The sequence below is a fragment of the Pseudomonas sp. UTLPPB19802 genome, assembly GCF_059730225.1.
In genome coordinates this window covers 1,730,001-1,786,647 of sequence record NZ_AP048545.1, presented here as the reverse complement: position 1 = coordinate 1,786,647, position 56,647 = coordinate 1,730,001, and the positions used below count along the sequence as shown (strand labels likewise).

General features: G+C 63.4%; 50 protein-coding genes and 2 rRNA genes (2 of these 52 only partly in view). 14 read left to right on the top strand and 38 right to left on the bottom strand.

Annotated features, from left to right (window positions below; all coding sequences use genetic code 11):
* From leuS to AC6I6U_RS08085, 5 genes are all read left to right on the top strand, one after another.
* On the top strand, positions 1-2,272 hold the 3' portion of the coding sequence (leuS, locus tag AC6I6U_RS08105) for a leucine--tRNA ligase (RefSeq protein WP_497881451.1). The gene continues 335 nt to the left of window position 1, outside the view; 2,272 of the gene's 2,607 nt are visible here — the last part of the coding sequence; its start codon lies beyond the left edge, outside the window; it ends in the stop codon at positions 2,270-2,272.
* A gap of 85 nt (positions 2,273-2,357) precedes the next feature.
* The gene (locus tag AC6I6U_RS08100; protein WP_497881450.1) at positions 2,358-2,963 is read left to right on the top strand and encodes an LPS-assembly lipoprotein LptE; all 606 of its coding nucleotides are present in this window, start codon (positions 2,358-2,360) and stop codon (positions 2,961-2,963) included.
* Between the two features lie 40 nt (positions 2,964-3,003).
* Positions 3,004-4,041 carry a DNA polymerase III subunit delta gene (gene holA, locus AC6I6U_RS08095; protein ID WP_497881449.1) on the top strand — a complete coding sequence of 346 codons (1,038 nt, stop codon included), beginning with the start codon at positions 3,004-3,006 and terminating at the stop codon, positions 4,039-4,041.
* 68 nt (positions 4,042-4,109) lie between these two features.
* Positions 4,110-4,268, top strand: a complete 159-nt coding sequence (gene arfA, locus AC6I6U_RS08090; protein ID WP_010446709.1) for an alternative ribosome rescue factor ArfA — start codon at positions 4,110-4,112, stop codon at positions 4,266-4,268.
* Between the two features lie 72 nt (positions 4,269-4,340).
* Complete coding sequence (locus AC6I6U_RS08085) at positions 4,341-5,657, top strand: lytic murein transglycosylase (RefSeq protein WP_497881448.1); 1,317 nt, start codon at positions 4,341-4,343, stop codon at positions 5,655-5,657.
* Between the two features lie 224 nt (positions 5,658-5,881).
* On the opposite strand, the gene AC6I6U_RS08080 is transcribed toward AC6I6U_RS08085, so the two are convergent.
* The 13 genes from AC6I6U_RS08080 to AC6I6U_RS08020 form a co-directional block, all read right to left on the bottom strand.
* The gene (locus AC6I6U_RS08080) at positions 5,882-6,835 is read right to left on the bottom strand and encodes a S66 peptidase family protein (protein ID WP_497881447.1); all 954 of its coding nucleotides are present in this window, start codon (positions 6,833-6,835) and stop codon (positions 5,882-5,884) included.
* A 5-nt stretch (positions 6,836-6,840) separates the two neighbouring features.
* A complete protein-coding gene (gene lipA / locus AC6I6U_RS08075; protein ID WP_026145041.1) occupies positions 6,841-7,869 on the bottom strand; it encodes a lipoyl synthase in 1,029 nt (342 codons plus the stop codon).
* A 1-nt stretch (position 7,870) separates the two neighbouring features.
* Positions 7,871-8,521, bottom strand: coding sequence for a lipoyl(octanoyl) transferase LipB (gene lipB / locus AC6I6U_RS08070; RefSeq protein WP_497881446.1), 651 nt, complete (start codon positions 8,519-8,521; stop codon positions 7,871-7,873).
* Complete coding sequence (locus AC6I6U_RS08065) at positions 8,521-8,796, bottom strand: DUF493 domain-containing protein (RefSeq protein ID WP_017903133.1); 276 nt, start codon at positions 8,794-8,796, stop codon at positions 8,521-8,523. Before AC6I6U_RS08065 ends, lipB begins: the two co-directional genes overlap by 1 nt.
* 109 nt (positions 8,797-8,905) lie before the next feature.
* Entirely contained in the window at positions 8,906-10,069 is a 1,164-nt protein-coding gene (locus tag AC6I6U_RS08060) for a D-alanyl-D-alanine carboxypeptidase family protein (protein ID WP_497881445.1), read from the bottom strand.
* A 318-nt stretch (positions 10,070-10,387) separates the two neighbouring features.
* Positions 10,388-11,407: a septal ring lytic transglycosylase RlpA family protein gene (locus AC6I6U_RS08055; protein WP_497881444.1), complete on the bottom strand. Its 1,020-nt coding sequence runs from the start codon at positions 11,405-11,407 to the stop codon at positions 10,388-10,390.
* Positions 11,407-12,417, bottom strand: a complete 1,011-nt coding sequence (mltB, locus tag AC6I6U_RS08050; protein ID WP_497881443.1) for a lytic murein transglycosylase B — start codon at positions 12,415-12,417, stop codon at positions 11,407-11,409. Before mltB ends, AC6I6U_RS08055 begins: the two co-directional genes overlap by 1 nt.
* Before the next feature lie 17 nt (positions 12,418-12,434).
* Positions 12,435-13,538, bottom strand: coding sequence for a rod shape-determining protein RodA (gene rodA / locus AC6I6U_RS08045; protein ID WP_010446724.1), 1,104 nt, complete (start codon positions 13,536-13,538; stop codon positions 12,435-12,437).
* Between the two features lie 38 nt (positions 13,539-13,576).
* Positions 13,577-15,463 carry a penicillin-binding protein 2 gene (gene mrdA / locus AC6I6U_RS08040; protein WP_497881442.1) on the bottom strand — a complete coding sequence of 629 codons (1,887 nt, stop codon included), beginning with the start codon at positions 15,461-15,463 and terminating at the stop codon, positions 13,577-13,579.
* A 9-nt stretch (positions 15,464-15,472) separates the two neighbouring features.
* A complete protein-coding gene (gene rlmH / locus AC6I6U_RS08035; protein WP_497881441.1) occupies positions 15,473-15,940 on the bottom strand; it encodes a 23S rRNA (pseudouridine(1915)-N(3))-methyltransferase RlmH in 468 nt (155 codons plus the stop codon).
* Positions 15,941-15,949: 9 nt separating this feature from the next.
* Positions 15,950-16,444, bottom strand: a complete 495-nt coding sequence (rsfS, locus tag AC6I6U_RS08030; protein WP_497881440.1) for a ribosome silencing factor — start codon at positions 16,442-16,444, stop codon at positions 15,950-15,952.
* 69 nt (positions 16,445-16,513) lie between these two features.
* A complete protein-coding gene (nadD, locus tag AC6I6U_RS08025; RefSeq protein ID WP_497883003.1) occupies positions 16,514-17,176 on the bottom strand; it encodes a nicotinate-nucleotide adenylyltransferase in 663 nt (220 codons plus the stop codon).
* Positions 17,177-17,204: 28 nt separating this feature from the next.
* A complete protein-coding gene (locus tag AC6I6U_RS08020; RefSeq protein ID WP_497881439.1) occupies positions 17,205-18,476 on the bottom strand; it encodes a glutamate-5-semialdehyde dehydrogenase in 1,272 nt (423 codons plus the stop codon).
* A gap of 178 nt (positions 18,477-18,654) precedes the next feature.
* Between AC6I6U_RS08020 and AC6I6U_RS08015 the strand changes: the two genes are divergently transcribed.
* Both AC6I6U_RS08015 and AC6I6U_RS08010 read left to right on the top strand, forming a co-directional pair.
* Positions 18,655-19,341, top strand: coding sequence for a DNA-3-methyladenine glycosylase (locus AC6I6U_RS08015; RefSeq protein ID WP_497883002.1), 687 nt, complete (start codon positions 18,655-18,657; stop codon positions 19,339-19,341).
* 15 nt (positions 19,342-19,356) lie between these two features.
* The gene (locus tag AC6I6U_RS08010) at positions 19,357-20,673 is read left to right on the top strand and encodes a bifunctional DedA family/phosphatase PAP2 family protein (RefSeq protein WP_497881438.1); all 1,317 of its coding nucleotides are present in this window, start codon (positions 19,357-19,359) and stop codon (positions 20,671-20,673) included.
* Here AC6I6U_RS08010 and AC6I6U_RS08005 read toward each other — a convergent pair.
* Genes AC6I6U_RS08005 through AC6I6U_RS07995 form a run of 3 tightly spaced genes read right to left on the bottom strand, consistent with a single transcriptional unit; the run spans position 20,670 to position 22,347 of the window.
* The gene (locus AC6I6U_RS08005; protein ID WP_497881437.1) at positions 20,670-21,260 is read right to left on the bottom strand and encodes an LON peptidase substrate-binding domain-containing protein; all 591 of its coding nucleotides are present in this window, start codon (positions 21,258-21,260) and stop codon (positions 20,670-20,672) included. The two genes, AC6I6U_RS08010 and AC6I6U_RS08005, sit on opposite strands and share 4 nt — an antisense overlap.
* Positions 21,261-21,271: 11 nt before the next feature.
* Positions 21,272-21,982, bottom strand: coding sequence for an LrgB family protein (locus AC6I6U_RS08000; protein ID WP_497883001.1), 711 nt, complete (start codon positions 21,980-21,982; stop codon positions 21,272-21,274).
* A 2-nt stretch (positions 21,983-21,984) separates the two neighbouring features.
* Positions 21,985-22,347: a CidA/LrgA family protein gene (locus AC6I6U_RS07995; RefSeq protein WP_497881436.1), complete on the bottom strand. Its 363-nt coding sequence runs from the start codon at positions 22,345-22,347 to the stop codon at positions 21,985-21,987.
* A gap of 175 nt (positions 22,348-22,522) precedes the next feature.
* Here AC6I6U_RS07995 and AC6I6U_RS07990 point away from each other — a divergent pair, with 175 nt between their 5' ends.
* The 3 genes from AC6I6U_RS07990 (at position 22,523) to AC6I6U_RS07980 (ending at position 25,477) form a co-directional block, all read left to right on the top strand.
* Complete coding sequence (locus AC6I6U_RS07990; protein WP_497881435.1) at positions 22,523-22,978, top strand: MaoC family dehydratase; 456 nt, start codon at positions 22,523-22,525, stop codon at positions 22,976-22,978.
* A 111-nt stretch (positions 22,979-23,089) separates the two neighbouring features.
* A complete protein-coding gene (locus AC6I6U_RS07985; RefSeq protein WP_497881434.1) occupies positions 23,090-24,808 on the top strand; it encodes a C13 family peptidase in 1,719 nt (572 codons plus the stop codon).
* A gap of 27 nt (positions 24,809-24,835) precedes the next feature.
* Positions 24,836-25,477, top strand: a complete 642-nt coding sequence (locus AC6I6U_RS07980; protein WP_497881433.1) for a Rossmann-fold NAD(P)-binding domain-containing protein — start codon at positions 24,836-24,838, stop codon at positions 25,475-25,477.
* Between the two features lie 214 nt (positions 25,478-25,691).
* Here AC6I6U_RS07980 and AC6I6U_RS07975 read toward each other — a convergent pair whose 3' ends face one another.
* The 7 genes from AC6I6U_RS07975 to mdaB form a co-directional block, all read right to left on the bottom strand.
* Entirely contained in the window at positions 25,692-25,979 is a 288-nt protein-coding gene (locus AC6I6U_RS07975) for a YceK/YidQ family lipoprotein (RefSeq protein ID WP_497881432.1), read from the bottom strand.
* Entirely contained in the window at positions 25,972-26,601 is a 630-nt protein-coding gene (ubiX, locus tag AC6I6U_RS07970; RefSeq protein ID WP_497881431.1) for a flavin prenyltransferase UbiX, read from the bottom strand. Before ubiX ends, AC6I6U_RS07975 begins: the two co-directional genes overlap by 8 nt.
* On the bottom strand, positions 26,598-27,947 hold the full coding sequence (gene mpl, locus AC6I6U_RS07965) for a UDP-N-acetylmuramate:L-alanyl-gamma-D-glutamyl-meso-diaminopimelate ligase (protein ID WP_497881430.1): 1,350 nt from the start codon (positions 27,945-27,947) through the stop codon (positions 26,598-26,600). Before mpl ends, ubiX begins: the two co-directional genes overlap by 4 nt.
* 114 nt (positions 27,948-28,061) lie before the next feature.
* Positions 28,062-28,430 (bottom strand): glyoxalase superfamily protein, encoded by a 369-nt coding sequence (locus AC6I6U_RS07960; RefSeq protein ID WP_497881429.1) that lies wholly within the window; start codon positions 28,428-28,430, stop codon positions 28,062-28,064.
* Positions 28,431-28,570: 140 nt separating this feature from the next.
* Positions 28,571-29,464 (bottom strand): NAD-dependent epimerase/dehydratase family protein, encoded by an 894-nt coding sequence (locus AC6I6U_RS07955; RefSeq protein WP_497881428.1) that lies wholly within the window; start codon positions 29,462-29,464, stop codon positions 28,571-28,573.
* A gap of 150 nt (positions 29,465-29,614) precedes the next feature.
* Positions 29,615-30,523 carry a LysR substrate-binding domain-containing protein gene (locus AC6I6U_RS07950; protein WP_497881427.1) on the bottom strand — a complete coding sequence of 303 codons (909 nt, stop codon included), beginning with the start codon at positions 30,521-30,523 and terminating at the stop codon, positions 29,615-29,617.
* Positions 30,524-30,578: 55 nt separating this feature from the next.
* Positions 30,579-31,169, bottom strand: coding sequence for an NADPH:quinone oxidoreductase MdaB (gene mdaB / locus AC6I6U_RS07945; RefSeq protein ID WP_497881426.1), 591 nt, complete (start codon positions 31,167-31,169; stop codon positions 30,579-30,581).
* 205 nt (positions 31,170-31,374) lie between these two features.
* Here mdaB and AC6I6U_RS07940 point away from each other — a divergent pair, with 205 nt between their 5' ends.
* Positions 31,375-31,689, top strand: a complete 315-nt coding sequence (locus AC6I6U_RS07940) for a putative quinol monooxygenase (protein WP_497881425.1) — start codon at positions 31,375-31,377, stop codon at positions 31,687-31,689.
* On the opposite strand, the gene AC6I6U_RS07935 is transcribed toward AC6I6U_RS07940, so the two are convergent.
* Positions 31,679-32,446: a sulfite exporter TauE/SafE family protein gene (locus AC6I6U_RS07935; protein ID WP_497881424.1), complete on the bottom strand. Its 768-nt coding sequence runs from the start codon at positions 32,444-32,446 to the stop codon at positions 31,679-31,681. The two genes, AC6I6U_RS07940 and AC6I6U_RS07935, sit on opposite strands and share 11 nt — an antisense overlap.
* Positions 32,447-32,527: 81 nt before the next feature.
* Between AC6I6U_RS07935 and AC6I6U_RS07930 the strand changes: the two genes are divergently transcribed.
* Complete coding sequence (locus AC6I6U_RS07930) at positions 32,528-33,442, top strand: LysR family transcriptional regulator (protein WP_497881423.1); 915 nt, start codon at positions 32,528-32,530, stop codon at positions 33,440-33,442.
* Between the two features lie 81 nt (positions 33,443-33,523).
* The gene (locus AC6I6U_RS07925; protein WP_017903103.1) at positions 33,524-33,871 is read left to right on the top strand and encodes a cupin domain-containing protein; all 348 of its coding nucleotides are present in this window, start codon (positions 33,524-33,526) and stop codon (positions 33,869-33,871) included.
* Positions 33,872-34,121: 250 nt separating this feature from the next.
* On the opposite strand, the gene AC6I6U_RS07920 is transcribed toward AC6I6U_RS07925, so the two are convergent.
* The 6 genes from AC6I6U_RS07920 to AC6I6U_RS07895 all read right to left on the bottom strand — a co-directional run bounded on the left by AC6I6U_RS07920 (position 34,122) and on the right by AC6I6U_RS07895 (position 41,336).
* Complete coding sequence (locus tag AC6I6U_RS07920) at positions 34,122-34,448, bottom strand: hypothetical protein (protein ID WP_497881422.1); 327 nt, start codon at positions 34,446-34,448, stop codon at positions 34,122-34,124.
* Between the two features lie 261 nt (positions 34,449-34,709).
* Entirely contained in the window at positions 34,710-35,927 is a 1,218-nt protein-coding gene (locus AC6I6U_RS07915) for a cytochrome c biogenesis protein DipZ (RefSeq protein WP_497881421.1), read from the bottom strand.
* A 94-nt stretch (positions 35,928-36,021) separates the two neighbouring features.
* Complete coding sequence (locus AC6I6U_RS07910; protein ID WP_497881420.1) at positions 36,022-36,258, bottom strand: DUF2790 domain-containing protein; 237 nt, start codon at positions 36,256-36,258, stop codon at positions 36,022-36,024.
* Positions 36,259-36,420: 162 nt separating this feature from the next.
* A complete protein-coding gene (locus AC6I6U_RS07905) occupies positions 36,421-38,784 on the bottom strand; it encodes a DNA polymerase II (protein WP_497881419.1) in 2,364 nt (787 codons plus the stop codon).
* A 126-nt stretch (positions 38,785-38,910) separates the two neighbouring features.
* Positions 38,911-39,798: a 3-hydroxyisobutyrate dehydrogenase gene (mmsB, locus tag AC6I6U_RS07900; protein WP_497881418.1), complete on the bottom strand. Its 888-nt coding sequence runs from the start codon at positions 39,796-39,798 to the stop codon at positions 38,911-38,913.
* 14 nt (positions 39,799-39,812) lie between these two features.
* Positions 39,813-41,336, bottom strand: coding sequence for a CoA-acylating methylmalonate-semialdehyde dehydrogenase (locus AC6I6U_RS07895; RefSeq protein WP_497881417.1), 1,524 nt, complete (start codon positions 41,334-41,336; stop codon positions 39,813-39,815).
* 132 nt (positions 41,337-41,468) lie between these two features.
* On the opposite strand from AC6I6U_RS07895, the gene AC6I6U_RS07890 reads away from it, so the two are divergent.
* Positions 41,469-42,416, top strand: coding sequence for a LysR family transcriptional regulator (locus AC6I6U_RS07890; protein WP_497881416.1), 948 nt, complete (start codon positions 41,469-41,471; stop codon positions 42,414-42,416).
* A gap of 18 nt (positions 42,417-42,434) precedes the next feature.
* Here AC6I6U_RS07890 and yfiB read toward each other — a convergent pair whose 3' ends face one another.
* The 8 genes from yfiB to AC6I6U_RS07850 form a co-directional block, all read right to left on the bottom strand.
* Positions 42,435-42,938 (bottom strand): outer membrane lipoprotein YfiB, encoded by a 504-nt coding sequence (gene yfiB / locus AC6I6U_RS07885; RefSeq protein WP_497881415.1) that lies wholly within the window; start codon positions 42,936-42,938, stop codon positions 42,435-42,437.
* A 4-nt stretch (positions 42,939-42,942) separates the two neighbouring features.
* Positions 42,943-44,214, bottom strand: a complete 1,272-nt coding sequence (gene dgcN, locus AC6I6U_RS07880) for a diguanylate cyclase DgcN/YfiN (protein WP_497881414.1) — start codon at positions 44,212-44,214, stop codon at positions 42,943-42,945.
* Positions 44,211-44,768: a regulatory sequestration protein YfiR gene (gene yfiR, locus AC6I6U_RS07875; protein ID WP_497881413.1), complete on the bottom strand. Its 558-nt coding sequence runs from the start codon at positions 44,766-44,768 to the stop codon at positions 44,211-44,213. Before yfiR ends, dgcN begins: the two co-directional genes overlap by 4 nt.
* Before the next feature lie 97 nt (positions 44,769-44,865).
* Positions 44,866-46,953, bottom strand: coding sequence for an exodeoxyribonuclease V subunit alpha (gene recD / locus AC6I6U_RS07870; RefSeq protein ID WP_497881412.1), 2,088 nt, complete (start codon positions 46,951-46,953; stop codon positions 44,866-44,868).
* Entirely contained in the window at positions 46,950-50,639 is a 3,690-nt protein-coding gene (gene recB / locus AC6I6U_RS07865) for an exodeoxyribonuclease V subunit beta (RefSeq protein WP_497881411.1), read from the bottom strand. Before recB ends, recD begins: the two co-directional genes overlap by 4 nt.
* Entirely contained in the window at positions 50,636-54,094 is a 3,459-nt protein-coding gene (recC, locus tag AC6I6U_RS07860) for an exodeoxyribonuclease V subunit gamma (RefSeq protein WP_497881410.1), read from the bottom strand. The genes recB and recC overlap by 4 nt, the downstream gene beginning before the upstream one ends.
* Positions 54,095-54,372: 278 nt before the next feature.
* A 5S ribosomal RNA gene (gene rrf, locus AC6I6U_RS07855) occupies positions 54,373-54,488 on the bottom strand.
* Between the two features lie 149 nt (positions 54,489-54,637).
* Positions 54,638-56,647: ribosomal RNA gene (locus tag AC6I6U_RS07850) — 23S ribosomal RNA — on the bottom strand (it continues 881 nt past the right edge of the window).

Genomic DNA, 56,647 nt, shown 5'->3' with positions numbered 1-56,647 from the left:
GCGCAGCCTGGGCCTCGCGGTGGACTGGTCCCGCGAAGTGACCACCTGCAAGCCGGACTACTACCGCTGGGAGCAGTGGCTGTTCACCCGCCTGTTCGAAAAAGGCGTGATCTACCGCAAGAACGGCACCGTGAACTGGGACCCGGTGGACCAGACCGTACTGGCCAACGAGCAGGTGATCGATGGCCGCGGCTGGCGTTCGGGCGCGCTGATCGAGAAGCGCGAAATCCCGATGTACTACTTCAAGATCACCGCCTACGCCGATGAGCTGCTCGAAGGCCTCGACGAACTGCCGGGCTGGCCTGAACAGGTCAAGACCATGCAGCGCAACTGGATCGGCAAGTCCCGTGGAATGGAAGTCCAGTTCCCCTACGACGTCGACTCCATCGGCGAAGCCGGCAAGCTGAAAGTCTTCACCACCCGTCCGGACACCCTGATGGGCGCGACCTATGTCGCCGTGGCCGCCGAACACCCGCTGGCGACCCAGGCCGCCATCAACAACCCTCAATTGCAAGCCTTCATCGCCGAATGCAAGGCCGGCAGCGTCGCCGAAGCCGACGTCGCCACCCAGGAAAAGAAAGGCCTGCCAACCGGCCTGTTCGTCGCGCACCCGCTGACCGGCGAGAAACTGCCGGTGTGGGTCGCCAACTACGTGCTGATGCACTACGGCGACGGCGCCGTAATGGCAGTGCCGGCCCACGACGAGCGTGATTTCGAATTCGCCAGCAAGTACGACCTGCCGATCAAGTCGGTGGTACGCACCAGCTCCGGCGACAGCAACCCTGCCCCATGGCAGGATGCCTACGGCGAACACGGCACCCTGATCAACTCCGGCGAGTTCGACGGCCTGGACTTCGCCGGCGCCTTCGACGCCATCGAAGTCGCGCTGATCAAGAAGGAACTCGGCGCCTCGCGCACCCAGTTCCGCCTGCGCGACTGGGGTATCAGCCGCCAGCGCTACTGGGGTTGCCCGATCCCGATCATCCACTGCGACAGCTGTGGCGACGTGCCAGTACCGGAAGACCAACTGCCCGTCGTGCTGCCGGAAGACGTGGTACCGGACGGCGCCGGTTCGCCGCTGGCACGCATGCCCGAGTTCTACGAGTGCAACTGCCCGAAATGCGGCAAGCCGGCCAAGCGTGAAACCGACACCATGGACACCTTCGTCGAGTCGTCCTGGTACTACGCCCGCTACGCCTCGCCACACTACGAGGGTGGCCTGGTCGACCCGAAAGCCGCCAACCACTGGCTGCCGGTGGACCAGTACATCGGCGGTATCGAACACGCGATCCTGCACCTGCTCTACGCGCGCTTCTTCCACAAGCTGATGCGCGACGAAGGCCTGGTCAACTCGAACGAGCCGTTCAAGAACCTGCTGACCCAGGGCATGGTGATCGCCGAAACCTACTACCGTCGCGAAGCCAACGGTGCCTACACCTGGTTCAACCCGGCAGACGTCGAGCTCGAGCGCGACAGCAAGGCCAAGGTCATCAGCGCCAAGCTGATCTCCGATGGCTTGCCGGTCGAGATCGGCGGCACCGAGAAGATGGCCAAGTCGAAGAACAACGGCGTCGACCCGCAGTCGATGATCGATCAGTTCGGCGCGGACACCTGCCGCCTGTTCATGATGTTCGCCTCGCCACCCGACATGAGCGCGGAATGGTCCGATTCCGGCGTCGAAGGCTCGCACCGCTTCCTCAAGCGCGTCTGGCGCCTGGCGCAAAGCCATGTTGCCCAAGGCCTGCCGGGTAAATTGGACGTTGCCGGCCTGAACGATGAGCAGAAGGCCATTCGCCGCTCGATCCACCTGGCGATCAAGCAGGCCAGCCACGACGTCGGCCAGAATCACAAGTTCAACACCGCCATCGCCCAGGTGATGACACTGATGAACGTGCTGGAAAAGGCTCCGCAAGGTACCGTCCAGGATCGCGCGCTGGTTCAGGAAGGCCTGGAAACCGTGGCCCTGCTGCTCGCGCCGATCACTCCGCACATCTGCCACGAGTTGTGGAGCCAACTGGGTCACGCCGATCCGGTGATCGATGCGCGCTGGCCCGTGCAGGATGACAGCGCCCTGGTCCAGGACAGCCTGGTGCTGGTGATCCAGGTCAACGGCAAGCTGCGCGGCCAGATCGAAATGCCGGCCAGCGCCACCCGCGAGGAAATCGAAGCGGCGGCGCGGGTCAACGAAAACGTACTGCGCTTCATCGATGGCCTGACGATCCGCAAGGTCATCGTCGTGCCCGGCAAGCTGGTCAACATCGTCGCCAGCTAATTGGACCAGGCGCCCGCCATGGCAGGCGCCTTAAAAGATTTCCGGGGCCGCCGTGTCGGCCCACGGTTTCAAGGGGAGCAACAAGATGATCAAACGCAATCTGCTGGTAATGGGCCTTGCAGTGCTGCTCAGCGCATGCGGCTTCCAGCTGCGTGGTACCGGCACCTCTGAACTGACGATCAAGGAATTGTCGCTCAGTGCCCGCAACGCCTATGGGGATACGATCAAGCAACTGACCCAGGTCCTGGAGCACAGCGGTGTCGATGTGCACAAGGGCGCGCCCTACAAGCTGATCCTGACCGACGAACAGGAAACCCAGCGTGCGGCAAGCTACACCGGCTCGGGCCGTAACGCCGAGTACGAACTCAATACCGTGCTGAACTACGAGATTCGTGGTGAAAAGGACCTGCTCCTGACCAGCGGCAAGCTGGAAGCGCAGAAGTACTATGTGCATGACGGCAACAACATCACCGGTGGCGACGCCGAGGCTGGCGAACTGCGCAAGGAAATGCGCCGCGACCTGGTGCAGCAGATGGTCATCCGCCTGCAGATCCTGACGCCCGAGCAACTGGACAGTCTGCAGCAGACCGCCAATGCCAAGGCCAAGGCCGACGCCGATGCCCTGGAGGCCGCACGCAAGTACGAAGCCTCGCAGCCACAGCAATCGCCTCTGGAAGTGCCGAACCAGTAAGCCTTGCGGGGCGCCTCTGGCGCCCCTTGGCCACCCGCCCATGAAACTCGCTCCCGCCCAACTCGCCAAACACCTGCAAGGTGGCCTCGCGCCGGTCTATGTGATCAGCGGCGACGACCCGCTGCTATGCCAGGAAGCCGCCGACGCGATTCGTGCAACCGCGCGCCAGCAAGGCTTCGACGAACGCCAGGTGTTCAGCGCCGACGCCAACTTCGATTGGGGCACCCTGCTGCAAGCTGGTGCGAGCATGTCGCTGTTCGCCGAGAAACGCCTGCTGGAACTGCGCCTGCCCTCCGGCAAGCCGGGCGACAAGGGCGCTGCCGCACTGATGGAATATTGTGCACGGCCGGCCGATGACACCTTGTTGCTGATCAGCCTGCCCAAGCTCGACGGCAGCGCGCAGAAGACCAAGTGGGGCAAGGCGCTGATCGAGGGCCAGCAGACCCAGTTCATTCAGATCTGGCCGGTGGACGCCAACCAGCTGCCACAGTGGATTCGTCAGCGTCTGGCCCAGGCCGGGCTGTCTGCCCAGCAGGATGCAGTGGAACTGATTGCCGCACGGGTTGAGGGCAACCTGCTGGCGGCTGCCCAGGAAATCGAAAAGCTCAAGCTGATGGCCGAGGGTGGGCAGATCACCATCGAAACGGTTCAGGCGGCCGTGGCCGACAGTGCCCGCTTCGATGTATTCGGCCTGGTCGACGCTATACTCAATGGCGAGGCCGCCCACTCCCTGCGCATGCTCGAAGGCTTGCGTGGCGAAGGGGTCGAGCCACCGGTGATTCTCTGGGCCCTGGCCCGTGAGCTGCGGTTGCTGGCCAACCTGTCCCAGCAGTACAGCCAGGGGGTACCACTGGACAAGGCCTTCAGCCAAGCCAAGCCGCCGGTTTGGGACAAGCGCCGACCGCTGATGAGCAAGGCCCTGCAACGGCACTCGGCGCAACGCTGGAGCCAGTTGCTGATGGATGCCCAACGTATCGACGCGCAAATCAAGGGCCAGGCAGCCGGTTCGCCGTGGAGCAGCCTGAGCCGACTCAGCCTACTGATGAGCGGCCAACGTCTGGCATTACCAGCTGAATAACCCCACTGGACAGACGAGCCAGTCTGCCTGATGATTCGCGCTCTACCACCACCCAAGAGTGCACTGCCATGAGCAAGCCGTCCCGGCGCCCCAACAAAGCCAAGTCAATCATCGCCCAGCCACTGTTCCGAAGCCGCCAGGAACAGCCGGCCAAAGGCAAGGGCAGCTACCGTCGCGAAGCCTTCCAGTCTAAAAGCTGGGAGGCTTCTGACTTTCTGGCCGCGTAAAAGTGTCATCACGACCTGTACCCCTCTGGCATGATAAGGTCAGCACCTGATTCGCATTCTTCGGACCCGCGCATGCCCTCTAGTCTCACCCTCGGTTGGCCGTTGCGCCGACTGTTCGCCGCCACCAGCTTCATCCTGCTCGTCGCCTGTGCGGAAAAGCCCACGGCCGCCGACGCCCAGCCGCTGCCGACAGTGCCCGCCGCCCCAGCGCCGACTCCTGCGCCACTGCCTGCTGCAGATACACCATTCATCCAGCCAGCCCAGAGTTTCGAGGAATGGCGATCGGCCTTCCGTATCGAGGCGCTGCGCGCCGGGATCACCGCGAATACCTTCGATAACGCCTTCGCCAATGTCAGCCCCGACATGAGCGTGATCAAGGCCGATCGTAGCCAGCCCGAATTCTCCCGACCCGTATGGGAATACCTCGACGGCGCGCTGTCGGCGACCCGCGTGCGCAAGGGCCAGGCCCTGCTGTTGCAGAACAGCGCCGTGCTGCAAAGCATCGAACAACGTTATGGCGTCGATCGCGAGGCACTGGTGGCCGTCTGGGGCATGGAAAGCAACTTCGGCCAGTTCCAGGGCGACAAGTCGGTGATCCGCTCGCTGGCGACCCTGGCCTACGAAGGCCGCCGTCCGGGCTTCGCCCAAAGCCAATTGCTGGCGGCGCTGCAGATCATCCAGCACGGCGATATCCGCCCGGAGCAGATGCTCGGTTCCTGGGCCGGCGCCATGGGCCAGACCCAGTTCATTCCGACCACCTACAACGCCTACGCGGTGGACTTCGACGGTGATGGTCGCCGGGACATCTGGAACGACTCGGCCGACGCGCTCGCCTCGACCGCCAACTACCTGCAGAGCTCGGGCTGGCAGAAGGGCCAGCCGTGGGGTTTCGAGGTCACGGTGCCGGTCGGCTTCGACTATGCACTGGCCGATGGCGCCATTCGCAAGCCGGTCAGCGAGTGGCTACAGATGGGGGTACAGCTGCCCGCTGGCGTGGCCCTGCCCTATGGCGCCGCGCCACTCTCGGCATCGTTGTTGCTGCCAGCAGGTTACCGCGGACCAGGGTTCCTGATACTCGACAACTTCCGCGCCATCCTCAAGTACAACAACTCGTCGTCCTATGGCCTGGCGGTCGGACTGTTGTCCCAGCGCTTCAACAGCGCGGGCGTGATTCGCGGCAGCTGGCCCAAGGATGACCTGCCGCTCAGCCGCAGCGAACGGATCGAGTTGCAGACACTGCTGAGCAACACGGGCTACGACGCCGGCAATCCTGATGGAATCATTGGCGCCAATACTCGCAAGGCGATTCGTGGCGCACAGCAGTCGTTGGGCTGGCCGGCAGATGGGTACCCGAATCACAAGCTGCTTGAGAGCCTGCGCGAGCGCTAGAGGCGCTTGAGCGCTGGGAGTGGGCCTGTGTGGCGAGCGGGCTTGCCCGCGCTGGGGAGCAACGCTCCCCCAAAACCTGGCATCGTGTGTATCAGGGATAAGGCGGGTGCTTGTTTTACGACTGCTACGCAGCCGAGCGCGGGCAAGCCCGCTCGCCACAAAAGCGAGTTCTCCGCCAATCAGCAATCAGCAATCAGCAATCAGCAATCAGCAATCAGCAAAACCTACAAAAACACCACATCCTGTTCCAGTACCAATTGCCGAGCATCGGCATCCAGGCGTACCCGCGCGCCCAGTGGCAGCGTCAGGTTCGGGTCGCAATGGCCACTGCGCCAGCCAGCCAGTACCGGAATGCCCAATGGACCCAACTCTTGCTTGAGCAGACGGGCCAGCGCCTCGCTATCAACGCCGGCAAAATCCCCCACCAGCACGCCTTTCAGGCCTTCCAGCTTGCCCGCCAGACGCAAATGGGTGAGCAACCGATCCACTCGGTAAAGCGGCTCGTTGACGTCCTCGATCAGCAGGACCACGCCATCGGTGTCGATTTCATAGGGCGTGCCCAGACTGGCGCAAATCAATGTCAGATTGCCACCCTGCAAGCGCCCAGAGGCGCTTCCGGGGGCGAGAGTGGTCAGTGGATAGGCTTTCGGATGCTCGAGCGCGTCACCGGCCGTCAGACGACCACTGAGCAGGCCGAACAGCGAAGACTCGGTCGGAGGCAACTTGCCCTTGAGCAGATCGATATTGAACATCGGGCCGTGGAAGGTCATGAATCCCGCGTAACGAGCGATCGCCAGGTGCAGCGCGGTGATATCGCTGTAGCCAACCAGCAGCTTGGGATTGCGGGCCAGCAGCGGATAATCGATCCGATCCAGTAGCCGTGGGCAGCCGTAACCGCCACGCAGGCAAAGGATGGCGTCGATTTCCGGATCGGAGAAGGCATCATGCAGGTCCTGCAGGCGAACCTCGTCGCTGCCGGCCAGGTAGCCATCCCGTTGCGAGACACCTGGAAAGATCCGCAACCCATAGCCGCGGGAGTTGGCCCATTGCCGGGCCTCGTGAAAGTCGATGGCGACCGGACCGGCCGGGGCGATCAGGCCGATCACCCCGCCACTGGGCAGCGCCGACACCGCGCTTTGTTCCGGGTAGGAGTCCCGCACGGGTCGAAGGCTGCCCATATGCCTTACGAAGCTCCCAGCAGCTCGGCCTTGACCAGCTTGGCCTGTTCGTCGGCGTGGTACGAGGAACGTACCAACGGGCCCGAGGCGATGTTCTTGAAGCCCATTTTGTAGCCTTCCTCGGCGAACCAGGCGAAGGTGTCCGGATGGACGAAACGCTGAACAGGCAAGTGGCTGCGCGACGGCTGCAGGTACTGGCCCAGGGTCAGCATGTCGATGTCGTGCTCGCGCATGCGCTTCATCACTTCGATGACTTCGTCGTCGGTTTCGCCCAGACCGAGCATCAGCCCGGACTTGGTCGGCACGTGCGGCACCATCTGCTTGAAGCGCTGCAGCAGGGTCAGCGACCACTGGTAGTCCGAACCCGGACGCGCGGCCTTGTACAGGCGCGGTACGGTTTCCAGGTTGTGGTTGAACACATCCGGTGGCTCGGCCGCGGTGATTTCCAGGGCGACGTCCATACGGCCACGGTAGTCCGGGACCAGGGTTTCGAGCTGCACGTTCGGCGACAGCTTGCGGATTTCGCGGATACAGTCGGCGAAGTGCTGGGCACCGCCGTCACGCAGGTCGTCGCGGTCCACCGAGGTGATCACCACGTACTTCAGGCGCAGGTCGGCAATCGCCACCGCCAGGTTCATCGGCTCGTCGACGTCCAGGGGCTTCGGCCGGCCGTGGCCGACGTCGCAGAACGGGCAGCGACGGGTGCAGATGTCACCCATGATCATGAAGGTGGCGGTGCCGCCGCTGAAGCATTCGCCCAGGTTCGGGCAGGAGGCTTCTTCGCAGACGCTGTGCAGCTTGTGCTTGCGCAGCAATTGCTTGATGCGGTCGACTTCCGGCGACACCGGGATGCGCACGCGAATCCAGTCCGGTTTCTTCGGCAGTTCGGTAGTCGGGATGATCTTCACCGGAATCCGCGCGACCTTCTCGGCACCGCGCAGCTTGACGCCGGTTTCGACTTTCGCACGGGCCGGGCGCTCGGAAACATCCAGCGTCGGGATCAGGGTTTGCACAGCGTCTTGCGCAGTAGTCATATCAATCGATTCCGCCCGTGAGGGTCGTCTGCTCAGCATAGTCGAGGTGTTTGACGAGCTGCGCACGCAGCCGGGCACTTACCTCGGCAAATTCAATCGGTCCTGCGTGGTCGCGCAGCTGGGTCATCGCCAGCCCCGCATAACCGCAGGGGTTGATCCGTCGGAACGGTGCCAGGTCCATGTCGACGTTCAACGCCAGCCCATGGAAGGAACAACCGTTGCGGATCCGCAGGCCCAGGGAGGCGATTTTCGCGCCATTCACGTAGACCCCGGGTGCGTCGGCCTTGGCCTCGGCCTGCACGCCATACTCGGCAAGCAAGTCGATCAGGCAGCGCTCCATCCGGCTGACCAGTTCGCGCACGCCAAAACCGAGGCGGCGAACGTCCAGCAACAGATAGGCCACCAGTTGGCCAGGTCCATGATAAGTCACTTGGCCGCCGCGATCGACCTTCACTACCGGAATATCACCCGGCAGCAGCAGGTGCTCGGCCTTGCCGGCCTGGCCCTGGGTGAAGACCGGCGGGTGCTGCACCAACCAGATTTCATCGGGAAATTCTTCGGACTTGCGTCCGTCGGTGAATCGCTGCATGGCATGCCAGACCGGCTCGTAAGGCGTCTGGCCGAGCTCGCGAAAGCCCAACATGCCAGCCATCACAGCACCATGTGTACGAAGCCGGTGGCCCGCAACTCGCTGTTGATGTTGTACAACTGGTCCTGGTCGGTGGCCACGATGTGCAGCTGGATGGTGGTGTACTTGCCGTTGCTGCTCTGGCGTTCGTCCACTCGCTGGTCGTTGATCGTTGCGTGCTTGCGGACGATCTCGACAATCTTGTCCTTGTTGCCCACACCCGTGTCACTGATCACCTTGACCGGATAGTCGGTAACCGGGAACTCGATTTTAGGAGCTTTTACTTCAGTGTCTGTCATGACAATAACGGCCTCGTAAGCCCAGGCAACGGACATGCCCCTCGCCCGGGTCAGGCGAGAGGCACGCAAATCGACACTACGTGGTGATAATACTGGCGTCGGCGACGCGTCAGTTGAACATGCCGTAGAAGAACATGCGGATGCTATCCCACAGGCGACGGAAGATACCACCTTCCTCGACCGCGTCCAGCGCGATCAGATCGGTGCTGCGAACCACCTTGTCATCCAGTTTGACTTCCACTTTACCGATCACGTCACCCTTGGCGATCGGGGCGACCAGTTTCGGGTTGATGGTCATGCTGGCGGCGAGCTTTTTCAGCTGGCCTTTAGGCATGGTCATGGTCAGGTCTTCGGCCAGGCCGGCCTTGACTTCGTGGGTGGTGCCCTTCCAGACCGGAGCCTTGGCCAGCTCGGTACCCTTCTGGTAGAAGGTCTGGGTTTCGAAGAAGCGGAAACCGTAGGTCAACAGCTTCTGGGTCTCGGCCGCACGGGCCGATTCGCTGTTGGTGCCGAATACCACTGCGATCAGGCGCTGGCCATCACGCACCGCCGAGGACACCATGCAGTAGCCGGCCTCTTCGGTGTGGCCGGTCTTCAGGCCATCGACGGTCTTGTCACGCCACAGCAACAGGTTGCGGTTAGGCTGCTTGATGCCGTTCCAGAAGAATTCCTTCTGCGAGTAGATGGCGTAGTGCACCGGGTCGACGCGGATGATCGCGCGAGCCAGCAGCGCCATGTCATGGGCCGACGAGTAGTGCTCGGGGTTCGGCAGGCCGGTCGGGTTCATGAAGTGGCTGTTGCTCATGCCAAGATCGCCAGCGGTCTTGTTCATGATGTCGGCGAAGGCATCTTCGCTGCCGGCGATGTGCTCGGACAGCGCCACGCTGGCGTCGTTGCCGGACTGGATGATGATCCCGTGCAGCAGGTCGCTGACGGTGACCTGCGAGCCGACCTTGACGAACATCCGCGAACCGCCGGTACGCCAGGCGTTTTCGCTGATGGTTACAGGGTCGTTCTCGCCGATCTGGCCGCGACGGATCTCCAGGGTGGCGATGTAGGCGGTCATCAGCTTGGTCAGGCTCGCCGGTGGCAGGCGCTGGTCGCCATTGTTCTCGACCAGCACGTTGCCGCTGGCGGCATCCATGAGCACGTAGGACTTGGCGGCAAGTTGCGGCGAAGCCGGCAACGCCATGTCATCGGCAGCCCAGGCGGCGGGCGCAATGATCAACGGCACAAGCAGGCACAAACGTTTGGCAAAGGTGGTGATGTTCATCCGTCTCTCGAAATCGCTAATGGAAACTTGCCCTTGCGGGCAAAACTAATCAGACAGCCAGGGGCTGCCCCGTGTTCGGTTGCTCGCTCCACCACCCTTTCCAGGCTTTTATTATTAAAAGAACCAACAACCAGGACCCGGCTTCAGGCTCTGTACAAAACGTATCTGCGCTTGCCCAGGTTGCATTGAAAACCAGCTGGTTGCTCATTTACTCCAGTAAACGCCGCTTCCTCGCCGGTTTTCGCCTTGCCTGACCTTCACTCGAAAACATTTCTTGCAGAGCCTTGGAAGGCTGCCGAATCCGCCATTTTGCCTGTGTTACTCCGACGTCACCAGACTTGGCGAGCCGAGATTGGCCAGACGGACACTGTTCTGTACCTGCTGGACCTCACCCGGCGTGCCGATCGGCCCCATTCGCACCCGATGCAGTGTCTGCTGGTTGCGCACGATCGAACTGACGAACACCGGTGCCTTGACCATCGTGCTCAGCTTCGACCTGAGCAGTTCGGCAGCGTCCGGGTTCGCGAAGGCGCCCACCTGGAGATACTGGCCAGAGGCTGGTACCGCACCGTTTTTTTTTGCATCGACCTGCGCCTGTACAGGAACAACGTCGGTGGCGTGCTGTTGCGGCGGTGGCGTCCACTGCTCGATGCTGCCAGTGGAGGCCGACAGCGCTGGCGTCGAGGCCTGTGCCACCTGTGGTTCGTTAAGCATCAACGGCGCCGGCCGACCGCGCTGGGCCCACCATTGCTGAGGATCGATGCCTTCGACCTTGACCCGTGCCGTGCCGATCTCGGCATAGCCGAGCTTCTTGGCGGCGGCATAGGACAGGTCGATGATTCGGTCGGAGTAGAACGGCCCGCGGTCGTTGACCCGCAGGATCACGCTGCGGTTGTTGTCCAGGTTGGTCACGCGAACGTAACTGGGCAGCGGCAGGGTCTTATGCGCGGCACTCATGCCGTACAGGTCATACACCTCGCCATTGGCGGTGTTCTGCCCATGGAACTTGGTGCCGTACCAGGACGCGGTACCCTGGGCAACGTAGGTTTTCGAGTCCTGCAGCGGGAAGTAGGTCTTGCCCAGCACCGTGTAGGGGTTGGCCTTGTAGGGCCCCGAGTGCAGGGTCGGGGTGGCGTCGGGAATCCGCGACACATCGACATCCCACCACGGCGCGCCGTCCTTGTGGGCCCGGTTGATGTCCAGGCCGGGCTTGGAACGCACCGCACTGGAAGACGACGACTGGTAGGGCGAGCGGCTGGTCGAGCAGCTGGCAACCAACACTGCCAATGCGGTGTAGGCCAACAGCTTCAGTGGTTTTGAAATCGGCAAAGCCTGCATTACTTGACGCCCCGTGCTTGGACCAACAGGTCAGACAGCTGATGCACGGCCATGGCGTACATTACGCTGCGGTTATAGCGCGTGATCGCATAAAAATTCTTCAGGCCCATCCAGTATTCAGGGCCATTGTCGCCTTCCAGGCGGAACGCCGTCACTGGCATGTCATCGCGCAGCGCATCATGACTCGACCAGCCCAGCGCCCGCAACTCCCCGACGGTCTTCACCGGATCCAGGCCGGGGCTCAAACCCTGGTCGACCTGGTCGCCGCGCACATCGGCACGGCTGACCACCGGCTGCCCAGCCACCCAGCCGTGGCGCTTGAAATAGCTGGCAACGCTACCGATGGCATCATCGGCGTTGGTCCAGATGTTGATGTGGCCGGTGCCGTCGAAATCCACCGCGTAGGCGCGGAAACTGCTCGGCATGAACTGCGGCAGGCCCATCGCCCCCGCATAGGAGCCCTTGAGGCTGAGCGGGTCGAGCTGCTCCTCACGGGCCAGCAGCAGGAACTCGCGCAGTTCCTTGCGGAAGAATTCGGCACGCGGCGGATAGTCGAAGCCCAGGGTCGACAGGGCGTCGATCACCCGGTAGTTGCCGGTATTGCGGCCAAAGAAGGTTTCCACGCCGATGATCGCGACGATCACCTGGGCCGGCACGCCGTATTCCTGCTCGGCGCGAGCCAGGGCCGCCTCATGCTGGCGCCAGAAGTCGACACCACGGGCCACCCGGGCATCGGTGAGGAACATCGGACGGTACTCCTTCCACGGCTTGACCCGCTCGGCCGGCCGGGAAATCGCATCGAGAATGCTCTGCTTGCGTTCGACCTGACGGAATACCTCCATCAGTTGCTCACCGGCGAAGCCATAGTCGCGGGTCATTTCACCGACGAACTCGGCGACCTGCGGCGAGCCTTCGTAATCACCGGCCAGCGCACTCGGCGCAGCCCCCAGGCAGCCGACAAGGCCCATCCAGGGAGCGCATCGAGCCGCCCAGTCGCGCATTACTTGCATTGAACTCTTCACCTTAATCAAACCTGAGCGATCCACTTACGGTGGGTATGGATCGACATCAAAATCCCAAACGCTGACAGCAGTGTCACCAACGAAGTTCCGCCGTAGCTAATGAATGGCAACGGCACCCCCACCACTGGCAACAGGCCACTAACCATGCCGATGTTGACGAAAACATAGACGAAGAACGTCATGGTCAGGCTGCCCGCGAGCAGCTTGCCAAAAAGGGTCTGGGCCTGGGCGGTGATCACCAGCCCACGACCGATAAGCAGGAGATAGAGCAGCAGCAGGACGCAGATCCCCACCAGGCCGAACTCTTCGCCCATCACCGCGATGATGAAGTCGGTGTGGCTTTCCGGCAGGAAATCCAGGTGCGACTGGGTTCCCAGCAGCCAGCCCTTGCCGAACACGCCGCCGGAACCGATCGCCGCCTTGGACTGGATGATGTTCCAGCCGGTGCCGAGCGGGTCGCTTTCCGGGTCGAGGAAAGTCAGGATCCGCTGCTTCTGGTAGTCGTGCATGATGAAGAACCACATGCCCACCGCCACCGGCACGGCTGCGGCCAGCACGCTGAGAATCCAGCGCCAGCGCAGGCCGCCCATGAACAGCACGAACGCGCCGCCGGCCAGCACCAGCAGCGAGGTGCCGAGGTCGGGCTGGCGCACGATCAGGATGAACGGCACGCCAATCAGCATCAGGCTGATGCCCACATGCTTGAGCTGCGGCGGCAGGGTGCGCTTGGACAGGTACCAGGCGATGGTCGCCGGCATGAGGATCTTCATGAATTCCGACGGCTGGAAGCGGATCACCCCGGGAATGTTGATCCAGCGCGTGGCGCCCATGGCGTTGTGGCCCATGACGTCCACCACCACCAGCAGCATCACCCCCAGCACATACGCCAGCGGCACCCAGCGGGCCATGAACCGAGGCTCGAACTGGGCAATGACAATCATCGACACCAGACCGATACCAAAGGAGGTCGCCTGCTTGATCAGCAGGTCCCAGCTTTTGCCGCTGGCCGAATAAAGAACGAACAGGCTGCCGGCCGCCAGAGTCAGCAGCAGGACCAGCAACGGGCCGTCGATGTGCATGCGCTGCAGCAACGTGGCCCGGCGGCGCATCACATCCTCGCTGGAGAGGATGCGATCGAAATTGGCGATCAAGGCGTAGCCTCCGCTGTAGTAGTGCCCGCATATTCAGGCTTGATCCGGCCATCCGGGCCCAGCAGCCAGGCATCCATCACCTGGCGGACCACCGGCGCCGCGACGCCGGAGCCGGACTCGCCGTTCTCGACCATCACCGCCACGACAATCTTCGGGTTGTTGGCCGGGGCAAAACCGACGAACAGGGCGTGGTCGCGATGACGCTCCAGGACCTTCGAGCGGTCGTATTTTTCGCCCTGCTTGATCGCCACGACCTGGGCCGTGCCACTCTTGCCGGCGATCAGGTACTGCGCGCCGATGGAAGCCTTGCGCGCGGTACCGCGGGCACCATGCATCACCTGTTGCATGCCGTGGTTGACCTTGTCCCAGTCCGACGGATTGCGCAGGACGATATCCGGCATCGGGTCTTCATCCTTGGGTCGCTGGCCTTCGATGGTCTTCGCCAGGTGCGGCCGATTCCATACGCCCTTGTTCGCCACCAGCGCCGTGGCCTGGGCCAGTTGCAGCGGTGTCGCCTGCATGTAGCCCTGGCCGATGCCGAGGATCAAGGTTTCGCCCGGGAACCATGCCTGGCGCCGGGTGGCGCGCTTCCACTCGCGCGACGGCATCAGCCCCGGCGATTCCTCGAACATGTCCAGGGAGACCTTCTGGCCCAGGCCGAACTTGTTCATGTAGCTGGCCAGGCGGTCGATGCCCAGCTTGTGGGCCAGGTCGTAGAAGTAGGTGTCGTTGGACCGCATGATCGCCGTGTCGAGGTCGACCCAGCCGTCACCGGTACGATTCCAGTTGCGATACTTGTGATCGTAGTTCGGCAACTCGTAGTAGCCGGGGTCGAAAACCCGCGTCGAGGCATTGACCACGCCGCTGTCCAGCCCGGCGATCGCCACCGCCGGCTTGATGGTCGAGCCTGGCGGATAGAGGCCACGCAAGACCCGGTTGAACAACGGCCGGTCGATCGAGTCACGCAGTTCGGCGTAGGCCTTGAAGCTGATGCCGGTGACGAACAGGTTGGGGTCGAAGCTCGGCTGGCTGACCATCGCCAGCACCTCGCCAGTGCTCGGATCAAGCGCCACCACCGCGCCACGACGACCACCCAGGGCTTCCTCGGCGGCCTCCTGCAGCTTGATGTCCAGGCTCAGGACGATGTCCTTGCCCGGTACCGGATCGGTGCGCTTGAGCACCCGCAGGATACGCCCGCGGGCGTTGGTCTCGACTTCTTCGTAGCCGACCTGGCCATGCAGCTCGGCTTCATAGAAGCGCTCGATGCCGGTCTTGCCGATGTGGTGGGTGCCGCTGTAGTTCACCGAGTCGAGGACCTTGGCCTCCTTCTCGTTGATCCGTCCCATGTAGCCCACCGAATGGGCGAAGTGCGCCCCCTGTGGATAATGGCGCACCAACTGGGCGACCACCTCGACGCCCGGCAGGCGGAACTGATTCACGGCAACCCGGGCGATCTGCTCTTCGGTGAGTTCGAACAGGATAGGTACCGGCTCGAACGGCCGGCGCCCCTGGCGCATGCGTTTTTCGAAGAGCACGCGATCCTCGGGCGTCAGTTGCAACACCTCGACGATCACATCCAGCACTTCCTGCCAGTTGCCGGCCCGCTCGCGGGTCATGCTCAGGCTGAAACTCGGCCGGTTGTCGGCGACCACCACGCCATTGCGGTCGTAGATCAGGCCGCGGGGCGGCGGGATCGACTGCACGTGGACGCGGTTGTTCTCCGACAGGGTCGAGTGATAGTCGTACTGGATCACCTGCAGGAAATACAGGCGGGCGATCAGCACGCAAATCAGCAGCACGACCACCACCGCGCCGACCACGACACGGTTACGCACCAGGCGGGCGTCTTTCTCGTGGTCCTTGAGGCGAATCGGCTGGGTCATTCGGCAGGCTTACTTGTGGTAGGGGTGGCCGGACAGCACGGTCCAGGCACGATACAGCTGTTCACCGATCAGGATCCGCACCAGCGGGTGCGGCAACGTCAGCGGCGACAGCGACCAGCGCTGGTCGGCCCGCGCACAGACTTCCGGCGCCAGCCCCTCGGGGCCGCCGACCATGAAGTTGACGGTACGCGAGTCCAGGCGCCAGCGATCCAGCTCGACCGCCAACTGCTCGGTGCTCCACGGCTTGCCATGGACCTCCAGCGTGACGATGCGCTCGCTGGGGCCGACCTTGGCCAGCATGGCTTCGCCTTCCTGACGGATGAAGCGGGCCACATCGGCATTCTTGCCCCGGGTATTGAGCGGTATCTCAACCAGCTCCAGCGCCAGTTCGGATGGCAGACGCTTGGCATATTCGTGCCAACCCTCTTCCACCCACTTGGGCATGCGGGAACCGACGGCAATCAGACGCAGACGCACGGCCGAACCTTATTCCATGTCCTTGTTGAGCTTGGTGAAATACTCATGGCTGTTTTCCGGGCTGTGGTGTGCGGCGCTGGCCGAACGGCTCTGCTCGGCGCCCTGCCACAGGCGCTCCAGGTCATAGAACTGACGGGCGCTGGCGGTCATCATGTGGACGATCACGTCGTCCATGTCCAACAGAACCCAGTCGCTGTCGCCCCGGCCTTCCTCGCCCAGCGGCTTGACGCCCAGCGCCTTGACCGCTTCGCGGACCTTGTCCAGCATCGCGCCGATCTGGCGGTTGGAGGTACCGGTGGCAATGATCATGAAGTCGGTGATGCTCTGCTTTTCGCGAACGTCGATCACCAGGACATCCTGGGCCTTGACGTCTTCCAGGGCAGCTACGGCAATCTTGACCAGTTCTTCGCCCTTGAGAGGCTCAGTGCTGGCCACTTTCTCAGGCAGCGGAGCACTTTTGAAGGTGCCTTTGCGCTTTGCTTTGTTTACGTCGTTGTTCGTCATATAAAACTCGTTTTGCTCGTATGTTCGGGCGCTTCAAGACACGACTGCTCGTGCTTCAAGTGCACCTTTTCAGTTCGACGCACGGTACAGACCGTGCGCATCGATGTAGGCCAGGACCGCGTCAGGCACCAGGAAACGTACCGACTTACCGCTGGCCAGCAGTTGACGGATCTGGGTGGCCGACACCGCGAGGGGTGTCTGCCAGACGAATGTAATATGCCCGCCAGGCCCCGGCAGGGCCTTCGGGTCACTGACCGACCGCGCGGCCAGCAGGTTGCGCAAGGCATCCGGCGGCTCGCTGTCGGCATCCGGGCGTTGCAGCACCAGGATATGGCAATGCAGGAGCAATTCCTCCCAGCGATGCCAGTTGGGCAGGCCGCAGAATGCGTCCCAGCCCAGCAACAGAAACAACTGGTCGTCGGCGGCCAACTCGGCCCGCATCAGTTCCAGGGTGTCGATAGTGTAGGACGGCTTGTCCCGATGCAGTTCCCGGTCGTCGACCACCAGTGGCGCGATACCGGCCACCGCACAGTCGACCATCGCCAGCCGGTCGAGCGCCGACACCTGTGGCGTGTCGCGATGAGGCGGCCGGGCGCTGGGCATCAGCCGCAGCTCATCGAGATCCATCAGTTCCGCGACTTCCAGGGCACTGCGCAAATGGCCGATGTGCACCGGGTCGAAGGTTCCGCCGAGCACACCGATGCGCCGAGGTGGAACTTCGCGAGGGGGCACGACGGCTGACTGGCGCTTGCCGACCAAGTCAGAGCGACTCCTGACCACGCAACTGCCCGTCGCCGACCACGATGTACTTCTCGCAGGTCAGGCCTTCCAGACCGACCGGTCCGCGGGCGTGCAGCTTATCAGTGGAAATGCCGATCTCGGCACCCAATCCGTACTCGAAACCATCGGCGAAGCAGGTCGGGGTGTTGAGCATCACCGAACTGGAGTCGACGTCGGCCATGAAGCGCCGGGACTCGGCCAGGTCTTCGGTGACGATCGAGTCGGTGTGGTGGGAACCGTAGCCGTTGATATGCTCGACGGCCATGTCCAGGCCGTCGACGACGCGGATCGACAGGATCGGCGCCAGGTACTCGGTGTTCCAGTCCTCTTCGGTCGCCGCCACGGCCTCGATGATCGCCCGGGTCCGCTCGCAGCCCCGCAGTTCGACGCCCTTGGCACGGAACTGCTCGGCCATGGCCGGCAGGAAGGCTTCGGCCACGGCCTTGTCCACCAGCAGGGTTTCCATGGCGCCGCAGATGCCGTAGCGGTAGGTCTTGGCGTTGAAGGCGATGCGCCGGGCCTTGTCCAGGTCGGCGTGGGCGCTGACATAGACGTGGCAGATGCCATCCAGGTGCTTGATCACCGGCACCCGGGCGTCGCGGCTGATGCGCTCGATCAGGCCCTTGCCGCCACGGGGCACGATCACATCGACGTACTCGGGCATGCTGATCAGCGCCCCGACGGCCGCGCGGTCGGTGACTTCCACCACCTGCACCACCGCAGCCGGCAGGCCGGCCTCGTCCAGGCCGCGCTGGATGCAGGCGGCAATGGCACGGTTGGAGTTGATCGCCTCGGAGCCGCCACGCAGGATGGTGGCGTTGCCAGATTTCAGGCACAGGCTGGCCGCATCGATGGTCACGTTCGGCCGCGATTCGTAGATGATACCCACGACCCCCAGCGGTACGCGCATCTTGCCGACCTGGATACCCGACGGCCGGTAGCTCATGTCGCGGATCGCCCCGACCGGGTCCGGCAGGCTCGCCACCTGGCGCAGGCCGACGATCATGCTGTCTATGCGCGCCGGGGTCAGTTCCAGACGTTCGACCAGCGCCGGCTCCAGACCATTGGCGCGGGCGGCGGCCAGGTCGAGCTCATTGGCGGCAACCAACTCGTCGCGGGCAGCATCCAGCGCCGCGGCGGCGGCATGCAACGCGCGATTCTTTTGCGCGGTGCTGGCACGGCCGATCACGCGGGAAGCCTCGCGGGCTGCGCGGCCCAGGCGGGTCATGTAGTCAGGAACGGACTCGGTCATGGTCTTGAGGAGGTCTTGGCAAAGAAGAAAGCGGCCGATTATAGCTCTCACGCCGCCTCACGGACAGCGGTGCCGGGCGGATGGTCGAAATGCCGCGCAAATAGCCGCCATTCAGCCTGGATTAAGGGCAAAATCGGTATGATTGGCCTCCAAACAGCCTTGGATGCCCATCAGGACGATGCCCAACCTGACACCTGTCACTGCGCCAAACGCCCTGCCAGACAGCTTTTTCGATCGCGACGCGCAACTGCTCGCCCGCGAGCTGCTGGGAAAAGTCATACGCCACCGGGTCGGCGACCTCTGGCTTGCGGTGCGCATCATAGAGACCGAAGCCTATTACTTCGAGGAAAAAGGCAGCCATGCCTCCCTCGGCTATACAGAAAAACGTAAGGCTTTGTTTCTGGATGGCGGACACATCTATATGTACTACGCCCGCGGCGGCGACTCACTGAACTTCAGCGCCCACGGGCCGGGAAACGCGGTATTGATCAAATCCGCCTATCCCTGGTCCGATGAGCTATCCGGTCCGGCCAGCCTGGCCCAGATGCAGTTGAACAATCCCGACGCCAAGGGCGGCCCGCGTCCGGCACAGAAGCTGTGTGCCGGCCAGACCCTGCTGTGCAAGGCGATGGGCCTGAAAGTCCCGATCTGGGACGCCAAGCGCTTCGACCCGCAACGGCTGTACGTCGAAGACGTCGGCAACCGGCCCGCAACGATCATCCAGACCACCCGGCTGGGTATTCCCCTCGGTCGGGACGAACACCTGCCGTATCGCTTCGTCGATGCCGAATATGCCATCTGCTGTACCCGCAACCCGCTGCGCCGGGGACAGGTCGAAGGTCGGGATTACCACCTGCTCCGTTGAACGAGGAAATCGCCCATGGGCCCATGGCTCGATAGCATCACCGGCTGGTTGACAGCCAATCCGCAGTGGCTCGGCCTGGCCGTGTTCATCGTTGCCTGCGTCGAATGCCTGGCCATCGCCGGCATCATCGTTCCCGGCACGGTGCTGCTGTTCGCAATAGCCGTGCTGGCTGGCAGCGGTGCCCTGTCCTTGGGCGAAACCCTGCTGCTGGGGTTCCTCGGCGGCCTGCTCGGCGACGGGTTGTCCTACGCCCTTGGCCGGCGTTTTCACCAGAACATCCGGCGTTTGCCCGGCCTGCGCCAGCATCCGGAATGGATGAGCGGCGCCGAGTCCTACTTCCAGCGCTACGGCATCGCCAGCCTGCTGGTAGGACGTTTCATCGGCCCGCTCCGGCCAATGCTGCCGATGATTGCCGGCATGTGTGACATGCCGCTGCTGCGCTTCATCGGCGTCAGCCTGATTGCCGCCGCCGGCTGGTCGGTGGCCTACCTGCTACCGGGATGGGCCACTGGCGCGGCGTTCCGCCTGCCATTGCCCGAAGGATTCTGGCCGCAGACCGCGGTGGTCGCGGCGGGCCTGGCGGCCCTGATCGGCCTGTGCATCCACTGTAGTATCAAGCGCCATCCGCGGGCCACACTGCTGATTTCGGCCCTGAGCCTGTTCCTGCTGGTCAGCCTGTTTATCGGCTACCCACACTTGCAAGCCTTCGACCAGGGCTTGATGACGCTGGTCCAGGAACACCGCGACAGCACCTTCGACCTGATCGCCGTGACCATCACCCGCCTGGGCGACTTCCGCACCCAGTTCACTGTCGCGGCAGTGCTTACGGTGCTATTGCTGCTCGCCCGCCAATGGCGGCATGCACTGTTTTTCGGTGCCACCCTGGCCTGCACCGCGATCGGCAACACGCTCACCAAGCACCTGTTCGCCCGCTTGCGCCCGGAAGTACTGACCGATCCGATCACCAGCTACAGCATGCCCAGCGGCCATAGTTCGGGATCGTTTGCCTTCTTCCTGATGCTGGCGGTACTGGCCGGCCGCGAGCAACCACCAAGAATGCGCGTGACCTGGCTGCTGCTCGGCTGCCTGCCGGCGTTCGCGGTGGCGTTGTCACGGGTTTACCTGGGCGCCCACTGGCCGACGGACATCCTCGCCGGGGCGTTGCTGGCGATTGCCGTGCTGGCTGCCAGCCTGACCCTGAGCCAGCGCCACATGCCACTGACGGCCATGGCGCCACGGGTCTGGTGGCTGATCCTGCCGGCTGCCGTGGCGCTGTACGGTTCCCATACTTTGTGGCACCTGCCCCAGCAATTGCTGCGGTATGCCTATTAGGCGAACAATTCTCCCTGCAACTCGTCCAGCAGTTCCTGGATCGCATCCAGGCGCTGCTGCGGGTCGTCAAGTTCGAGCAGGTCGATCTTGTCCAGGTCGGAAAACGGCAGCAGGTACGCCAACTGGTTCGCCAATGATTGCTGCCCGTAGGCCTCGGTGCCCATGTTCAGCGCCGCGACCATCGGGTGTTCGGCCAGCGCCTTGAGCAATGCGACCAGGTCCTCGTCCTCATCCTGCAACGGCTGCTCGGGAGTCTCGTCCAGCCACTCGACGTCAGCGACGGTCAACTGATCCTTCTGCAACTCACTGTCGAGTACCCGAAAGCGTCGGCCACCTTCGACCCGAATCCCCAACAGGCCATTGTCCTGCTGCTGGAAGTCGCGAATCCGCGCCTCGCAGCCGATCCGGGCGAAGCCCTGCGGCGCCTGACCGACCTCTTCGCCGTCAAGGATGCACACCACGCCAAAGCCGCTGTCTTGTTTCATGCAGCGGCTGATCATGTCCAGGTAACGCGCCTCGAAAATCTGCAGGTCGAGGGTGCAGCCGGGAAACAGCACGGTGTTCAGGGGGAACAGCGCCAGGCTCATACAAGGTTTCCTTAAACCATCCAGGTCACGATCAGGGGCAACAGCACCGCAGTGCTCACGCCCATCAAACTCATCGCCAGCGCCGCGAAGGCACCACATTCATCGCTTTCCTGCAGGGCCACCGAGGTACCCACCGCATGGGCGGTCATGCCCAGGGCCATGCCGCGGGCTTCGGGCCGGTGTACACCCAGGCGCGTCAGCAGGGGCGGGCCGACAATTGCACCGATCACGCCAGTGATCAGCACGAAAACCGCCGCCAAGGCTGCCACGCCACCGATCTGCTCGGCTACCAGCATGGCGATGGGCGATGTCACCGATTTCGGTGCCATGGTCATCAGCATCCGCTGTTCGGCACCGAACCACCAACCCAGCAGGACACACAAGCCGGTGGCGATCACGCCGCCTATCACCAGCGTAGTAAAGATCGGCCAGAACAATTGCCGGATCCGCCGCAGGTTGAGATACAAGGGTACCGCCAGGGCCACCGTCGCCGGGCCGAGCAGGATGCCGAGAATTTCAGTGCTTTTGCGGTATTCGGCATAGTCCAGTCCGCACAGCAGTAGAACGCCGACCACCAGCGCCATCGACGCCAGTACCGGTTGCAGGAAGATCCAGCGGGTTTTCTCGAACCCCGCCAGCACCAGTTGATAGGCGCCCAGGGTAATGCCGATACCGAACAGCGGATGGTGAATCACCGCCGCCCACGCACCGTGCCAGTCCATTGTCATTGTTCGCCCTCGCGTCGATCCTTGCGGCGTATCAGCCAGTTCATCAGCACCCCGACCAGCGCCATGGAAATCAGCACCGACAGCACCAGCGAGCCGGCAATCGCCCAGAAGTCCGCCGCGATATCGCTGGCATAGACCATCACCCCCACGGCCGGCGGCACCAGCAGCAATGGCAGATAGCGCAACAGACTGGAGGCGGCCTCGTTCAGGGGCGCCCCGACCTCACCCCGAATCAGCAGGAAGGCCAGCAACAGCAGCAGGCCGATAATCGGCCCCGGCAACACCGGTACACACAAATGATTGATGGCCGTGCCAAGCAATTGAAACAGCACCAGCCAGGTCAGGCCACGTAGCAACATCCGTATTCCCCCTCGATAAGGCACCCCATTATAAGCATGCCGATACGCCGGCATTCGCCAAAGCCATGGTCGCTTGACCGGGCACATGTGCCGTGATGATCTACAGTGGATGCCAAGGGCTAGGCACCCTACCGCCCAAGGCCTGATAGAACTCGAAAGACCAAGGAGAGGCTCAATGCCCTATGTACCCGTAGCGCAACTCAATGACTATGTCGGCAAGGAACTGGGACGTTCCGAATGGTTCACCATCGACCAGGAGCGCATCAACCTGTTCGCGGAAGCCACCGGCGATTATCAGTTCATCCACGTCGACCCGGTCAAGGCCGCGCAAACGCCTTTTGGCAGCACCATCGCCCACGGTTTCCTCTCGCTGTCGTTGATCCCCAAGCTGATGGAAGACATCCTGATCCTGCCTGAAGGCCTGAAAATGGTCGTCAACTATGGCCTGGACAGCGTGCGTTTCATCCAGCCGGTCAAGGTCGACTCACGGGTACGGCTCAAGGTCGACCTGGTCAGCGCCACCGAGAAAAAACCCGGCCAGTGGCTGCTCAAGGCAACCGCCACGCTGGAGATCGACGGCCAGGAAAAACCAGCCTATATCGCTGAACCCTTGTCGCTCTGCTTCGTCTGACACCTTATCCGGGCTGCAGCACGAAGCGGCGACGGTGCTGTTTCGTGCTTTACCTCTGGACACGACACAATGCTTCGGCATACTCGGTCCCCTAATTGCCCGGATCCCGTCATGCGCCCATTTGCACCCCTTGCCCTGACCCTGCTGCTCACCGCGTGCGGTGATGGTGAATCGCTACTGCCGCCAGACGCCCGTCTGCCGGACGGCGGTCGCTACCGGGGAGAAGTGGTCAATGGCCTGCTGCAAGGCCAGGGGCGCATCGACTACCCGAGTGGCAGCTGGTATGCCGGCCAGTTCGTCAATGGCCAGTGGCATGGCGACGGCGAGTGGCACGGCAGCAACGGCGAGGTCTACAAAGGCCAGTTCCAACAGGGCCTGTTCCATGGCCAGGGCACCCTGACCCTCCACGACAGCAGCTACACCGGCGGTTTCAAGCTGGGCCGGCGCGACGGCGAAGGCACCCTGAAAGAAGCCGGCATGACCTATCGCGGCGAATTCAGGGACGACCAGTATTCCGGCCTTGGCCACCTCGAACTGGAAGACGGCAGCCAATACCAGGGCGAATTCGCCCACGGCAAACCCAACGGCGAAGGCCAGCGTAGCGACTCCAGCGGCAACCAGTTCACCGGACGCTTCCTCAACGGCCAACTGGAGGGCCCGGGTACCTTCAACAGTGCCGAGGGCGACCAGTACGCCGGCGGTTTCAAGCACAACCAGTTGAGCGGCAAGGGCCGCTATGAAAACGCCGACGGCGATGTCTGGATCGGCGAGTTCAAGGACGGCGTGCTCAATGGCAAGGGCGAGTTGATCGGCGTCGATGGCGGCCGTTACCGCGGCGAATTCAGCGAGTGGCGCTTCAACGGCTTCGGCCACCTGAACCTGGCCGACGGCAGCCACTACATTGGCGAGTTCGCCAGTGACACCTATGAAGGCCGCGGCATCCTGACCCTGGCCGACGGCCGTGTGCAGAGCGGCATCTGGACCAACGGCCAGCGGGTGCGCGATGCCGACGGCAAGCTGCTGCCAGATCAACTGGAACAGGGCCTGCTGGCCCAGGGGCCGTTGCTGGAAAAAGCCCTGGCCGCGGTGCCCGCCTCCACCCCGGCCATCGAGCTGTACAGCCTGGTACTGGCCGGCGACGGCAAGCAAAGCGTGTTCATGCGCGAGGCCGACTACGTCAGCCAGATGCTCGCCACCCGCTTTGGCGCCTACGGCCAGATCAGCCTGGTGAACCATCGCGACCACCTCATCGACCGGCCGATGGCCACCCGCGAAAGCCTGCACCGAGCCGCCCAGGCCCTGGCAGAACGCAGCGGCCCGGAAGATCTGGTCTTCATCTACCTGACCAGCCACGGGACCCACGCCCATGAACTGGTGCTGGACCAGCCGCGCATGGAGCTGGCCGACCTGCCAGCCGATGAAATGGCCTCGGCCCTGGCTCCGCTGAAGAACCGTGACAAGGTCATCGTCATCTCGGCCTGTTATTCGGGCGGTTTCATCCCGGCCCTCAAGGACGAAAAAACCCTGATCATGACCGCCTCGCGGGCCGACCGGGTGTCCTTCGGCTGTTCCGAGGAAGCGGACTTCACCTACTTCGGCGACGCGCTGTTCGCCCAGGCGCTGAACCAGACCGACGACCTGCAACAGGCCTTCAACCTGGCCAGGGCGCATGTCGCCGAGCGCGAACAGGCAGACAATTTCGAAGCGTCGGAACCGCAAATATGGGCACCCAAGGGAGTGCTGGCCCACTGGCAGCAACTACGCAAGCAACAGGCAAGAAAAGCCTTGCAAAGCGCTTCACTGGACAGCAAGGAAGCCAAGAGCAACTAAGCTGTTTCGTATCAAGGGAGATATCTTATGTACTTGACGCCTCAGCACATCCTGCTCGCTGGAGCCACCGGCCTGACCGGTGAACATCTGCTGGACCGCCTGCTCAACGAGCCGACCGTCAGCCGCGTCCTCGCCCCCTCGCGCCGCCCGCTGGCGGAACACCCGCACCTGGAAAACCCGGTCGGCGACCCGGCGATCTTCCTGCCGCAGTTGAGCGGCCGGGTCGACCTGGCAATCTGCTGCCTGGGCACCACGATCAAGCTCGCCGGCTCCGAAGAAGCCTTCCGCGCGGTCGACCACGACATGGTCGTGGCTTTCGGAAAGCGGGCGCGGGAGTTGGGCGCGCGACACCTGATCGTGGTCAGCGCAGTGGATGCCAACCCGAAATCCAAGGTGTTCTACAGTCGGGTCAAGGGCGAGATGGAAGAGTCGTTGAAGACCCAGGGCTGGCCACAACTGACCATTGCCCGCCCCTCGTTGCTGATAGGCGAACGCAGCGAGCCGCGCCTGGCCGAACAACTGGCGGCGCCACTGTCGAAATTGATTCCCGGCAAGTACCGCGGGATCGAAGCCTGCCAACTGGCCCGGGCACTGTGGCGCCTGGCGCTGGAAGAACAGGATGGCGTGCGGGTCGTCGAATCGGATGAGCTGCGCCGCCTCGGCAAATAAAGCATCACCTACTGTCGATGCGGGCTTTGTGGCGAGCGGGCTTGCCCGCGTTGGGGCGCAGGGCGCCCCCAAAACCTGGTATTGCGGTATCACAGATAGAGCCAGGCGACTGCATTGCGGCTGCTGCGCAACCGAGCGCGGGCAAGCCCGCTCGCCACACCGGTTGCCATTGCCAACACTGTAGCCAGTCACCACCAGCCCATTGTCCCCAGCCCTACAAACCACCCGTCGCCTGAAACCCGACGCCCAACGCCGTGAACACCGACAACGGCAACAGCACGGTATCGAGCAAGGCACTCGCCGGCAGGTCCAACCCCGGGTAACCCGGAGCGTCTGCACCGAAACGATCACGGGCGCAACAGCCACCCTGCAACGCATACAGGTCCAGCCGCGTCCCGGCATAGACGACCGGCGCCCCGGCCTTGCCGGCATCCAGCGTCCGCGCCGTGGCGCAACCGGCCAGTTGCAGCGCCAGCAACAGGCACAGCAACGATTTACTCATTGCTGTTCAAGTGGTGCTCGCCCCAACGCGGCAGCATGTCCTGGGGAATGTTCAGCAGGTTGAGAATTCGCGCGACGACAAAATCCACCAGGTCGTCGATGGTCTGTGGCTGGTGATAGAAACCCGGCGACGCCGGCAGGATCGTCACGCCCATGTTCGACAACTTGAGCATGTTCTCCAGGTGAATGCTCGAATACGGCGCTTCGCGCGGTACCAGGATCAACTGTCGCCGCTCCTTGAGGGTCACGTCCGCCGCCCGCTCGATCAGGTTGTTACAGGCACCGGTAGCGATGGCCGATAGCGTCCCGGTTGAGCAGGGCACCACCACCATCGCCGCAGGCGAACCCGAGCCGGAGGCCACCGGAGACATCCAGTCTTCCTTGCCATACACGCGGATCTGCCCTGCCTGCGCCCCGGTGTACTCGGTCAGGAAGGCCTGCATCGCCTGCGGCTTGGGCGGCAGGCTGACGTCGGTCTCCGTGGCCATTACCAACTGCGCGGCCTTGGAGATCAGGAAGTGCACCTCGCGGTCCTCGCGCACCAGGCAATCAAGCAGGCGCAGGCCATATTGCGCGCCGGAGGCGCCGGTCATCGCCAGGGTGATGCGTTCCGGGCCGCTCACTGCAGGGCCTCGGCCAGCTTGCCGTGGAGGCCGCCAAAGCCGCCGTTGCTCATGATCACCACGTGAGTGCCAGGCTTGGCCTGGCTCTTCACCCGTTCAATGATGCCTTCCAGCGAGTCACTGACAATCGACGGCACGGTGCACAAGGCCGCCGTCGCCCCCAGGTCCCAGCCGAGGTTGGCCGGCGCGTACCAGATCACCTGGTCGGCCTGGACCACGCTCTCCGGCAGGCCGTCGCGGTGGGCACCCAGCTTCATGGAGTTGGAACGCGGCTCGATGATGGCGATCACTGGCGCATCGCCGACCTTCTTGCGCAGACCGTCGAGGGTCGTGGCAATGGCGGTCGGATGGTGGGCGAAGTCGTCGTAGATGGTCACGCCATGGACTTCGGCGACCTTTTCCATGCGCCGCTTGACGCTCTTGAACGCACTGAGACCGGCGATGCCCATCGCCGGGACCACGCCGACATGCCGCGCTGCGGCCAGGGTCGCCAGGGCGTTGGCGACGTTGTGCTGGCCGGTCAGTTCCCACTCGACCGTGCCTTGGGCCACGCCCTCGAACAACACCTCGAAACGCGAGCCGTCCTCGCTGAGCAGGCGCGCCTGCCACTGGCCGCCGGCGCCGGTGGTTTGCACCGGGGTCCAGCAGCCCATCTCGATCACCCGTTGCAACGCGGGTTCAGTGGTCGGGTGAATGACCAGGCCTTCGCTCGGGATGGTCCGTACCAGATGGTGGAACTGACGTTCGATGGCCGGCAGGTCCGGGAAGATGTCCGCGTGATCGAACTCCAGGTTGTTCAGGATCGCCGTCCGCGGACGGTAATGAACGAACTTCGAGCGCTTGTCGAAGAACGCACTGTCGTACTCGTCGGCCTCGATCACGAAGAACGGCGTGCCGCCCAGGCGTGCCGATACCGAGAAGTTCTGCGGCACGCCGCCGATCAGAAAGCCCGGGCTCATGCCCGCGTGCTCCAGCACCCAGGCCAGCATGCTGCTGGTGGTGGTCTTGCCATGGGTACCGGCAACGGCCAGGACCCAGCGACCTTGCAGCACATGGTCGGCCAGCCACTGCGGGCCGGAGACATAGGGCAGGCCCTTGTTCAGCACGTATTCGACCGCAGGGTTGCCACGGGACATGGCGTTGCCGATCACCACCAGGTCCGGGGCCGGGTCGAGCTGGGCCGGGTCATAACCCTGGGTCAGTTCGATGCCTTGGGCCTGCAGTTGCGTGCTCATCGGCGGATAGACGTTGGCATCGGAGCCCGTCACGTGATGGCCCAGCTCCTTGGCCAGAACAGCCATCGAGCCCATGAAGGTGCCGCAGATACCCAGAATATGAATGTGCATAGTCGACCTCGTAAAACATGGCCGCAGGTTAGCCCAGGGCGGACGAAATCGCACCTTGTGTTTCAGATTCGAGGAGACCGGCAGGGCTTCGATGCCGGATCGAAGCCCTGTGGTTCAGACGCTGATCGCGTTGGTGAAGACCAGGCGGTTGCCGAAGGGATCGGCGATCGGCATGTCCATGCTGCCCCAGGGCATGGCCTGGATCTCGGGGCGCGCATAGCCGTAGCCCTTGGCCAGCAGTTGTTCGCGGAAGGCTTCCAGCTCGTCGGTTTCGATGCGCAGTGCCGAGCCCGGCGTGGTGTCGCCGTGGTGTTCGCTCAAGTGCAGCACGCAGTTGCCCTTGGACACCTGCAGATAGAGTGGAAACCCTGGCTCGAAACGATGCTGCCAGTCGACATGGAAACCCAGGAACTCGACGTAGAACTCCAACGCCTTGCCCTCGTCGAAAATTCGCAGAATAGGGGTGGTCTTACCGAAGCTCATGTCAGGTCTTCCTGGCAGTTCTGGATCAAAGCGCTTCGGCCACGAAGCGGGTTTCTTTAATGGCTTAGTGCCATTATTGCGCAAAATCGCGACATCGCTCGCAAAAACCTGACGCCAATCACCAGAATAGCCGCCTGGACTCAAACCATGTCGTTGAGAATCCAGTCGATCACCGAGTTGCGCTTGGGTGCCCAACCCAGCAGTTCACGGGCGTTTGTGCCGCGGACCCGGCTGTTGGAACCCAGGCCGTAGTTGGCCATCTCGTAGCCCCACTCCGCTTCGGCGTCTGCCAGCGGCCAGTCCTGCGGCTCACCGAGGTTCAGCGCCTTGGCCATGGCAGTGGTCATGTCGATGAACGAGGCTTCGCCGCTCTCAACGAAATAGAAGGTGCCCGCTGGATTACCGGTCAGTGCCAGCAAGTACAGCGCCACCACATCCTCGATGTGCACGTTGGACCAGATGTTCTGCCCGGTGCCGACATGACGCACCACGCCACTCTTGCGTGCCTGTTTCAGCAGCCGCGGCAATTGCACGCTGTCGCGTTTCACGCCCAGGCTGTGGCCGTAGATCAGGGTGTTGCAGAGTACCGCCGAGCGCACGCCGGATTGCGCAGCATCGAGTACCAGGTTGTCGATGGCCACGCGGGCGGCCTTGTCGACGGTCGGCTCCGGCAGCTTGCCTTCGTAGTAGATGATATTGCTGGCCTTGCCACCGGAAGCGTCGCCGACGATGCTCGAACCACTGGTATGCAGGAATACCTTGTCGGAGCCGCGCAAGGCGTCGATCAGGGTTTCCACCGCAGCGCGGTGGTCGCTGCTGGCGGCGTTGATCACCGCATCAGCCTGGCGGGCTTGTTCAGCGAGCAGTTGGCTGTCGTCCAGGCTGCCGATCACCGGCGTGATGCCCAGGTCACGCAACTCCTGCGCCTGCTCGGCGCTGCGCACCAGGCCGGTGACCTGATGGCCGGCGGCGACCAGGCCAGTCGCGATGGAACCGCCAATGAAGCCGGCTGCGCCGGTAACGAATACGTTCATGGGGAAACTCCCTGCGTGGATAAGTGATGGCGCCAGTATCGAAAACTTATCCGTGCCGAATAAGCCCCTATTGGCCAATTCACTCTTGCGCTGGAGTCACGAATGACCGACTGACAACCAGTGTCCCTCCTGAATCACCGCAGCAGACCTCTACACCACCACCGGCCCTGCATACCCCGCCAATTTGCCCTGGATGAAGTCGAGGAAACACTGGATACGCAACGCCAACTGCGAGTTGCGGTAGTACACCGCATGGATCGGCTGGCGGTAGCCGCTATTGGCTTCGGGGAGGAGCACTTGCAGGCGGCCGGACTGGATGTCCTGGTGAGTCATGAAGTGCGACAGGCAGACGATGCCCTGCCCCTCCAGCGCCAACTGGCGCAAGGTCTCGCCACTGGAGGCGGCGATGTCGGGACGGATCAGCCAGCGGTCACCCTGGGCATGGCGCAGCGGCCAGTGGTTGAGCGTTTCGGTCTGGGTGAACCCCAGCAGGGTATGGGTGGACAGCTCATCGACACGGGTCGGCACGCCGTAACGCTCCAGGTACGCCGGGCTGGCCAGGATGTTCAACGGGCTGCTGCCCAACGAGCGGGCGTGCAGGGTCGAGTCCGCCAGGTTGCCGATGCGGATGGCAATGTCGGTGCTCTGCTCCAGCAGGTCGATGATCAGGTCGTTGCTGTTGAGCTCCAGCTGGATGTCCGGATACAGGCTGCGGAACTCGGCGATGTAGGGCACCACCGCATGCAGCATGAACGGCGAGGCGGCGTTGATGCGCAGGCGCCCGGCCGGGGTCTGCTGGCGCAGGGACAGGCGCTCTTCCAGGTCGTCCATCTGTTCGAGGATCTGCTTGGCCCGCTCGAAGAAGAACTTGCCTTCCTCGGTCAGGTCCATGCGCCGCGTGGTGCGGTTGATCAGCGTGGTGTCGAGCTTGGCCTCCAGGCGCGACAGGCTGCGGCTGACCGCCGACGGCGTCTGCCCGACCTGCTCGGCTGCCGCGGAGATCGAACCGCACTCGATCACGCACACGAAAATCTGCAACTCATCCGACCTGGCTTTCACGCTCACCTCTCGACTCAAGGCCCTGATAGTAGCCGGCCAGGAGGCAAAAGGAACCTCACTTCGGCAAATCGAAGACCTTCGCCAGGTGCTGCTCGTAGCGCTGGATATCCGCCTCGATGGCCGGGACCTTCATCACGTCGACGCAGAGAAAGGTCGGCAGGCCGGTCATGCCGAGGAACTCGTTGGCCTTGTGGAACGGGAAGTACACCGCATCCACGCCCTTGGCCTCGAAGAAGTCGGAGGGATCGTCGAAAGCTTGCTGTGGCGCGTTCCAGGTCAGCGACAACATGTACTGCTTGCCCTGGATCAGGCCGCCGCTGCCGTACTTCTGCGAGGCGTCGGAACGGGTCCGGCCATCGTTGGCGTAAAGGCTGCCGTGGCCGGCGGTGAACACTTCGTCGATGTATTTCTTCACGATCCATGGCGCCCCCATCCACCAGCCAGGCATCTGGTAGATGATCACGTCGGCCCAGAGAAACTTGGCGACTTCCTCGGCGACGTCGTAGCCCTGGTCGATCCAGGTTTCCTTGACATCGCAACCGGAACGGTCGAGATAGGCCAGGGCGGTTTCATGCAGGGTTGTGTTGTAGCGACCGGCGGAATGGGCGAACTGCTTGCCGCCGTTGAGTAGCAGGATCTTTTTCATGGACAGCCTCGTGGAGAACGGACCCAGGGCGCTGCCCAGTGGCAGTGAGGGTCGACAGGTTCAAGTAAGGGCCGCAGGTTAGCCCTCGCATCACGGGCGAAAAAGACGGGCTGGCGCAAATCGCTTTTGCCCTAACAGCACGAATCCTGCGAACATTGTTGCCTTAGCATGGCCGCTCCCCGAACCGCCCAGACGGAGTGAATCCATGAGCCAACCCTACGGTTTTATCCTGCACGCCAAGACCCGCCCGGAAAAGGCCGAGGCCTTCGAGGCGCTGTTTCGCGCCTACGTCGAACCCAGCCGCCAGGAAGACGGCTGCATCGAATACCACATGCTGCGCGACCAGGCCGACCCGACCCTGTTCATCTTCTACGAGATCTGGCAATCGAAGGTGCACCTGGACGTGCACTCGGCCCTGCCGCACATGCGGGACTTCCACGAGCGGCGCATGGAATTCCTCGAACGGGATTTCGATATCCGCCTGGTCGACATGCTCAGCCCATCGTCGGCTAGCCGCTGATCAACAGATGCCCGCCCAGCAGCCCCATCCCGATGAAAAACACCCGCTTGAACAGCACGGCGCTGATCCGCTGGCGCAGCCACTGCCCCAGCAGCATGCCCAGCAGCGCCGGCAGCAACGCCAGCAGCGAGGCGCCGAGCGCGCCATCGCCCAGGGCGCCGCGCCAGAACAACCCCGCCGCCAGGGCCAGGGTCGATACCGTGAATGACAGGCCCAGCGCCTGCACCAACTGGTCCTTGTTCAAGCCCAGGGCCTGCAGGTAGGGCACCGCAGGAATCACGAACACGCCGGTAGCCGAGGTGATGATGCCGGTGAGCACGCCACACAGGGGCCCCAGCCAGCGCTCGGTGCGCCCACCGACGCGCAAGGTCGGCAGAAACAGCCCACACACCGCATACAGCAGCAGCGCCGCACCCAGTGCCCGTACCGCCCAGCCACCACCGGCTATCCCGCCCAGCCACAGGCTGCCGAGCCCGGTGCCGAGGAAGATCGCCAGCAGCATTGGCCACAAGCGCCTGACCAGCATCGACAGGTGCCCACCCGCAGCCAGTTGCCAGACGTTGGTCAGCGTCGAAGGAATGATCAGCAGTGCCGCAGCCTGCGTCGGTAGCATAGCCAGGCCGAGCAGCCCCATTGCGACCGTCGGCAGGCCGAGGCCGATCACGCCCTTGACCATGCCGGCCAGCAGGAAGGTCGCCAGCACCAGAAGGGACAGGGCCAGACCGAGAGTGTGATAGAAATCGACAAAAGTATTCATGGGTCCATGCTGAACCGGCAGGCTCCATTTGAAAATCTGCGATTCACTGAGCTAGCCTCTGTTGAAACAAGAGGCTGAACCATGCACTTCGACCTGATCGACCTGCGCCTGTACCTGAACATTCTCGACGCCGGCAACATTACCGCCGGGGCCGCGCGCAGCCATCTGTCCCTGGCCGCCGCCAGCGCCAGGATCCGCGCCCTGGAAGCGTCCCTAGGCACGCCGTTCTTCCTGCGCGGCCGCCGCGGCGTCAGCCCGACGCCAGCGGGCAAGGCGCTGGCCCAGCATGCGCGGCTGATCCTGCTGCAGAGCGAGCGCCTGCGCGAGGACCTGGCCGACTATGCCAACGGCGTGAAGGGCCAGGTCCGCCTGCTGTGCAATACCACCGCACTCAGCGAGTACCTGCCGGAACGCCTGGCCGACTTCCTGCGCGAGCATCCGCCAGTGGATGTCGACCTGCAGGAACTGCCCAGCCTGCGTATCGTCCACGCCCTCGGCCAGGGTGTCGCCGACCTGGGGATCGTCTCCGATGCCGTGGACACCCAGGACCTGCAAACGCGACCGTTCCAGGACGATCCGCTGGTGCTGGTCATGCCCAGCGACCATCCGCTGGTCGCGGTCCCGCAGCCGACCTTCAGCGACACCTTGCGCCATGAACTGGTCGGCCTCGCCGCCGGCAGCGCACTGGCGGTGTACCTGGAGGAACAGGCGCTGCACCTGGGCTTGCGCATGCAATTGCGGGTTCGGGTCGAAAGCTTCGACGCGGTGCTGCGCATGATCGCGAGGGGCGCCGGACCGGGTATCGTGCCCCAGGCGACGCTCGACCGCTGGCCGGTTGACCCGCGCCTGGTCAGCCGTCCGCTGCCCGAACCCTGGGCCAGGCGCAAGCTGCTGCTGTGCGCGCGCTCGTTCGAGCATCTGCCGTCCTATGCCAGGGCCCTGCTCGATGCCCTGGGCGAGCCGGTCGCAACGGGTCGTGCGCGCATGGACAGTTGAATGTCGAGCCTGGACATCCGCGCGGCGGGCGCCACCGCTAGGGTGCAGGCTTCATTCAGAACCTGTGCTCCGGAGCCCAGCATGTCCAATCCACCGATTACCGTTCTGCGCGATACCCACCCACTGCCGGTGCTCGATGCCTGCAAATGGGAAAAGCTCGAAGGCGATCCGCACACCGTCAACCTCAACGCCTACAACAGCGAGGACGGCAGCAAGATCATGGGCACCTGGATCTGCACCCCGGGCAAGTGGCGGGTCGATTATGTGAAGTGGGAGTACTGCCACTTCCAGGAAGGCTACTGCATCATCACGCCGGACGGTCAGGCGCCGATCCATTTGAAGGCTGGCGATATCTTCATTGTCGAGCCGGGCATGAAAGGTACCTGGGAAGTGGTCGAGACCGTGCGCAAGTACTTCGTGTTTGCCTGATAGTACAAGGTGTCTTGTAATCCGGGGGCCGTCTCGAAAGACACAGGGCCCCGGTCTTTGGTGCAATCGCGTGGCGAGCAGGCTTGCCTGCGCTGGGCTGCAAGGCAGACCCAAACCCACGGAACGCGCCTTGCCTGACACAATCCATCTGCCGCTTTCAGGGCCGCTACGCAGCCCAGCGCGGGCAAGCCCGCTCGCCACAAAAAGCTCGCGCCTCCAAAAGAGGAATAGTTGGAGAGGTCGAAAGCCTTCACGCAACGCGACGCTCCAGCAGGCGATCCGAACCGCCCTCGGCTACACGACGCTCCAGCAAACGATCCGAACCGCCCTCGGCTACACGACGCTCCAGCAAACGATCCGAACCACCCTCAGCCACACGACGTTCCAGCAAGCGATCCGAACCGCCTTCAGCCACACGACGCTCCAGCAGACGGTCGGAACCACCTTCTGCCAACAGGTGCTGGCTGATCGCAGCGCGACCGGCTGCCGGCACATTGGCCGAGGCTGCATTCGACAGGCCGAGGCCACCGACCAGGGCGAGGGTGAGGGCCAGGGAAGCGGTAGAGAACTTGAACATGGGTAACACTCCTGCGTTTGTGAGTAAGACTCTTGGGGTTGGGTAGTACCTGGACCGGCATCACCGATCGACAGGTACATTTCAACGCAGGGCTGTATCCGCCGTGTGTCGCGAACGGGCAATAAGGTCGCGCAGTGTATGGCGTCGGGCTGGGTACACAGTCTGATACAACAGGGTCATGCCCGACTCGAACAGCCGCCCACAAAAAAGCCGCAAAGCCCGTCGCGGGACTTTGCGGCTATCGCTGCCTTGCCTCAGGACTCAGCTGGCGTTGCCAGCCTTGGCCTCCTGCAGCAGGGCCTGGATGACCTTTTCCTGCTCGTCGTAACGACCTTCGCCGAAATGGGTGTAGCGCACCTGCCCCTTGGCATCGATCAGGTAGTGGGCCGGCCAGTACTGGTTATCGAAAGCCCGCCAGATGCGGTAGTCGTTGTCGATCGCCACCGGATAACCGATCCCCAGTTCCTTCACCTGCTGGCGAACGTTGCCGAGGATCTTCTCGTAGGCATACTCGGGCGTATGCACCCCGATCACTACCAGCCCATCCTTTTCGTACTTCTTCGCCCAGTCCTTCACATAAGGCAGGGTGTGCTGGCAGTTGATGCAGTCGTAGGTCCAGAAGTCCACCAGCACCACCTTGCCGCGCAGGGACTCACGATTCAGCGGCGCCGAGTTCAACCACTCCACCGCACCCTCCAGCGACGGCATCACGCCCTTGGTTTCCAGGTCGACTGCCGTGGCTGCGTTGGCCTTGCTGATCACGTAGTCGATGGCCTTGGGAATCTGCTTGAGCAATCCCTGCTCCACCGATGCCGAGCCCTGTGACGAGGTACCGGCCAGCAAAGTGTTGTTCGCCCCGGTCGAGATCAGCACCGCCGACAGCAGTACCAGCACACCGGCTCCGCGGCGCAACCAGCCGGTCACCGGGATCGACGGTTTGAGCCGATTGACCAGGCCACGTCCGGCGAAAATCAGCGTACCAAGGGACAAGGCACTGCCCAAGCCATAGGCCAACAGCAACACGCTGGTCTGCGCGTTGGCGCCCTGGAGCATGGCGCTGGTCAGGATCACGCCGAGAATCGGCCCGGCACACGGCGCCCACAACAGCCCGGTGGCGATACCGACCAACACCGCGGCCAACGGCCCGGACAACTGGCGTGCAGCCGGGTCGAGGCGATTGCCCAGCAATACGAACGGCCGCGACAGCCAGGCCCCTGCACGGGCGGAAATCAGCGACAGGGCGAACAGCACCATCACGATCAGCGCCAGCTGGCGGCCAGCGGCGTTGGCCTGGATCACCCAGGCGCTGCTGACCACCGCCAGGCTCGACACCAGCGCGAAGGTCAGCGCCATGCCGGCCAGCGTCAACAGCACCGACGAGCGGGAGCGATCCGCCCGAGCGAAAAGAAAAGGTACGACCGGCAGGATGCAAGGACTGAGCACCGTCAGTATCCCGCCCAGGAAAGCGATAAGCAGCATGACGTCACCTGGCAGATGCGGGCATGAAACCGGCCGCGGCGCGGTACGGTTTCATGCGGGTGGAGGAGAGTGTGCGAAACCGATTCCCAAGGGATCAGCTGCCCAGGTTGCAGCTGGCGAACTTGCCGTATTCCAGGGTATGGGTCTGACCCTTGGAGTCCAGGTAGGTCATGTGCGCATTGGCGACACCGCAGTTGCCCATCGCATCGGTGGTGATCGACACCACGTGCTGGATGTCCGGCTTGGCGCTGGCGGCCTGGGCCGGGGCGGCGATGGCCAGGAGGCTCAGGGCGCAAACGAGGCCGGCGGTGCAGAGTGCTTTCAGTTTCATGGTGATTTCCTCAAGTTGTCGTTCGGTGGGTTGGAGCCAGTGCTGTCTGCCTCCTTGGAACCTATTTGACGCCCTTGAGGTATCTCGAATGTGTGCGCAACCCGGGGTTCTGAAGTCCGCACGTATCCCTGCGGCCCTCAGATACATTGCAATACATAATCGTCAGAACAGGCCCATCTGCCCGCCGATGAGGGTGCTGAAATCGTCCTGCACGAACGGCAGGATCGCGTCCGCCACCGGCTGTAGCTGCTTGGTGATGTAATGTTCATAGTCGATGGGCGAACGGCGCACTTCCAGCGGTTCCGGCCCGGCCAGGGTGATCACGTAACTGATCCAGCCGCCTCGCTGGTATTGCCGCGGACGCCCCAGGGCGGCGTTGTACTCGTCGGCCAGCCGCGCCGCACGCACCTGGGGCGGGATATTGCGCTGGTAGTCGCCCAGTTGCCGGCGCAGGCGCTTGCGATACACCAGCCGCTCATCCAGCTCGCCGGCCTGGGTGCGCCGCACATAGTCGCGGACATAATCCTGATACGGCTGGCGGCGGAAGATGCGCTGGTAGAGTTCCTGCTGGAACTCCTGCGCCAACGGCGACCAGTCGCTGCGCACGGTTTCCAGGCCCTTGTAGATCACCTCCTCGCTGCCGTCGGCGCGGACCACCAGCCCGGCATAACGCTTCTTGCTGCCCTCCTCGGCACCGCGGATGGTCGGCATCAGGAAGCGGCTGAAGTGCGTCTCGAACTGCAGCTCCAGGGCGCTGCTCAAACCCATTTCGCGCTGCAGGTGTTCGCGCCACCAGTCGTTGACTCCGGCCACCAGTCGACGACCGATCCGAGCGGCCTCCTCCTGGTCGTGGGCGCGCTTGAGCCAGACGAAGGTCGAGTCGGTGTCGCCGTAGATCACCGTGTAGCCCTGGGCTTCGATCAGTTGCCGGGTCTGGCGCATGATCTCGTGCCCGCGCATGGTGATCGACGAGGCCAGCCGGGTATCGAAGAAGCGGCAGCCACTGGAGCCGAGCACGCCGTAGAAGGCGTTCATGATGATCTTCAGCGCTTGGGACAACGGCGCATTGCCGTCGCGCTTGGCCGCCTCGCGGCCCTGCCAGACGTTCTCGACGATCGACGGCAGGCAATGCCGTGTACGGGAAAAGCGTGCGCCGCGAAAACCGGCCACCGACTCGCTGTCATCGGGATGCCGCAAGCCCTCGACCAGCCCCACCGGGTCGATCAGGAAGGTGCGGATGATCGACGGGTACAGGCTCTTGTAGTCCAGTACCAGCACCGATTCGTAGAGGCCCGGCCGCGAGTCCATGACGAAACCGCCGGGGCTGGCCTCGGGCATGCGCTCGCCAAGGTTCGGCGCGACGAAGCCCTGGCGATGCATCAGCGGCATGTACAGGTGGGTGAAGGCCGCCACCGAGCCGCCACTGCGGTCGACCGGCAGGCCGGTGACGGTGGCGCGTTCAAGCAGGAAGGTCAGCAACTGGGTCTTGTCGAAGATCCGCGTGACCAGCTCGCAGTCCTTGAGGTTGTAGCGCGCCAGGGCCGGCTTGTCCTCGGCGAACATGCGGTCGATTTCGTCCATGCGCTGGTAGGGGTTGTCGATCGCCTTGCCCTCGCCGAGCAGGTGCTGCGACACGTATTCGAGGCTGAAGGACGGGAAGCTCCAGGTCGCCGAACGCAGCGCCTCGATCCCGTCGATGATCAGCCGGCCGGCCGCCGCCGCGAAATAGTGGGTGTTGCTCGCACCGTTGTCGCGCCAGCCCATGACGTCGCCGCCCCGCCCCAGGCGCAGCGGGACGTTCAGGCGCTGGGCATGTTCATGCAGCACCTTCAGGTCGAACTGCACCACGTTCCAGCCGATGATCGCATCCGGATCGTGCCGCACCAGCCACTCGTTGAGGGCTTCGAGCAGTTCGCCGCGACTCTCTCGATACTCGAGCTTGAAGTCGACCTGGCTGGCATCGCCATTCGGTGGTCCGAGCATGTATACCTGGCGCTCGCCACAGCCTTCCACGGCGATGGAATACAGCTCGCCGCGCCGGGTGGTTTCGATATCCAGGGAGGCCAGTTTCAATCGCGGCCGATAGTCCGGCGTCGCCTTGAGTTGGGTGTCGAGCAGCGGCCCGTCGGCATTCGGCGTACCGGCGAACAGCACCGGCGCGGTGATGAAACGCTCCATGAGGAAACGCTCGGGCGGACGCACATCGGCTTCGTAGACATCCACGCCAGCCTGGCGCAGCAGCTTCTCGATGTTCATCAACTGTCGATGTTGCTGGCAGTACAAACCGAGCACCGGCCGATGATGGAAGTCCATCAGCTCCAGCGGACGCAGTTCCACGCCGCGCTCGTTGCGCAGGAGACTTTCCGCGCGCTCGCGCTGTTCTGCGGGAATGAACGCCACCGAAGGCTGCGGCGGCAAGCGCACATGGCGGGGGCCATCGTCGGTCGCCAACCAGAATTCGACCTGCGTACCCGCGGGGGTGTCGCGCCAATGCCGGGTCAGGACAAAACCCTGCTGTAGATCCACCACCGCCACCTCAAGACCGATTACTGGCTGTGATTCTACTGTGTCGGGGGGTGTGCGGATAACGTTTGGGCAAGTGGCCCGGAAAAAACCGAGGGCCCGCCCGACGCGAGCCCTCGGAAAAAACCGTTACTCGGGTTTGCGATAGCTGCCAATGATGGCCGAGAAGTCCTTGCCGCCCTCCCCGCGCAGGCTCATGGCCTGGTACAGCTGTTGCGCCACGGCGCCGAGCACCACCGGCTGGTGGGCCTGGCGTGCGGCCTCGGTGGCCAGGCCCAGGTCCTTGAGCATCAGCTCGGCGCCAAAGCCACCGGTGTAGCCGCGGGACGCCGGTGCGGTCTCGACGATGCCCGGCCAGGGGTTGTAGCTGTCGGAACTCCAGCAGCGGCCAGTGGAACTGTTGATCACCCCGGCCAGCACCTGGGTGTCGATGCCCAGTGCGGCACCCAGGGCCATGGCCTCGCTGACACCGATCATCGAAATGCCCAGCAGCAGGTTGTTGCAGATCTTCGCGATCTGCCCGGTGCCGACCTCACCGCAATGGACAATGTTGCGCCCCATCTGCGCCAGTACCGGTTGCAGGGTGGCGAACAGCTCCCCGGAGGCGCCGACCATGAAGGTCAGCGTCCCGGCCGCCGCGCCGCCGGTACCGCCGGACACCGGCGCATCGGCCATGGCCACGCCGTGTTTCGCCGCAGCGGCAGCGACATCCTTCGCGGTCTGCGGGTCGATGGTGCTGCAGTCGACTGCCGGTACGCCGGCACCGATTCCGGCCAGTACGCCGTCCTCGCCCAGCCAGACGCTGCGCACATGGGCAGCAGCCGGCAGCATGGTGATCACCAGTTCGCTACCCTCGGCTGCGGCCTTGGGCGAGGTGCTGATGGACCCGCCGAGAGCGGCCAGTTCCTTGAGCACCACCTGGTTCAGGTCGAACAGGTTCAGGCTGTGCCCGGCCTTGATCAGGTTGCGCGCCATCGGCGCGCCCATGTTGCCCAGTCCGATAAATGCGATCTTCATGGCCCGTTCCTCACTCAGCGCAGGTTGATGGTGGTATTCACGCCATGGTTCTCGCTGTCGTCATCGAACCAGCGCGCGGTGACCGTCTTGGTTTGAGTGTAGAACTGCACCACCTGCTTGCCGTACGGGCCGAGGTCGCCGAGCTTGGAGCCGCGCGAGCCGGTGAAGCTGAAGAACGGCACCGGTACCGGAATCGGGATGTTGATGCCGACCTGGCCGATATCGATCTCGCTCTGGAACTTGCGCGCCGAGGCGCCGCTCTGGGTGAACAGGCCGGTGCCGTTGCCGAACGGGTTGGCGTTGACCAGGGCAATGGCCTCGTCGAGGGTGTCGACCTCCATCACCGCCAGCACCGGGCCGAAGATTTCCTGGGTGTAGATCTGCATGTCGGTGGTCACCCCGGAGAACAGGGTCGGGCCGACGAAGTTACCCTGCTCGAAGCCCGGCACGACGATATCGCGACCGTCCAGTTCGAGCGTGGCGCCTTCCTGGATGCCGCTGTCGATCAGGCCCAGCACGCGCTCCTTGGCCCGCTTGGAAATCAGCGGACCGACGTCGGTGCCCGGCTCACTGCCAGCATTGACCTTGAGCTTCTGCGCCAGGGCCTTGAGGTCCGGCAGCCACTGCTTCGCCGCGCCCACCAGCACCACCACCGAAGTGGCCATGCACCGTTGGCCGGCCGCACCGAAACCGGCGCCGACCAGGGCATTGAGGGTCTGTTCGCGGTTGGCATCGGGCAGCACCACCGCGTGGTTCTTGGCGCCCATCATCGACTGCACGCGCTTGCCGTGGCGGCCGGCGAGGTCATACACGTGGGTGCCGACGGCGGTCGAACCGACGAAGGACACCGCCTTGATGTCCTTGTGGGTACACAGCGCATCCACCACATCCTTGCCGCCGTGTACCACGTTCAGCACGCCTGGCGGCACGCCGGCTTCCAGTGCCAGCTCCACCAGCATCAGGGTCGACAGCGGGTCCTGCTCGGACGGCTTGAGGACGAAGGTGTTGCCGCAGGCGATCGCCATCGGGAACATCCACAGGGGGATCATCGCCGGGAAGTTGAACGGAGTGATACCGGCGCAGACGCCGATCGGCTGGCGCAGGGTGTAGGTGTCGACGCCACCGGCGACGTTCTCGGCGAACTCGCCCATCTGCAGGGTGCCGACCGAGCAGGCATGCTCGACCACTTCCAGGCCGCGGAAGATATCGCCCTCGGCGTCGGCCAGGGTCTTGCCCTGCTCGGCGCTGAGCACTGCGGCGATACGCTTGGAGTGTTCACGGATCAGCGCCTGCAGCTTGAGCATGATGCGCATGCGGGCGCCGATGGGGGTCAGCTTCCAGGTCTGGAAGGCGCGCTGGGCAGCGTCGATCGCGGCGTTCACTTCGGCGGCGGTGGCGAAGGGCACCTTGGCCAGCACTTCCTGGGTCGCCGGATTGACGATGTCGTGCCATTCACTGCTCTGGGATTCGACCCACTCGCCATCGATCAGCAACCGGGCGGTCTTGAGGGTGGCGTCGGGCTTGAGAGAAACGTTCATGGAAGTCTCCTGAATTATTGTAATGGCCGAATCCTGGGCGGGCGCCGCAACGCCCGAGCATGGTGACTGGACTGTTTTTGGAGTATAGATGTGCATTCTTCTAATAAGAACGCACATAAAAACCGGATCAACATGCAAAAAAACATCACGTCCCTGGGTTCATTGAACTGGGACGACCTGAAGTTTTTCCTCGAGGTGGCCCGTACCCGCAAGGCCAGCAGCGCAGCCAAGCGCCTGGCAGTGGACTACACCACGGTGTCGCGGCGCATCAGTTCGCTGGAAGCGGCCCTGGGCACCCTGCTGTTCGAAAAGTCGCGCACCAACGGCTTCGTCCTGACTGCCGAAGGCCAGCGCCTGATGGGTTATGCCGAGTCCATCGAAAGTACCCTGCACATGGCCTGCGAGCAGGTTTCGGGGTCCGGGGTGGCGCTCTCGGGGCATGTGCGCATGGGCTGCACGGAGGGTTTCGGCAGCTTCTTCATCACCCCGCAACTGAGCCATTTCGTCGACGCCTACCCGGCGATCTCGGTGGATATCCTGCCGCTGCCGCACTTCATCAGCCTGTCCAAGCGCGAGGCGGATATCGTCATCGCCCTGGAGCGCCCGGAGCATGGGCCGTATGTGTGCTGCAAACTGTGCGACTACCGGCTGCAGTTGTACGCGACCCAGCAGTACCTGGACCAGCACCCGCCGATCCGCCGCGCCAGCGACCTGGCGCGGCACCGCTTCGTCAGCTATGTCGATGACCTGGCGTTCAGCAACGAGCTGCTGTACCTGGCCAACCTGCTGCCCAACGCCACCGCCAACCTGCGCAGTACCAGCGTGATCGCCCAGTTCATTGCGGCGCAGCAGGGCCGGGCGCTGGCGATCCTGCCGTGCTTCCTGGCGGCCCAGGACCCGAACCTGCTACCGGTGTTGCCGGATGAGGTGAACATCACCCGGCAGTTCTGGATGTATTGCCGGGAGGATCTGAGGAAGTTGAAGCGGATCAACCTGCTGTGGGATTACATCCGCGAAGTCACGGAGCTGAATCGACCGTTGCTGCTGGGTGAGGCACGGGAATTGCGGTTCGTCGATTAGAACACCGCCCCTGTAGGTTCAGTCAGCAATCACCACGATCGCCACCCGGCGATTCTCCGTCCGCCCCGCCGCAGTGCTGTTGCTGGCCACCGGCTCGCGGCTGCCCAGGCCGCGGACCTGGATGTTTTCCGGTTTCAGGCCGGACTGTTGCAACACCTTCGCCACGCTGTTGGCACGGCGCACCGAAAGCTGTTCGTTGTAGTCATCCTTGCCCGACGCATCGGTATGCCCGTCCACTCGCACCCGCTGGATGTCCACGCTCAACAGGGCCTTGGCAATACGGTCGACGATGGTCTCGCTCTCCTTGTTCAAGCCGTCCAGGTCACTGCCGAACAGCACCTTGCCCGACAGGCCGAAGGCCCAGCCATCGTCCGTCAGTTGGAAGCCCTGCTGCTTGAGGACGGCGACCTGCGCCGGGGTCAGGCCTTTCTGCGGGGCCGTCTGGCAACCGCTGAGGGCCAGCAACGCGGCAAACAGCGCAACGCTGAAAAAACGCAGGGAACGTTGGGTGAAGGTAAGCAAGGGTTCAACTCCTGGTTGTGGCTGAAGCAGCGCAGTGCTCCGACTGCGCGGTGTGTTGGCTGCCTCGGGAAAGGCGCTTGGCCTGGTACATGGCGGCATCGGCGGCATTGAGCAGCGAGCCCGGGGTGCTGCCGTGATCGGGATAGACGGCGATGCCGACGCTAAGGGAGGTAATGACCTGGGCCTGGCCGGGCACCGGGATCGGCAGGTCCATGCTGGCGATGATTTTCTCGGCGATACGCTCGGCGTCTTCGATGTGGTGCAGCGGCATCAGCAGCACGGCGAACTCGTCCCCCCCCAGGCGCGCCACCAGGTCGTGTTCACGCAACTGCGCGCGCACCCGCGTGGCCACCGCCACCAGCACCGCATCGCCCGCCGCATGGCCGAAGGTATCGTTGATTTCCTTGAAACGATCGCTGTCGAGAAACAGCACCGCCACCCGCTCGCCCTGCTTGGCCGCATTGCGCAGGGAACGCATCAGCCGACCCTCGAAAAACGCCCGGTTGGGCAGGCCGGTCAAACTGTCATGGCTGGCCTGGTGGGCCAGGAGCTGGTTCTCGTTCTGCAAATGCGCTTGCCAGACTTCCAGCTCGTCGAGCAAGGCATTGAAGTCGTTGCCGAGGTTGTCCAGCTCGGCAATCTCCGCCGGCGGTACCCGCCGATCGAAGGCGCGATCGCTACGGGCGGCGTGGGCCACCTTGGCAAGGCTGCGCAACGGCACGATGATCCCGCGCAACAACCGGCGCGCCAGGTACAGGCCAAGCCAGGCCGCCAGGACGCTGCATACCAGAATGCCGGCCAGACCACTGAGCAGGTAGCGCATCAGGCTGGCGCCGTGGCCGGTCAGGCGCACGCTGCCGACTTCGCGATTCTGGTGCAGGATCGGCAGCACGATGGGCTGTTCCAGCAGCCCCCTCGCCAACTGCATCTCCAGCCGTGACAACAGGCCGTTTTCCGGTCGCTGCCAATGGGCCAGGCGCTGGCCACTGGCGGTGAAGATTTCGGCATCGGCCACCTCTTCGGTGGAGGCGATCAGTTCCAGGGCTTCAGTCGCCGCGCTGCTGTCGTTGAACACTACCGCCGCCTCGACGGTGTAGCTGATGGAGCGTGCGATCAGGTGCAGGTTGTGATCGGCGTAAACCCGCAGCGCCAGCACGCCGAGAAAGGTCAGCGAGACGCTGACCAGGCCGACCGCCGCCAGCGCGACCAACATGTGCCCACGTCCCAGCACTGAACGCAGGGTCCGGCGATTGTCAAGCTTGTGCAGACCGATCATGGTTGTGCGGCCCGACGGCGGGACAATTGCAGGACGCTGGGATGAATGCGCACGCCGCTACGGGCCACCGAATCCAGGTTGACGTCGAACGCCACCTGGTCGTCGCTGACACGCAGGCAAAACAGGCTGCCGACGGTACACTGGTCGCCTTCTTCGCTGATGCTCAGCACCGCTTGCCCGGCCAGGGCGGCGAACAGCTGGCCGCGCTCCTCGGCGGAGAGCTGACCGATGTACACCGCGTCGCAACTGCCGGCGACGGCCGTGCTGTTGGCCAGCAGGCGCTGGACCAGCACCGGGCGGCCGGTGGCCTGGGTGGTGCCCTTGACCAGATCGTCGGTGTACTGGGTCGGACCCATGATGCACAGGCGCAACTGCGTCGGCTCCACCGGCCAGCGGGCGTAACTGAGGATGCCCAGCACGACCTGGGTGACGGCCTGGGCGCGCTGGTCGGCGGCGCCGTGAGGCCCCGTGTCCTCGGCCATGCCCGAGTGCATGGACAGGCAGCACAGAACGGACAATGCCAACTGTTTAGCGCCAAAAAACCGCCACATCATCCACGCAACCACGTTCGCATGAGAATTTTCTCAATACTACGTCAGAATAATGCCGAAACGGTAGCAAATCAGTGGCTAGGCAGTGCCAGGACGTGCGCTAGCCGAGCTCCAACATCAGCCCGCTCAAGCGCTTGACCTTGCGCCGCACCGCTTCCTCGAACACCCCCCCGCGGGGCTCGAGCAGGCTGAACCAGTCCTTGGCCCGGGTGATGCCGGTGTAGATCAGTTCCTTGGTCAACACCGGGTTCAGTGCCTCGGGCAGAATCAAAGCGGTGTGGGTGAATTCCGACCCCTGGGATTTGTGCACGGTCATGGCGTAGACGGTTTCCACGTCGTTCAATCGGCTCGGCAAGACGAAGCGTACCCCGCCCTGGCCGTCGTTACGCGGAAACGCCACCCGCAGCACCTGCTTGCCCGCGTCCACGCCATCGCGCTCGGGCAGGCGCAGGGCGATGCCGATGTCGCCGTTCATCAGGCCGAGCCCGTAGTCGTTGCGGGTCATCAGCACCGGTCGGCCTTCATACCAGTGCTGGTCGCTGTCGATCAACTTCCTGGCGAACAGCGCCGCGGTAATGCGCTGGTTCAGCCCCTCGACGCCCCAGGGGCCCTTGCGCACGGCGCAGAGCAACTGGAACTCGTCGAAGGAACTCAGCACCGAACGCGCCCAGTCTTCCCAGCACGGGTCATCAAGGTCGCTGTACGCAGGCGGGCGACCACTGCGCATTACGTCGAGGTAATGGCGATAGCCCTTGCGGTTGGGGCCCTCACCATCGAGTACCAGCTTGTCGAACTTGCGGTCCTGCTCGCCCTTGAGCGCCAGGGCGAACAGGTCGGAATGGTCGCCCGCCTGCAACAGCGCACGGGCCTCGTCTGCCGCCTGCTGGTTGACCAGCCGCGCCAATTGACCGATCCCACTGCCTTCGCCAAAGCGCCGCGAGTGACGCAGCATCACCACCTGCTGGGCCAGCGGATGGCTGCCCTCGGCGGCCTCGCGCAAGCCACTGGTACCGAGGTCCTCGCCGCTGACCGCCTGCAACCATGCAAGGGTGTCGGCGCTGTACCAGCCCTCCTCGGCATCGCGGCACAGGTCACCGAGCACGGCTCCAGCTTCCACCGAGGCCAACTGGTCCTTGTCGCCCAGCAGCACCAGCCGCGCATGCACCGGCAGCGCATCGAGCAGGTTGGCCATCATCTCCAGGTCGATCATCGACGCCTCGTCCACCACCAGCACGTCCAGCGGCAGGCGATTGCCGGCATGGTGGCGGAAGTGCCGGGTGCCTGGGCGGCTGCCGAGCAGGCGATGCACGGTGGTCACTTCGCTGGGAATCCGGGCGCGGACCGCTTCATCGATGGTCAGCGAGCGCACCTGGGCACTGATGGACTCGGTCAGGCGCGCGGCGGCCTTGCCGGTCGGCGCGGCGAGGCGGATGCGCAGCGGCTTGCCCGCTTCCACCGCCGGCGCCTGGAGCAGGGCCAGCAGGCGCACCACGGTGGTGGTCTTGCCGGTACCGGGGCCGCCGGTGACGATGCTGAAGGCGCCGCGCGTAGCGAGGGCACAGGCCAGCTTCTGCCAGTCGATGCGCCCACTGCTGCCGGCAGCGCCGAACAGTTCGGTGAGACGACGGGCGAGGTCTTCCGGTGCGGCTTCCTGCTCGGCGAGACGCAGGCGCAGGGCACTGTCGATACGCCGTTCATAGCTCCAGTAGCGCCGCAGGTACAGCCGTCGGCCACTGAGCACCAGCGGCCGTTGCCCCGCATCCAGACTCTCGTCATCGGCCTGGGCCACCAGCGGACTGGACTGCAATGACCGACACCAGGCCTCGCCGTCCAGTGCCACCAGCAGTTGCGAGGGCAGCAGCATCGCCCCGCTCTGCAGGTCGCCCTCCGGCGGCAGCGACAGGGCGAAGTCCGGCTCGCTCAGGGTTTCAAACAGGTCGAGACAGACATGCCCGTGACCGAGTTGGTGGCTGGTCAAGGCAGCAGCCAGCAACACCAACGGATCGCCCTCGGGATCGAGTTCATGCAGGAAAGCGACGAAGGCCTTGTCCAGCGCCCGCACCCAGCCGCGTTCGAACCAGCGCTCGAGCAACAGCAGCAGGTCTTCGGCGCGATCCAGCGGCGCCAGTTCGGCGAGGCTGTCGTCGTTCAGCGCGGTGGGCAGCAGGTCGGCGAAGGAACGTTTCATAGCAGACTCCCCTGCTCCCAGGCGGGTTCGGATTTGGTGACGGACTTGCCCTGGAACAGCAGGTCGAGCTGTTCGATCAACAACCGTGGCGGCCGGGCAAAATAGGCGCCCTGGCTCGGCGCGCGGGTGCCGCGCAGGAACAGGTACAGGGCGCCGCCCATGTGCCGGTCGTAGTCGTAGTCCGGCACCCGGGCCTTGAGCTGGCGATGCAGGGCCAGCAGGTAGAGCACGTATTGCAGGTCGTAGCGGTTGTCGAGGATCGACGCGGCCATGGCCTGCTCGGTGTAGGCCGCATCGTCGGCGCCCAGCCAGTTGGACTTGTAGTCGGCCACGTAGTAGCGGCCCTCGTGTTCGAAAGTCAGGTCGATGAAGCCCTTGAACATGCCATTGAGCAATACCGGCTCGGCTGCCGCCCGGGCGACACCGCCGTGGGTGTGGCGCCGGACCAGTTCGTCGACCTGCTGCACGTCGACCTTGTGGCTGGCGAACCAGAACTCCATTTCCACCTGATAGCTGGCGAGGCTGTTCAGCGCCACCGGCGGCTGGCCTTCGCCGAGGCGGAACGGCACCTGCAGCAGGTGGGCAAGCCAGTCGCTCAGGGTCTCGATCCAGCCCTTCCAACCACGCAGGTTGCAGCGCGGCGCGACGGCTTTTTCGATCAGTTCGCGGTCAGCCGTGAAGCGTTCGTCGCCGGCCCATTCCAACAGGCCATGGAGGAAGGTGCCGGGATTCGGCCCACGGGGAAAACGGTGGATATCGCCGCCGCTGGCGACGACTTCGCGCGGCGCGTCCGGGTCCAGCCGCTCATCGTCGAAAAGCTTCTGGGCCTGGGGGTTCTCCGGCGCTTCGTCACTGCCAGCCCCCAATTGCTCGCTGATGCGCAGGGCGCTGTAAGAAGCGATCCACCAATGCTCGGCGGCCTTGCGCTTGGGCAGCAGCGGTTCGAGCAGAGTCGCCTGGTTGCGTGGCGGCTGGTACGACAAATCGTTGGGTGCGGGCAGTTCCTGGCAGGCCAAAGCCGGGCAGTCCTGCTGCAGATCCCGCAGCCAGCTGGCCAGGCCGGTGGACTCGGCCAGCACCGCGCCGCCACCGAGCAGGTAGCCGAGGGCCGACAGGTGCAGCACCGAGCTGTTGTGACTGCCGCGCTTGAGGTCCGCCACACCCAGCCAGCAGGCGTGGCGGGCGCGGGTCAGGGCCACGTAGAGCAGACGCAGATCCTCGGCCAGGCGCTCGTCGTCAGCCTGGGCGATCAACTCGGCAGTCGGCTTGAGGCTGACCTGGGCCTTGCCGTTGCTGTCGTGGTAATGCAGCGGCAGCCGGCTGCCATCCACCGGCTTCACCGAACAGATGAAGGGCAGGAACACCAGCGGATATTCCAGGCCCTTGGATTTGTGGATGGTCACCACCTTGACCAGTTGCTCGTCGCTTTCCAGGCGCAGGATCTGTTCCTCGCCGGCCTGGCCGGACAAGGCCAGGTGCTCGCCCAGGTGGCGGATCAACGCCTGCTCACCATCCAGTTCGCCGGAGGCCTGTTGCAGCAATTCGGACAGGTGCAGCAGGTTGGTCAACACCCGCTCGCCGTCGCTGCGGGCGATCAGCGCCTGGGGCAATTGAAAGTCATGCAGCAGGCGGCGCAACATCGGCAACACGCCCTGGGTCCGCCACAGCGTGCGGTAGCCGCGGAACTGCATGACCCGCGCCTCCCAGGCCAGCTCGTCCTGGTTCAGTCGCTCCAGCTCGGCCAGCGGCAGGTTCAGGGTGATGCAGGCCAGGGCCGCGCGCAGCGGGCGTTCGACATCCGGTTCGGCGCAGGCCTTGAGCCAGGTCAGCAGGTCGTGGGCTTCCTGGGCGGCGAACACCGAGTCCTTGTCCGACAGGTAGACGCTGCGCACCCCGCGGGCGGCCAGCTCGCCACGGACCGCCTGCGCTTCCTTGCCGTCGCGGACCAGGATGGCGATGTCTGAGGGCAACACGCCCTGCAGTTTGCCGTCGCGACTGAAACCAACGCGGCCCTGCTGCCCGCCATTGAGCAGACCGACGATTTCGCTGGCGCAACTGGCGGCCAACTGCTGGCGGTAAACCGCGCCGGACAACGGTTGCTCGGAGGACAGTTGCCAGACATTCAGCGCTGCCTGCGGCTGGCCATCGATCTGAAACTCTTCCTTGCGGCCCTGGGACTCTACCGACACGAACGGTACCGGGTTGTCTTCGCCGTCACGGAACAGAAACGCACCACGGCCCTGCTCCCGCTGCTCGGCACGTTCGAACACGTGGTTGACCGAACGAACCATCGCATGGCTGGAACGGAAGTTGGTATCCAATGTGTGCAAGCGACCACTGGTGGCCTGGCGCGCACGCAGGTAGGTGTAGATGTCGGCGCCGCGGAAGGCGTAGATCGCCTGCTTGGGGTCGCCGATCAGGAACAGGCCGCCGTCTGGGCTATTGTCCTCGATGCGATAGATGCTTTCGAAGATCCGGTACTGCACCGGGTCGGTGTCCTGGAATTCGTCGATCAGCGCTACCGGGAACTGCTCGCGGATCAGCGCCGCCAGGCGCTCGCCGCCCTCGGCACGCAAGGCGGCATCGAGGCGCAGCAGCATGTCGTCAAAGCCCATTTCAGCACGGCGGCGCTTCTCGTCCTCGAAGCGTGCACCGACCCAGCGGGCGGCGTGTTCCAGCACGGCGGCATCGGGGGTTGGCAGGGCATCGAGGCTGGCTTTCAGGCCGGCCATCGCGTCGAGCGCAGGATGCCGCGGGGCTTCGCCCTTCCAGGCTTCAGCCATGCCCTCGGGGGTCAATCGGCTAAAGCCGGTGCCGATATCCAGTTGTTCCAGGGCTTCGTCTTCGGCCCAGGCGGTGAGCTTTTCGAACCAGGGCTCGAAGTAGCGCGCCTGCATCTTGCGACCGTCGACAGTCTTGCTTGCCACGCCTTGCAGGCAGATCTCGCGCAACTCGGCGGCCCACTGCTTCCAGGGTGCCTTGATCTGCAGCAGGGCTTCACGGCGTTCGAGCAGGCAGGCCTCGATCAGTTCGGCGGGCTCCGGTTCGTCGTCCTCACTGCCGTGATTCACATTGCCAAACAGCGCACGTACCCTCGGCAGCAGCGCATCAGGGCCACCCCAGTTGGCGCGCACCCAGTGCAGCGCGTCACCCTGCATCTTGTAGCAATAGAGCCGCCAGTAATCGCGCAGCACTTCACCGAGCAAGTCGCTGTGATCGGTTTCCAGGGTCTGGGTGAACAGGCTGCCGCTGTCGAAGGCGTGCTCACGGAGCATCCGCTGGCACCAACCGTGGATGGTCGAGACGGCGGCCTCGTCCATCCATTGCGCGGCGATATCCAGGCGATTGGCGCAGGCCGGCCATTGCTCGACAGCGTATTCGGCGCGCAGTTGGCCGATCAGGTCGTCCGGGGCGGTTATCTCGTCGCGCAAGAACCGCGCGGCTTCAGCCAGGCGAGTGCGGATACGGTCACGCAGCTCCTTGGTCGCGGCATCGGTGAAGGTCACGACGAGGATCTGTGGTGGCAGCAACTCGCGCCCGAAACCGGCAGCCTCACCGCCATGGCCCAGCACCAGGCGCAGGTACAGTGCGGAAATGGTGAAGGTCTTGCCGGTGCCGGCACTGGCTTCGATCAGTTGGCTACCACGCAGGGGGAAGGCCAGGGCCAGTGGAGTCTTGTCGCTCATGGGCGCGCCTCCTCGTTCACCAGGGAGCGCCATGGCGCATCGAGCAGCGGTCGATAGAGGCTGTCGCACCAGCCATCGAACTCCTCGCTGGCGACCAGGGCGTTGTAGTCGGCGAACTGGCGGGCCAGGGCCGCACTTTCGCGGCGCTCGCCTTCGCTGTTGATGCCGTCGCCGTCATAGGCCTTGCGCGCGGCAGCCTCGCCTTTGGCCGGGTCCGGCTGGGAAAGCCAGGCGAAGGCCGTCTTGATCGCCACCGGCAAGGGCCGGCGCATGCCGACCTGCCAGGCCAGCAGCAATTCGCCGAGCAGGGTGTTGGCCCGCTCCGGCTCGAACGGCGGCAGCAGCAGCGTATCGTCGCTGGCGACCAACGCGGTGGTCAGCGGCAACTCGCAGGTACAGGCCACCAGGTGGTTGACCCAAGGCTTGGTCAGGCGATGCCACTTGCGGGTCTTGAGCGAGCCGATGCTGTTGGGGATGGTGGTGACGGCCAGGTAGCCGCCATCGCTGCGCTGATGCAGGCCGGACAGCCAACCGTCGAGACGCACACCATTACTGTCGATACTGACCGGCACCGCGCTCGGCACCGGCGTTGGCCATAGGGTCAGCAGTTGCTGATAGCGTTCCAGCAGGCCCGGCAGTGGCTCGATCAGTTCCAGTTGCAGCAGTTCGCCAAAACCGGCCATGGGCAACAGGCCGCTGCCCTGCAGGCGACGGGCCTGGTTGCTCAAGGCCTGCTGTGGATTGTCCGCCTGCTGCAAGGCGGCATTGAGCAGGCTGTCGCTGAGGCTGTAGCGCTGCAGCGCATCGAGAACGAAAGGTTCCTCGTCCGCCAGTGGCGCTTCGGCGGTCTCGAAAAATACTTTCAGCCGCTGGCTGAAAAAGTGCCGCACGGGGTTGCGCAGGAAGTCTTGCAATTGTGCCAGGGTCAGTGGTTCTTCCTGACTGTAGGGTGCCAGTTCGCCGACAAGCTCGGTGGAATCCTGCAGTTGGTGCAACTGCTGCCATTCACGGGCGTAGCTGAACAGGCCGGCATCGCCCTCGTGGAAATAGCGGGCGCTGAACGGTTGCAGCGGATGCTCCTGGGTCAGGGCTTCAAGCAGGTGTTCGCCGTCGGCGTCGGGCAGCCGCCAGCCACTGGCGATATGGTCACGCAGTTGGCCAATCAGCACCGAGGCCGGACGCTCGCTGTTGTCGCGGATGCTGCGGCCAACCCAACTGATATACAGCTGCTCGCGGGCCGAGAGCAGGGCTTCGAGCAGCAGATAGCGGTCGTCTTCACGCCGCGAGCGATCGCCGGGACGGTAGTCGCTGCCCATCAGGTCGAAGTCCAGCGGCGGTTGTGCACGCGGGTAATCGCCGTCGTTCATGCCGAGCAGGCAAACCAGCTTGAACGGGATCGCCCGCATCGGCATGAGGGTGCAGAAGTTCACCGCACCGGCGAGGAAACGCTGGGACAGGCGACCCTGATCGAGACCGGCCAGCCAGGCTTCGCGTACCACTGTCAGTGGCAGTTCTTCCTGCAGGTCGACGGCTTCGCAGGTTTCCAGCCAGGTGGCGCGCAGTTGTTCGAGCTGGATCAGCAGGTAGTCGTCGTGCTCGGTGCTGGCGAGGAAGAACAGTTGCAGCAATGCTTGCAGACGCTCGCCCCACTGCTGCGGGCGGGCCGGTTCGCAGAGTTCCTGGTGGGCGATTTCCAGGGCGTCGAGCAAGGCGACCACCGGGCCGATCAGGGCGGCATCCAGGCCACCGATTTCGTCATAGGGTTCGATGCCTTCGCAGCCTTCGCCGGTGCCAACCGCGTAGCCCATCAGCATGCGGCGCAAGCCAAAGCGCCAGCTGTTCTGTTCCAGTTCTGCTGGCAGGCCGAGATCGGCGCGTTGTTCGGCGCTCAGGCCCCAACGAATGCCCGCGCCTTCAATCCAGCGGTGCAAGGTCGGCAGGTCACGCTCCTGGACATTGAAGCGGGCGCGCAAGGCCGGTACGTCGAGCAGGTCAAGAATCTCGCTGACCGGGAAACGGCTGTCGGGCAACTTCAACAGATGCTCGACGGCGATCAGCAGCGGATCACGTCCACGCTGCCCCTGGTCTGCCAGGGTGAACGGGATGAAGCGCGGGTCGCTACGTTCGAGCTGGCCGAAGACGGCGCGAACATGCGGGGCGTAGCTGTCGATATCCGGGACCATGACGATCACGTCCCGTGGGCGCAGGTCCGGGTTGGCGCTGAAGCGGGCGAGCAACTGGTCGTGGAGGATTTCCACTTCGCGCTGGGCGCTGTGGGCGACTTCGAAGCGGATCGACTGGTCCTGCTGCGGGTCGACGGCAGGCCAGAGTTCGCGGGTTTCGGCCAACGGGCGCAGTTCGAGAATATCGTCCTGCAACTGGTTGAGCAGGGTTGCCGGAGTGCTATCGCTGAACAGGTCGATGCGGCCATCGCGGAAAGCCGCACGGTAGCTGTTCGGGTCGTCGTAGCTGTCGAGCAGGTTGATGTAGTCGCGGCCCTGCTTGCCCCAGGCGGCCAATAGCGGATGAGCGTGCTGGTGCAGGGCATCGGGGTCGAGGACCACCGGCATGCCGGCCTTGCGGGACTGGCGCTTGTATTCGTTACGCAACAGGTCTTTGTCGGCGACGATGTCGGTCCAGTGGTGGCGACAGGGGTTGTGCACGCAGAGCAGCACCTGGCTGAACCGTGCCAGGCCGGCCAGGGCTTCGAGGGCCTGGGCCGGCAGCGAGGAAATGCCGAAGACGATCACTCGTGGTGGCAGGCCCCTGGGAGCGGCTTCAAGGATATTGATGCGTTCGATGAAACGCTGATGCACACCTGCCCGGCTCTGGGCCATGCCTTCGGCGCCGACGTCCAGCAATAGCGCACGCCATAGTTCGGCCTGCCAGCAGTTGGCAGGACTCAGCGGCTTGATCTCACCGCGTACGCTGCGCAACTGGTGGCGGCCGGCGGCCCAGTCCTCCAGCCAGTCGGCGCGGTAGACCTGGTATTGGTCGAACAGGTCGGCCAGGCGCTCGGCCAGTTGATAGCGTTTGCGCAGGTCGCTGTCGTGGGTCAGGAAACGTTGCAGCGGTTCGAAGTGCGGCTGATCGATCAGTTCCGGCAATAGGCGCATCAGGCGCCAGGTCAATGGGGCCTTGTCGAGCAGCGACTTGGGCGGGATCTCGTCGCGGCCCAGCACCATGCGATAGAGCTGCCACATGAAGGTACCGGGCAGTTGCACGTCGATGGCGGCGGCAATACCGCAGCCTCCGGAATCGTCGTCCTCGGCATCTTCGGCCAGGGCCAGCTTCAGCCACTGGGCGATACCGTTGCTCTGCACCAGGGCGATTTCATTCTCCAGGGGCGCCAGGGGGTAACGCCGCATCACGTTGATCACCAGGCTGCGCAGTTCCTCAGGGCTGTTGCTCTGAACAACCATGAACGCAGGATTGAGTGACGTCGCGTCCGGCATGACGACTTCCTTGGAGAATTCAAAAACGAAGGCAGGACTTTAACACCTCCGGCGCGGTTGCTGGCGGTGAGGGGGTTGGGTCTTGTGTCGGTTGTGGCGGCCTCTTCGCGGGCAAGCCCTGCTCCTACAATACTTCGTCGTCCATACCGGTTGTGCTCGACCCCCGTCTGTAGGAGCAGGGCTTGCCCGCGAAGAGGCCCTCAAGTCCTGCACCGGACTTGCCAACGCCACAAAAACAAAACCCCAACCGCTTTCGCAATTGGGGTTTTGGAATTTAATCTTGACGATGACCTACTCTCACATGGGGAAACCCCACACTACCATCGGCGATGCATCGTTTCACTTCTGAGTTCGGGATGGGATCAGGTGGTTCCAATGCTCTATGGTCGTCAAGAAATTCGGTAGCCAGCTCGTAGCCCTTGCGGGTCACGCTCCAGCGAATTCGGGTATGTGATTCAGGTATTTGTGCGTTGCAAACTTTCGGTTCACTTCGTCTTCATACACCGCAATCTGCTCATTCGACGCAAATTGCTTGGGTGTTATATGGTCAAGCCTCACGGGCAATTAGTATGGGTTAGCTCAACGCCTCACAGCGCTTACACACCCCACCTATCAACGTCGTAGTCTTCGACGGCCCTTCAGGGAACTCAAGGTTCCAGTGAGATCTCATCTTGAGGCAAGTTTCCCGCTTAGATGCTTTCAGCGGTTATCTTTTCCGAACATAGCTACCCGGCAATGCCACTGGCGTGACAACCGGAACACCAGAGGTTCGTCCACTCCGGTCCTCTCGTACTAGGAGCAGCCCCTCTCAAATCTCAAACGTCCACGGCAGATAGGGACCGAACTGTCTCACGACGTTCTAAACCCAGCTCGCGTACCACTTTAAATGGCGAACAGCCATACCCTTGGGACCGGCTTCAGCCCCAGGATGTGATGAGCCGACATCGAGGTGCCAAACACCGCCGTCGATATGAACTCTTGGGCGGTATCAGCCTGTTATCCCCGGAGTACCTTTTATCCGTTGAGCGATGGCCCTTCCATACAGAACCACCGGATCACTAAGACCTACTTTCGTACCTGCTCGACGTGTCTGTCTCGCAGTCAAGCGCGCTTTTGCCTTTATACTCTGCGACCGATTTCCGACCGGTCTGAGCGCACCTTCGTACTCCTCCGTTACTCTTTAGGAGGAGACCGCCCCAGTCAAACTACCCACCATACACTGTCCTCGATCCGGATAACGGACCTGAGTTAGAACCTCAAAGTTGCCAGGGTGGTATTTCAAGAATGGCTCCACGCAAACTGGCGTTCACGCTTCAAAGCCTCCCACCTATCCTACACAAGCAAATTCAAAGTCCAGTGCAAAGCTATAGTAAAGGTTCACGGGGTCTTTCCGTCTAGCCGCGGATACACTGCATCTTCACAGCGATTTCAATTTCACTGAGTCTCGGGTGGAGACAGCGCCGCCATCGTTACGCCATTCGTGCAGGTCGGAACTTACCCGACAAGGAATTTCGCTACCTTAGGACCGTTATAGTTACGGCCGCCGTTTACCGGGGCTTCGATCAAGAGCTTCGCGTTAGCTAACCCCATCAATTAACCTTCCGGCACCGGGCAGGCGTCACACCCTATACGTCCACTTTCGTGTTTGCAGAGTGCTGTGTTTTTAATAAACAGTCGCAGCGGCCTGGTATCTTCGACCGGCATGGGCTTACGGAGCAAGTCCTTCACCCTCACCGGCGCACCTTCTCCCGAAGTTACGGTGCCATTTTGCCTAGTTCCTTCACCCGAGTTCTCTCAAGCGCCTTGGTATTCTCTACCTAACCACCTGTGTCGGTTTGGGGTACGGTTCCTGGTTATCTGAAGCTTAGAAGCTTTTCTTGGAAGCATGGCATCAACCACTTCGCGTCCTAAAGGACACTCGTCATCAGCTCTCGGCCTTAAGATCCCGGATTTACCTAAGATCTCAGCCTACCACCTTAAACTTGGACAACCAACGCCAAGCTGGCCTAGCCTTCTCCGTCCCTCCATCGCAATAACCAGAAGTACAGGAATATTAACCTGTTTTCCATCGACTACGCTTTTCAGCCTCGCCTTAGGGACCGACTAACCCTGCGTCGATTAACGTTGCGCAGGAAACCTTGGTCTTTCGGCGTGGGTGTTTTTCACACCCATTGTCGTTACTCATGTCAGCATTCGCACTTCTGATACCTCCAGCAAGCTTCTCAACTCACCTTCACAGGCTTACAGAACGCTCCTCTACCGCATCACTTACGTGATACCCGTAGCTTCGGTGCATGGTTTGAGCCCCGTTACATCTTCCGCGCAGGCCGACTCGACTAGTGAGCTATTACGCTTTCTTTAAAGGGTGGCTGCTTCTAAGCCAACCTCCTAGCTGTCTAAGCCTTCCCACATCGTTTCCCACTTAACCATGACTTTGGGACCTTAGCTGACGGTCTGGGTTGTTTCCCTTTTCACGACGGACGTTAGCACCCGCCGTGTGTCTCCCACGCTCGGCACTTCCAGGTATTCGGAGTTTGCATCGGTTTGGTAAGT

What these genes read in the sequence shown, in the direction of transcription:
- AC6I6U_RS08015 (WP_497883002.1), top strand. Translation starts at nt 18,655, where the DNA reads ATGCCCAACCTGACACCTGTCACTGCGCCAAACGCCCTGCCAGACAGC.
- AC6I6U_RS07975 (WP_497881432.1), bottom strand. Translation starts at nt 25,979, where the DNA reads ATGAGTAAATCGTTGCTGTGCCTGTTGCTGGCGCTGCAACTGGCCGGT.
- mrdA (WP_497881442.1), bottom strand. Translation starts at nt 15,463, where the DNA reads ATGACCCAGCCGATTCGCCTCAAGGACCACGAGAAAGACGCCCGCCTG.
- AC6I6U_RS08080 (WP_497881447.1), bottom strand. Translation starts at nt 6,835, where the DNA reads ATGGGCAGCCTTCGACCCGTGCGGGACTCCTACCCGGAACAAAGCGCG.
- mmsB (WP_497881418.1), bottom strand. Translation starts at nt 39,798, where the DNA reads ATGAAGATCGCATTTATCGGACTGGGCAACATGGGCGCGCCGATGGCG.
- AC6I6U_RS07995 (WP_497881436.1), bottom strand. Translation starts at nt 22,347, where the DNA reads ATGTTGCTACGTGGCCTGACCTGGCTGGTGCTGTTTCAATTGCTTGGC.
- AC6I6U_RS08000 (WP_497883001.1), bottom strand. Translation starts at nt 21,982, where the DNA reads ATGGACTGGCACGGTGCGTGGGCGGCGGTGATTCACCATCCGCTGTTC.
- mpl (WP_497881430.1), bottom strand. Translation starts at nt 27,947, where the DNA reads ATGCACATTCATATTCTGGGTATCTGCGGCACCTTCATGGGCTCGATG.
- lipB (WP_497881446.1), bottom strand. Translation starts at nt 8,521, where the DNA reads ATGGCTGGCATGTTGGGCTTTCGCGAGCTCGGCCAGACGCCTTACGAG.
- AC6I6U_RS07960 (WP_497881429.1), bottom strand. Translation starts at nt 28,430, where the DNA reads ATGAGCTTCGGTAAGACCACCCCTATTCTGCGAATTTTCGACGAGGGC.
- AC6I6U_RS07920 (WP_497881422.1), bottom strand. Translation starts at nt 34,448, where the DNA reads ATGTTCAAGTTCTCTACCGCTTCCCTGGCCCTCACCCTCGCCCTGGTC.
- AC6I6U_RS07915 (WP_497881421.1), bottom strand. Translation starts at nt 35,927, where the DNA reads ATGCTGCTTATCGCTTTCCTGGGCGGGATACTGACGGTGCTCAGTCCT.
- recD (WP_497881412.1), bottom strand. Translation starts at nt 46,953, where the DNA reads ATGAAACGTTCCTTCGCCGACCTGCTGCCCACCGCGCTGAACGACGAC.
- AC6I6U_RS07935 (WP_497881424.1), bottom strand. Translation starts at nt 32,446, where the DNA reads ATGAATACTTTTGTCGATTTCTATCACACTCTCGGTCTGGCCCTGTCC.
- AC6I6U_RS07940 (WP_497881425.1), top strand. Translation starts at nt 31,375, where the DNA reads ATGAGCCAACCCTACGGTTTTATCCTGCACGCCAAGACCCGCCCGGAA.
- lipA (WP_026145041.1), bottom strand. Translation starts at nt 7,869, where the DNA reads ATGACTACTGCGCAAGACGCTGTGCAAACCCTGATCCCGACGCTGGAT.
- AC6I6U_RS07955 (WP_497881428.1), bottom strand. Translation starts at nt 29,464, where the DNA reads ATGAACGTATTCGTTACCGGCGCAGCCGGCTTCATTGGCGGTTCCATC.
- rodA (WP_010446724.1), bottom strand. Translation starts at nt 13,538, where the DNA reads ATGCGCCGCCGGGCCACGTTGCTGCAGCGCATGCACATCGACGGCCCG.
- yfiR (WP_497881413.1), bottom strand. Translation starts at nt 44,768, where the DNA reads ATGATGTGGCGGTTTTTTGGCGCTAAACAGTTGGCATTGTCCGTTCTG.
- holA (WP_497881449.1), top strand. Translation starts at nt 3,004, where the DNA reads ATGAAACTCGCTCCCGCCCAACTCGCCAAACACCTGCAAGGTGGCCTC.
- AC6I6U_RS08060 (WP_497881445.1), bottom strand. Translation starts at nt 10,069, where the DNA reads ATGAACATCACCACCTTTGCCAAACGTTTGTGCCTGCTTGTGCCGTTG.
- AC6I6U_RS07990 (WP_497881435.1), top strand. Translation starts at nt 22,523, where the DNA reads ATGCCCTATGTACCCGTAGCGCAACTCAATGACTATGTCGGCAAGGAA.
- rsfS (WP_497881440.1), bottom strand. Translation starts at nt 16,444, where the DNA reads ATGACGAACAACGACGTAAACAAAGCAAAGCGCAAAGGCACCTTCAAA.
- AC6I6U_RS07910 (WP_497881420.1), bottom strand. Translation starts at nt 36,258, where the DNA reads ATGAAACTGAAAGCACTCTGCACCGCCGGCCTCGTTTGCGCCCTGAGC.
- dgcN (WP_497881414.1), bottom strand. Translation starts at nt 44,214, where the DNA reads ATGATCGGTCTGCACAAGCTTGACAATCGCCGGACCCTGCGTTCAGTG.
- AC6I6U_RS07895 (WP_497881417.1), bottom strand. Translation starts at nt 41,336, where the DNA reads ATGAACGTTTCTCTCAAGCCCGACGCCACCCTCAAGACCGCCCGGTTG.
- AC6I6U_RS08065 (WP_017903133.1), bottom strand. Translation starts at nt 8,796, where the DNA reads ATGACAGACACTGAAGTAAAAGCTCCTAAAATCGAGTTCCCGGTTACC.
- AC6I6U_RS08085 (WP_497881448.1), top strand. Translation starts at nt 4,341, where the DNA reads ATGCCCTCTAGTCTCACCCTCGGTTGGCCGTTGCGCCGACTGTTCGCC.
- arfA (WP_010446709.1), top strand. Translation starts at nt 4,110, where the DNA reads ATGAGCAAGCCGTCCCGGCGCCCCAACAAAGCCAAGTCAATCATCGCC.
- AC6I6U_RS08020 (WP_497881439.1), bottom strand. Translation starts at nt 18,476, where the DNA reads ATGACCGAGTCCGTTCCTGACTACATGACCCGCCTGGGCCGCGCAGCC.
- AC6I6U_RS07930 (WP_497881423.1), top strand. Translation starts at nt 32,528, where the DNA reads ATGCACTTCGACCTGATCGACCTGCGCCTGTACCTGAACATTCTCGAC.
- AC6I6U_RS07925 (WP_017903103.1), top strand. Translation starts at nt 33,524, where the DNA reads ATGTCCAATCCACCGATTACCGTTCTGCGCGATACCCACCCACTGCCG.
- AC6I6U_RS07985 (WP_497881434.1), top strand. Translation starts at nt 23,090, where the DNA reads ATGCGCCCATTTGCACCCCTTGCCCTGACCCTGCTGCTCACCGCGTGC.
- mltB (WP_497881443.1), bottom strand. Translation starts at nt 12,417, where the DNA reads ATGCAAGTAATGCGCGACTGGGCGGCTCGATGCGCTCCCTGGATGGGC.
- AC6I6U_RS08055 (WP_497881444.1), bottom strand. Translation starts at nt 11,407, where the DNA reads ATGCAGGCTTTGCCGATTTCAAAACCACTGAAGCTGTTGGCCTACACC.
- AC6I6U_RS08005 (WP_497881437.1), bottom strand. Translation starts at nt 21,260, where the DNA reads ATGAGCCTGGCGCTGTTCCCCCTGAACACCGTGCTGTTTCCCGGCTGC.
- AC6I6U_RS08100 (WP_497881450.1), top strand. Translation starts at nt 2,358, where the DNA reads ATGATCAAACGCAATCTGCTGGTAATGGGCCTTGCAGTGCTGCTCAGC.
- AC6I6U_RS07890 (WP_497881416.1), top strand. Translation starts at nt 41,469, where the DNA reads ATGCAAAAAAACATCACGTCCCTGGGTTCATTGAACTGGGACGACCTG.
- recC (WP_497881410.1), bottom strand. Translation starts at nt 54,094, where the DNA reads ATGCCGGACGCGACGTCACTCAATCCTGCGTTCATGGTTGTTCAGAGC.
- AC6I6U_RS07980 (WP_497881433.1), top strand. Translation starts at nt 24,836, where the DNA reads ATGTACTTGACGCCTCAGCACATCCTGCTCGCTGGAGCCACCGGCCTG.
- mdaB (WP_497881426.1), bottom strand. Translation starts at nt 31,169, where the DNA reads ATGAAAAAGATCCTGCTACTCAACGGCGGCAAGCAGTTCGCCCATTCC.
- AC6I6U_RS08010 (WP_497881438.1), top strand. Translation starts at nt 19,357, where the DNA reads ATGGGCCCATGGCTCGATAGCATCACCGGCTGGTTGACAGCCAATCCG.
- recB (WP_497881411.1), bottom strand. Translation starts at nt 50,639, where the DNA reads ATGAGCGACAAGACTCCACTGGCCCTGGCCTTCCCCCTGCGTGGTAGC.